This is a genomic window from Nibrella viscosa (assembly GCF_039541875.1).
Lineage (GTDB): Bacteria > Bacteroidota > Bacteroidia > Cytophagales > Spirosomataceae > Nibrella > Nibrella viscosa.
The window spans coordinates 115,343-173,013 of sequence record NZ_BAABHB010000014.1 but is presented as its reverse complement, the minus strand read 5'-3'; the positions used below and the strand labels follow the sequence as shown (position 1 = coordinate 173,013).

The window sequence follows — 57,671 nt, the reverse complement described above, 5'->3', positions numbered from 1 at the left end:
CGTAGCGGCTATCGGCAAGACCATCACCCCAAGCCAGATCACCCGCGATGAAGCCCTGCGCCGGGCCGATCAGTTTGCCGCTGAAGCCAATAACCGGGACGATTTTGATAAGAAAGTTAAGGAAGACCGGAACCTGATTGCCGCTACCGCCGAACGGATTCCGGAAACCGCTACCAACATTAACGCCCTGGCTGATGCCCGTCAGGTTGTTCGCTGGGCTTTCGACGATAAGACATCAATCGGCGATGTATCGGAGCCGTTTGAAGTTGGTGACCAGTACGTAGTTGCTGTACTGACCGGCAAAACCAATAAGGACGATGTACAGGTTGAGGACTACCGGGCAGAACTGACCGCTAAGGTGCGTAACCAACTGAAAGCAGAGCAAATAATCAGTAAGCTGGGCAACGCCAACGGTAGCCTGGAGAGCATTGCGCAGAAGTACGGTGCCGGTGCGATTGTGGAGACCGCCGAAAACATTAACCTGGCAACGGGTTTCCTCCGCAGTGCAGGTATCGATCCAGCCGGCCTTGGTCGTGCGTTTGGTCTGAAACCGGGTAAGCGCTCGAAGCCGATTGCCGGTGAAAGCGGGGTACTGATTGTAGAGCCTCAGCAAATAACGCCGGCTCCGGCCATTGCTGATTACGCGCAGTATAAAAACCAGATTCAGCAGAATGTAGCTTCCCGTACGGGCTTTTATATCAACGAAGCCATCAAGGATGCCGCCAAGATTGAAGACCGCCGGGCTAAGTTTTATTAGTAGCCTGTAGAGCATAGAAAAAAGCCTCCGACGCAATCGGAGGCTTTTTTGTTGGTAAGTCCACCAGCATTACATCAGTTCCTGCACCGCCAGCCACGCCATCAGACCGGCGCCTGTTTCAAGGGCAGACTCATCAATGTCGAAGGTAGGGGTATGAACACCGGAGACAATGCCCAGTGCTTCATTGCGGGTACCAAGCCGGTAAAAGCAGGAGTCGACTACCTGCGAGTAAAACGCAAAGTCTTCGCCCGCCATCCAGAGGTCCAGGTCAATAACGTTATCAGCTCCCATATAATCCACCGCAGCGGAGCGCATCCGGCGGGTCAGTTCAGGGTGATTCTTCAGGAACGGATAACCGCGCACAACGTCAAATTCGCAGCTTCCTCCCATAGCCTCGGCAATGCCTTCGGCCATTTTCTTCATCCGGCGCAACCCGTCCTCGCGCCATTCTTCGTCCATGCAGCGGAAAGTACCCTGAATGGTCACTTCGTTCGGAATCACATTCGTCACGCCATCGGCAATAAACCGCCCAAACGACAGCACCGATGGGTTGGCCGGCTTGCGGTTGCGGCTGATGATCTGCTGTAACGAAACGATGATGTGCGAAGCTATCAGCACCGGGTCGATCAACTGATCGGGCATGGCCCCGTGACCACCCTTTCCTTTTACGGTCAGGTACAGCTCATCCGTGCTGGCCATGTACATACCCTCCCGAAAACCGATTTTACCCACCGGCACATTGGGGGCAACATGCTGCCCCAGCATACTGGCCGGGGCGGGGTTTTCCAGTACACCCTCTTTAATCATCAGCGAGGCTCCGCCGGGGGCTTTCTCCTCTGCCGGCTGGAACACCAGCTTTACCGTACCTTCGAACTGGTCGCGCAGGACGTTCAGGATACGGGCCGTACCGAGCAGCGACGACGTATGCACATCATGACCACAGGCGTGCATAACCCCCGCCACTGTCGATTTATAGGATACGTCATTGGCTTCGTGAATAGGCAGAGCGTCCATATCGGCTCGCAGACCAACTACCCGGCTCTGCGGGTTACGCCCTGCAATAATGGCCACCAGGCCAGTATTGGCTACACCTTCCTGCGGTTGCAGGCCGATAGCCTTAAGTTCATTGGCCACAAACCGGGCGGTGTTATATTCGTGAAACGACAACTCCGGGTTGGCATGGAGGTGCCGCCGATTGGCTACAATATCCGGAGCGTACTGCCGGGCGAGTGATTTTATGTTTTCCTGAAGGTTCATAATCAGTGCCAGCATTGCTGCCGGTTTTAAGGTAGACAGGCACAAAAATACGAGGTTTAGCCGGGAGTTCCGCAGCACCGGAACTGGTTATGGGCAGGGTACAACCGTATCTGCCTCTCTAATCCGGAAACGGGGGAACGCATTATTCTCTGGCAGCCAATGTCTGGTAATCGTCGATCACTATTTTCAGAAATGCACGGGCAGGCAGATCGGTCCGGATGCCGGTTACCTCTTTAACACGCTCTGCCGTTCGGGTCACCACGGCTTCGCTACCCCGACGCATGGCCTCCCGCACAATCTGAATGTCCCGGTCGGTGAGGAGACGTACATCGGGAAACTGCACTTCATAGGTTTCGGGTAACGATTGATAGGTCACATCAGCCAGCGATACCTTCGCTTTGGTTTTCACTACGGTGGTTCCGGCGGCCATATCGCCCAGCCGCTGCCCTTTGCCGTTGGCCGCAATGGCAATAACCGCCACCAGCCCACCCAGCAACCGGGTATCAACGATCCGGAGCAGCCACCGGATCAGATATGCGCCCAGGCTTGGCTGGGAGCCGTTGAGCATCACCACCCGAATATCCATCGCAATTTTCCCGAGCGTCTGTCCGTTAAGCTGCCACTCGCAGATGAGGTCGTAAAACAGCAGGGGCAAGAGCATCAGGACTACATAAAATGTATTCGGGTTTAGTTTCAGCACCCCGACCGGCACAAAAATGACCAGCAGCACCCAGCCGATAAACACCAGGTAGTCGATAAGTGTAGCCATGATTCGTTCCCCAATGCTGGCGGGTTCATATTCGAGCAGTACATTTTGAGACGTTTGGATGGTAACTGACATAGATCGCAAAAAAACTGGCGACAAATTGGGAAAAGAGCCGTTTTAAACCAAAATTGGTATAGCGAACTTAGCTATATTTGGCAACATAGCGTTTCTTTCGCGCTGATTTTTGGCGTACTCACTATGCGTGAACCGGTCTTTATCAAACGAAATACGCCCAGGTGGCAGGCTATAGAAGACAACCCGACCAGAGACCCGGACGAACTGACGGAGCGGTATATCGAACTTACCGATGATTTGTCGTACGCCCGGACGTTTTATCCGGAGTCTGCCGTCACGCGCTACCTCAACGGGCTGGCTGCGCAGATGCACCGGGGCCTGATGCAAAGCAAACGCGAAGACAGCAGCCGCTTCATCACCTTCTGGCAGTATGAGCTGCCGCTGCTCTTCCGGCAGTCGCACCGGCTGCTGGCAGTTTCGTTTATCATCTTTTTTGTCGCCTGTCTGCTCGGATGGGTGTCGGCTGCCAACGACGATACGTTTGTGCGCCTGATTATGGGCGATGACTACGTGAACATGACGCTGGAAAACATCAAAAAAGGTGATCCGCTGGGGGTTTACGGCGGCAGCGATCAGGCAACCATGTTCTTACAGATCACGCTGAACAATATCTACGTGTCGCTTCGGACCTTTGTGCTGGGTCTGGTGGCCTCGTTCGGCACCATTGCCGTCTTGTTCAGCAACGGCGTTATGCTGGGCTCGTTTCAGTATTTTTTCTATGAACAGGGGTTGCTGCTGGAGTCGGTGCTGAAAATCTGGATTCACGGAACCCTGGAGATTTCGGCGATTATCATTGCCGGTTGCGCCGGCCTGACCCTGGGCAATAGTCTGCTGTTTCCCGGCACCTATTCCCGACGGGAGTCGTTTGTTCGCGGTGCCCGGCAGGGCCTGAAAATCTGCGTTGGCCTGGTGCCGATCTTTATAGCGGCCGGCTTTCTGGAGAGCTTTGTGACCCGCCTGACGCTGCATCCGGCGGTCAGCCTGGCTATTATCCTGAGTTCGGCGGCTTTTATCATCTGGTATTTTATCATTTACCCGATCCGGCTCAATACCGTCCGCCAGCCCTAACAATATCCTCTCCTCCTCTTACCCAATCGACGTATGCACCTTTTTCAGGAACGCGATTTTGGCGAAAAAATAAACGCCACGTTTGCCTACACCACCCAAAATTTCCGGAGCCTGCTGCCGGCGCTGCTGTACATTGCCGGTCCGGTAGCGCTCCTGGCAGGTATTGCAGAAGGGGTTTTCCAATCGGAACTGCTCACCGGGCAATCTCCGTTCGGCAGTGATGCACCCTCGGCGGGCGATCAGATAAGTATTCTTTATAAAGGTGGTTTTAGTATATTCTTTCTTTCCAATATTCTGAAAATCCTGGCCAACCTGATTGCCAGTCTGGTAGTCTATAGCCATTTATACCTATACAACCGGAACGCCAGTGTCTTTATCGACGCGGGTGTAATCTGGCCCGAAATTGTATCGGCGCTGGGCCGGTCGCTCTGGATTACCTTTGTGTCGTTCTGGTTAGCGCTGCTGGGCTTTGTTTTTATAATTATTCCTGGCATATACATCGGCGTGGTGCTGTCCCTGGCGCTGCCGGTGACGGTATTCGAGAAGTCCGGCCTGAGCAGAACCATCAGCCGCTGTTTTCAGCTCATCTCAGATAAGTGGTGGTCAACCTTCGGCCTGCTGGTTATCATGGCCCTTATTGTTCTGGTGCTTGGTTTTGGTTTCTCCATACCCGCAGCCTTAGTCAACATCTTGACGGCGCTGAAAATACTGCCGAACACCCCGGCAATCGTGACGGTCCTGGTCAGCGCCATCAGCACCGTAGGCGTTACGTTGTTATCGGCCCTGGTGGCCCTGGCCATTGGTTTCCAGTATTTTAATCTGGTCGAACGCCAGGAAGGCACCGGCCTGCTGTCGGCCATCGACACGATTGGGACTTCGTTTACCCGACCTACAGCGCAGGATGAAGGCGATTATTAAACTCCGGCTGACTGGTCGGCTGCTGGTGTGGCTGCTGCTGACCGTAAGCCCGGCTGTGGCTCAACCTGCAAAGGTACCTACCGATACCACGTTTCCCGGCCGGGACGACCGGCAGCCGATGCAGGTACGCTACCCGGCCGCCGAAAAGCTACAGGAGTATCGGACCAGCCGGGATTACCAGTACCAGCGAGACACCCGCCCACTCGACAACCCGCTGCTGAAGTTCTGGTTCTGGATCCAGAAGTCGATAGCTGATTTTCTGCGCAGTACCGCTTACCGGAACTTCTGGCAGTATGTGTTTCTGGCGGTAATTGTCGGCTACAGCATATACCTGCTTATCAAAGCCGAGGTGCTGGGGTTTCTGCTTCCCCGGAAGGCAGCGCCCTCTCCCCTGCCCTATGAGCAGGTAACCAGCAATATTCACGAAATCAACTTTGGCGAAGCCCTGGACGAGGTTATCCGCCGGGGTAACTACCGACTGGCCGTGCGGCTGCTATACCTGCGTACCCTGAAGCAACTTACCGATCAGGAACTGATTGACTGGCAGCCGGATAAAACCAACCGGCAGTATGTTTACGAATTGCAAACAAGCCCCTTGCAGGCTGACTTTGAATTGCTGACAACCGCATTTGATTTTGCCTGGTACGGCGATTTCCCCGTTGACCAGCAGACGTTTGAACGGGTACAGGCCGACTTTCATGACTTTGACGAACAATTGCAACTGCACGCCAAGCCACAGAGTCGCTAAGAGAGCGCCTACTGACGCTAAGGCCGGTGCTACACCTTTGAACTTTTTAACTGGTGAGACCAAATAAATACCTGCTGATTCTGCTGGCAACAGTAATTGGCTACACCCTTTTCGAGTATTACCGCCCGAAGCCCATCGACTGGAAAGAGTCCTACATGAACAAGGATAAAATTCCGTTCGGGACAAGGGCGTTGTATGAGCTATTGCCCGATATAATGCAGCAACGGTTGGTGACCAGTTTGCGCATTCCGATCTATAATCACCTTTCGAAGCGTACTGTATCAATCCCTGGCAATTATATCTTCGTCTGCCGGGGCTTTGCTGCCAGTCAGTCCGACATCCGGCTGCTGCTCCGGTACGTGAATCAGGGCAGTGATGTCTTTATTTCGGCCTATTATTTTCCGGACTCCCTAGCGAATGTGCTGGGCTTTAGAACCGAAGAAAAAGCGCCTAAACTGGTCGATACCGCCCTGGTCAATAACTTCACCAACCCGGCACTTCGGAAACCGGGCGGCTATATTTTCCGCCACGACGACGGACGCAACTACTTGGCGCTGACCCGCCCGGCAGGTATTACGGTACTTGGTCGGAATGCCCGCCGGGAGCCGGTTTTTATCCAAATCAGGCACGGCCAGGGCCATTTTTATATTCATAACCTGCCCCTGGCCTTCACCAATTATTACGTTCTCAACCCCGCCACCTCGGAGTATGCCTTTAAAGCGCTCTCCTACCTGCCGCCCCGCCCTACTTACTGGGACGAATTTATGAAACAGGGGCGTTTTGACGAAGACCAGGAGTCTGTGTTTCGGTTTATTTTTACCCAACCGGCGCTCATCTGGGCCTATTACCTGGTGTTGTTCGGTTTGCTGTTATACGCCATCTTTGCGGGTAAACGTACCCAGCGCATCATACCGGTAGTGGAGCCGCCCCGCAATACGTCGCTGGAGTTTGTACAAACCATTGGCCGGTTGTATTTTCACCAGGGAGACCACGATAACCTGGCCCGAAAAAAAATTCAATACTTTCTGGCGTACGTGCGCGAGCAGTTTGGATTGAACACAACGGTACTCGACAAAAGCTTTGCCGAAACCCTGGCCCGCAAAAGTGGCGTACCCGACGAAGACGTAACGGCGCTGGTCCGTCGGATCGACGCAGCCCGGCGCAGTACGCTGCTGTCGGAATATGAACTCCTGAGCCTGAATCAGCAAATAGAATCCTTTTATCAACACGTAAACACCTGAACGCCCTAACTGCGTTTATGCCTAACGATGACTCCTTTTGAAACTCGCCTGGATTTAAACGACCTGAAAACCGCTATCGACACCATCCGGGCCGAAGTCGGCAAGGTGATCGTCGGGCAGCACCAGCCGATTGATTTGCTCCTGACGGCCCTGCTGGCCGATGGCCACGTACTACTGGAAGGCGTACCGGGGGTTGCCAAAACCCTGACGGCCAAGCTACTGGCGAAGACCCTCTCGGTCGACTTCAGCCGCATTCAGTTTACGCCCGACCTGATGCCGTCGGATGTGCTGGGTACGTCGGTTTTCAACCCCAAGCTGTCCGACTTTGAGTTCAAGCAGGGACCCATTTTCGCCAATGTCGTGCTGATCGACGAGATCAACCGGGCACCGGCTAAGACGCAGTCGGCCCTGTTTGAAGTGATGGAGGAGCGGCAGATCACCTACGACGGCACCACCTACCCAATGGCCGAGCCGTTTCTGGTGCTGGCCACCCAAAATCCCATCGAGCAGGAAGGTACCTACCGCCTGCCGGAAGCACAACTCGACCGGTTTCTGTTTAAAGTGGTGATCGGCTACCCCGAGCCGCAGGAGGAAATAGATATTCTGAAGGGGCACCACGCCCGCCGGAACCTGACGGATGCCGTAGCGGCTATTCGGCCCGTGCTCTCCGCCGAACAACTGCAGGCGCTGCGCCTGAAGGTACACCAGGTGCATGTTGAAGATAAACTGTTTGACTACATCGCCCAGATTGTCCGCAGCACCCGCGCCAACAAAGCCTTGTACCTGGGCGCTTCACCAAGGGCAGCCGTAGCGCTGCTGAACAGCGCCAAAGCTCTGGCCACCCTACGGAATCGGGACTTTATAACGCCGGAAGATGTGCAGGAATTGGCCACGCCGGTGCTGCGCCATCGGGTGCTGCTCACACCCGAACGCGAAATGGAAGGTGGCACCGCCGATGAGGTAATCGGGCAGCTTGTTCACCGGATCGAGGTGCCCCGGTAGGTGGGTAACCAGACCAGGTGGTAGTGCTCATATTGCTTGTGGAGCCTGGGTCGTGGCAAAGGAGTGTCTGGAAGTAGCGGTAAACTGTCCGTCTACTATCTCGTCTTTCACCACAAACAGCGGTCGGCCCTTTACCTGAAAGAAAATTCGTAACACATACTCGCCAATAATCCCGAGCGCTACCAACTGAACGCCACTAAACCAGATTATGATAAACAGCAAGGCGGTGAAGCCCTCCGGTACATGACCAAAAGCGAAGCGTTTTACCAGTGTAACCCCCAGGTAAAGCACGGCAATGGAAATGGCAAATATGCCCAATCGGGTAATAAAGCTGATGGGGGCTTCGCTAAAATTGAAAATCCCGTTATAAGCCAGCCGCCACAGCATCTTGAACGAGTATTTGGGGCTGCCGGCAACGCGGCCGCTTCGCTCGTAGGGAACGCCAATCTGCTTAAAGCCGATCCAGGTCCGCATACCCCGGATATACCGACTTTCTTCAGGCATCCGGTTTAGTACGTTCAGCACCCGGCGGCTGATCAGCGAAAAGTCGCCACTGTCCAGCGGAATATCAATATAAGAAATCGTGCGCAGGATCCGGTAGAACATAAAATACGCCATTCGCTTAAACCAGCCTTCTTTACGCTGCTTCCGGACCGCATATACGACATCGTACCCCTCCTGATAATGCCTGTAAAATTCCGATAATAATTCGGGGGGGTCCTGCAGGTCTCCATCAATAACCATAACGGCCTCCGTTCCTCTGGCTGCCGCCAAACCAGCGCTCAGGGCCGTCTGATGGCCGTAATTGCGCGATAGGAATACACAATGATAGCGCTCGTCGGTAAGTGCCAGTTGCTGCATCAGCACGGCTGTATTGTCGCGGCTCCCATCATCTATCAAAACAATCTCAATGGTCAGATCTGATGAATCCATCAGTGCATTCAGCCGCTGAATCAGATGAGGGAATGATTCACTCTCGTTGTAGAGCGGAGCTATAATAGATATCTGTGGAACGTTCAACAAAGCCTTCAATCAGTTTGTGTACCAACAAAAATATAGAGTTCCTGGAAGAACCCATGCGTCCCGCTGGTAGATTTATTCAGTGGTCGGCTCATCAGTTACTTATTTTCCGGCTCCTGGTATAGCTGTATCAGGCTTTATCTTCTGTGTAGCCTGATAAGTCGTCATAATTCCGTCGTTTACACGAACCAACTGAACCGAGCACGAGTCTGCGCCAAATAGCATAGGCCGGGGAATGCCTACACCAAAGCCCCTCTCGTACCAGCTGAATCCGGCAAGCCCCAGATTTGGGTTCGGTTCTGCCTTAAACAGCAGGTTCAGACTGGGTGAATACACGCGCACAAACAAGCCGGCATCCCGCGACCAGGCCACAGCCTTGGGGAACGACACGGTATCATTTTTAACGACAAAGTACTCGGGGTCGTAAGAAATTTCTACAGGAATCTGTTGCCGGGCGGTCGGCTGAGCCAGGGCCGAGCTGAGTTGGGTCGTAAACGAATCCTGCGGATAGGTATACAGCTTTCTGGCGACAGACTGGTCCATTATACCGGCCACAAAACCGGCAAAGGGTGTTCCTGGTAAGGTACTAAGGCCGAAGCCATTGTGCACCTGGTTTACCATCATCGACAGAATAATTTTCCGGCGTTCAATCACCAGCGGAGTATACTGCCAGTACGATAATACCGAAATAAGGCCACTCGCACCCAGGATGATTGCCATTTGCCGACCCGGCCTGGCCTTGCGTCGAAGCGGACTAAAGACATACATGCTATACGCCAGTACCAGAAACAGAGTTGGATAAATTTTATAGTTGCTAATCAGCATAACAGGAAAACCGAACCGCAGCCGAAATACCGCTATGATAACAGCAGTGGTAAGTAAATAAAGCATACAGCCCACCAAAAACATTTCGGTAGTATTAATAAGCGACAGCCGCTCCCGAACTATACGCCAGTTGAGTACCAGCGGTGTGTTGGCGGGGCGGAGCAGTAAACTGCTGAACCAGAAAAGGAGCCAGGTAGTTATAAAAAAGCCGGCAATAATGGGGAGCACCACTCTTGGTCGTAGTGGGCTATAGGGCATAAAGTCGAACAAGCCACCGATGAAGGTAAAAAAAGCCAGTAGCGTTTCCAGAGGATGCGAGTAGGCATAAATCGGACCGGATTCATTTCCCTGAGTGGTGAACCCGGTAAAGTAGGCGGCCATACTCAGTATGCCGGTTAGTATCCAGGCAATGGCAGCACTGAACCGGACCTGAAGCAGCAGTATCCCTAAGCCGGCAAACCAGATAAACATACCGTTCCCGTTGGTAAAGGTGGCAACAATGGCCAGCAACAGAGCCGGCATCAGGTTGTACCGCAGGTTCCGGCCGGCCAGCAGGTAAAGAGACAGAAAGCAGAAAAATACAACGGGCTGATGCTGCAGACCGGTTATTGCCCAAAAGGTGGTTAGGTAGAACTGAGGCTGAAAAATCAGCAAGGATAACGGAATCAGGTACAGCAGCGGTACCCGGTTCCTGACAAACACCCACACAAACAACGCCCAGGTACCAATCAGGCAAAGTAATCCGCCGGCTATCAGAATCCGAAAATCAAGGGTGCCGGTCGCCAGATACGTAAGCAGCGTTAGCAGCCGGGCAAAAACAATCCGGTATTCATTAACAGGCCTCAGAACAACCGAAAGCTTATCTGTCCAGGTCGACGCGTTCAGATACTCCAGCAGGAATCCTGTGAACGATTCAACATCATCATACCAGGGAACATTAACCGTATACCGGTAGCCTAGCCAGATAAGGACCAGCGGGGGAATGCCAATTAGCGCATAAACCCAAACAAGCCGTCGTGAAAACGGTATACCGGTTTCTCCAGGTACAGGCTCCCGCATTACCCTACTGACGTTTATTCGTTGAGAGGTCATCTAAGAAAACAGCTTTATGGTCGAAGTAATTGGCCCAGCAGCGATTCCAGAGGTGCTCGGGGTTTGTTCGGACGTCTTCCAGCATTAACGAAACCGGCCTTACCGGCAGCGGATCCAGCGCAAGCGTATCGTTCCGACTGGCGGCCAGAATCTCGTACCGCCGGGTCATGGCCTGGTCATACTGCCGGGCACGCCCACTCATCAGATCACTCGCCAGCGTTTTTATATTGTCGTTAGTAACGAAAGATAGTCCCCCCCATACGGTAGCTACCAGTACCAAAGGCCAGCTATACTGCGTAAGTAATGAAAATGAGCCGATTGATGACCGGACAAGGCGGAGGGCAACGGTCACATTGTAAAACCAGCCCAGCAGAAAAATCATGTTTGTCGTATTTTGCACCCGCATTACGGGCGGTATACCCACGGCCAAAAAGTGCAAAAAGATAGTGGCCAGTACAGCCGCCACCCAATAGCCTACCGACAGCAGCGGATGCAGCGCAAAATAGTGTTGTACCTGACTCCGGGCACTGCTCAACCGGTAAGCAACAGGCAGGTACAGCAGGGTCAGCGGCAGCAGGGGCGTTTTCAGAAACTGATGCAACAGATAGGTAACCCCATAACGGACCGACGATTTTAAGGAGGCCAGCACCTCCTGTCTTCCTTCGTTGCCATTGAGCCGAATATAATTACCCGGCGCTTTAATCAGAAAGTAACAGGCAATACCTGCTACAACCATCAGGAGTATCCAGGCAACAGGAATTGTTCGGCGGTACAGGATAAAACACAGCCCGACCATTGCCAGGAACGACATAACCATAACCATACTGGTCTCGCTGGAGCCTATAATTCCTACAATCAGGAGGCTCTCGGCCAGCAGCAGCGGCCACGACAACCCAAACGTCTGCTGGTCATGCCGTATAAACAAGCCGATTAGCATTATAATAAACAGGCACGACAGACTGTAGCAGGCCAGTCCCGTGTACCAGTACAGAAATTCCGGCACACTATACAAATCGGTGATGTACAAAACCATGAACGCACCCGCTATGAGCGCTGCGGCACGGGCCGGATACTGAGAGCGGGTAAGCTGCCGGTATAAGTAGTAGGAACTGCCAAAAAGCAGCAGCAGCATACCAATCGGAAAAACAACATACCCACCCCGCCATCCGAACGTCAGGGGTCCGCCGTGAACCAGGAAATTCTGAAAAAAACGCCCCGACCACCCATTGTAGTAATAGATCTGAGCCTGCCAGTAGCCATACCGGATGGCCGTATCGGCAAAGCAGTAATCATCTACCGGTGAGGGATGATTGTAAAATGCCAGCACCGATAACAGGATAACTGTCACGGCAAAACAACCGAGAATGAACAGCGCCACAATCAGCGCCGGTAAAGAAGTCTGCTGGTTCGTTATTTTGTTTTCCTGAGATACCATTCTCTATGCGATTTGCGGCTAAACGCTACTCCGTACCCGGAAGTACCGGTACTTTTTTTCGTTTGGTCAGATTTGTAGTCAACCAGGGGTAAAGCAACACGGCACCGAGTATGACCAGCGTACCGATGTAGAAGCCCGCCGTCATGCGCTCGCGTTCGCCAAACACCAGAAAAGCGAGAACGATACCATATACGGGCTCCAGATTAACCGTCAGGTTCACGGCATAGGCCGTAAACTTACGCATTAACTGCACAGCCGCCGTATAGGCGTACACGGTACAGACAAACGCCAGGACCGCCAGCCAGAGCCACTGCGTTGCCGATTCGGGCACCAGCCGGTCTGCCGTCCAGACCCGATTTTCGGGATTGACCCCCAAATACAGCAGCAAAAAAAGCAGCGATGTACCAAAAGCCCCAATCATTTCGTAAAAAGAGATTGTAAGGGCATTGTACCGTTGAGTAAACCGACTATTGATGATGGTAAATACCGCTGCCAGCATGGCCGAGAAGATGGCCATTAGCAAACCCGCCATGCGGTCGAACTCAAACCGGAAAATGACGTAAAGCCCCGCCATAACGATGCCTCCCAGCAGCACCTCTACCGCCCGGATGCGCCGACGCAGAAACAGGGGCTCCAGCAGGCTGGTCCACAGCGATCCGGTAGCCATACCCGCCAGACAAACCGAGGCATTGGCCAGCCGGGCAGCGCCAAAGAAAGCTATCCAATGTAGAGCCATCAACGCCCCCGTGCCGATCAGTCGCCACTGGACCGATGCCCGGAGCTGCACAGATTGCCGCCGGATGTACAGCACGACACCCAGCCCCAGCGCCGATAACAACGTCCGATACACAACCAGAGCCGGGGCTTCCAGCGGCTCAAGCAACAATCCGAGAATGGCCGTAAACCCCCAGATCACCACCAGAAAGTGAAGATGCAGGTAATCCGACAGCGCGGGTTTACTGCTTACTTGTTGGGTCATAATCAGTAGTGATTCCGCGCTACTCCATTACCTGCGGCATGCTCAGGCAGTGACGGTCAGCTGTAAGCTCGCCGGTCAGCGCGGAATGGTATGGTATAGGAGCAGCCCTATGGCCGCAAAAATAATGTTTGGCAACCAGACCGCCAGCATCGGATTCAGGTTACCTGATTCGGCAACCCCTTTGGCGAGCATAAAAAACAACAGATAGGCAAATGCCAGAAAGAAACCGAGCGCTACCTGCCAGCCTACCCCCCGGCGACTTTTCCGCGCCGATAGAATAACCCCGATGACCGACAGAATTATAATGGCAAACGGCCGGGTAGTGCGGGAGTATTTCTCCAGCAGGTAGGTCTCCACGCCATCGGCCCCCCGGCTTTGGAGCAGCGAAATGTAGTTGTTCAGCTCCGGCAGCGTAAACGTCTCGAAGAGGCTGTAATCACTGTCAAAGTCAGACGGTTTGAGGTTCAGTGTGGTATCCATACGGGTACCGGGGGTCAGCGTCTCGTGTATACCGTCGATAGCCCTGATTTTATAGTCATACAGCGCCCATTTGCCTTTCTGGGTGTCCCATTCAATGCGGTCGGCCGAGAGTTTCTGCCGGAGTTCGTTACCGGCTACCTCCTCCAGCGTAAACTTGTAGCCGGTATTGGTCAGGTTATTATAACTCTCCAGATAAGCGTATATATTGGGCGCAATTTTCAGGTGTACATTGCGGCCGGTGTAGGTAAACTGATCTTTTACATATTGCAGTTCAAACGCAATCCGGACCTTGTTGGCCTGCGGAATTACATAGTTGACCAGGTAATAGGTAACTACGCTTAGCAAAACCGCACCTAAAACATACGGCACCAAAAAACGCATAAAGCTGACACCACTGCTGAGGATGGCAATAATTTCGGTCCGCGACGCCAGCCGGGAGGTCATAAAAACAGTAGCGATGAACACCATTAGCGGACTGATAGTGTTGGCCCAGTACGGAATAAAATTCAGATAGTAGTCAATCAGAATCTTACTCATCGGAGCATTATGGTGGTGAAAGTCATCCACTTTTTCCGTGTAGTCAATCACGCAGACCACCAGCACAATCACCAGCACCACGAAAATATACGTTTGCAGGAAACGCTTGAAAATATACCAATCGAGAAGTTTCATGTATAATCAATGACAGTCAATGGTCGATAGTCATTAGTCAATAGTACCCGTACCCGGATTTCTGCTACAAGCGAAGCCACTATAGACTATTGACTGACGACTATCGACTAACTAATAGATTTCTGGCCACCTCGTGGCTGATGAATAACGATTTTTCCTGATTAATCTGTACCTGTACCGACTTATCGAAGTGACTGATTTCCTGGAGGCAGACCTCACTGCCTAAGGTAAGCCCCATACGGTCGAGGTGCTGCAGGAACTCCGGAGAGTGTTCGAGTACGCCCATAATCCGCACCCGCTCAGCTACGTCCACCTCCGATAGTTTGCAGTAAGCCGTAGCGGGCATCTGCCCGGCCGGGGTCGGAATGGGGTCACCGTGAGGATCAAACTGCGGGTAACCTAAGTAAGCATCCAGCCGCTCTACCAGTTCGTCGGAGCGGACATGCTCCAGTTCTTCGGCAATAACGTGAACCTCATCCCAGCCGAAGCCCAGCTTTTCCACCAGAAAAACCTCCCAGAGCCGGTGCCGGCGAATAACTTTTAGGGCCAGCCGTTCTCCTTCCTCGGTAAGCCGTACCCCCTGGTATTTTTTGTAATGAATCAACTGCTTTTCGGAAAGCCGCTTCAGCATATCAGATACAGAAGCGGCCCGCGTTGCTGTCATCTCGGCCAGCGAGTTCGTGCTAACCTCACCTTCCTGCCGCCCCGCCAGGTTATAAATGGTTTTCAGGTAGTTTTCTTCGGTGAATGTGTGCATGCAGCGTCAGCATCCGGTTTTATTCAGCTTTTTACACTTGCTATCCGAACATTTCAACGGCAAAATTAGTTTTTTATATATACTTTAAAAAAATTTAGGCCTGCCTAAATTTTTATTGAGAACAATCGTATACATTTGTCTCATGATCCTAAAGTATACACAGATACAATGAAGCCTCAAGAGTTTGTGCGGACCACTCAGGCCCTACCGGTGCCCCGAAGTAACCGAATAGATCAGATTCTGCCTGGAGTTGAACAGGAGTCTGCCACCCGCTCCCTTTCGGAAGTCCACGCCAGCATTCCTGTTCCAACAGAAGGTAGTTTTATTAAGAAAATGCGGGCTTTTGTTGGTCCCGGGCTGATGGTAGCCGTCGGGTATATGGACCCCGGTAACTGGGCTACCGACATTGCCGGGGGCGCTCAGTTCGGCTACAAACTGCTCTCGGTCATTCTAATCTCCAATTTGTTTGCCATGCTGCTGCAACACCTGGCGCTGAAGCTGGGTATTGCCACCGGGCGTGATCTGGCGCAGGCCTGCCGCGAGCAGTACAGCCGCCCTGTAGCTATGGGGCTGTGGGTATTGAGCGAAATAGCCATTGCCGCTATGGATCTGGCCGAAGTAATTGGCTCGGCCCTGGCCTTAAATCTGCTGTTTGGTATTCCGCTGGCGGTGGGGGTCGGTATTACGGCTTTGGACGTGCTGCTGCTCTTGTACCTTCAGAACAAAGGTTTCCGACTGCTGGAGAGTATTGTAGCCGGTTTGATCTTCATTATTTTCCTTTGTTTTGCTTATGAGATCTTTCTGTCCCGGCCCGATATGGGGGCAGTGGCCGGTGGGCTGCTTCCCCGCCGGGAAATTGTGACCAACCCCAGCATGTTGTATCTGGCTATTGGTATTCTGGGGGCTACCGTGATGCCGCACAACCTGTATCTGCACTCCAGCATTATTCAAACCCGTAATTTTGCCCGCACCGACCACGGCCGCCGGAGCGCCATCCGATACGCCACCATCGATTCGAGCGTGTCGCTGCTGCTGGCCTTTTTCATTAACGGAGCCATTCTGGTGCTGGCGGCTGCTACCTTCCATTTCTCGGGCAATCAAACCGTAGCCGACATTACCGATGCCTACCGGCTGCTCGATCCGCTGCTGGGAGCCCAGGTAGCCGGAGCGGTGTTTGCCGTTGCCCTGCTGGCGGCCGGGCAGACCTCCACCCTGACCGGTACGTTGGCGGGGCAGATTGTGATGGAAGGATTTTTGAAACTACGGCTCAAACCCTGGCTCCGGCGACTGATTACCCGGCTGGTGGCCATTGTACCGGCCCTGATCGTTACCATCCTCTACGGCGACGAAAAAATTGGTGATCTGCTGGTACTGAGTCAGGTAATTCTGTCGCTGCAACTGAGCTTTGCGGTGGTGCCACTGGTGCAGTTTACCAGTGATAAACTGCGTATGGGTGCGTTTGTGAACCCCCGCTGGCTGAAGCTGACCGCCTGGATTATCTCCGCCATCATTATCGGGCTGAACAGCTACCTGCTGGTAACCACGGTCCTGTAAAAGATTTTAAGCTCATAACTTTCTTATCTTCCGAAAACAACGTACTTGCACACCTATTATCTTTGCCGCGTTTGTATTTGCTGCGCCCAAACCGGGCAGTAGCCTCGCTCTATGGAAGATAAACGACACATGGACCGGGTGTCGGCGGCTGGTCTGCTGGTAGCCCTGGGAATTATATACGGTGATATTGGTACTTCTCCCCTTTATGTGCTCAGAGCCGTCGCCGGCTCAGCCCCCGTTATTCAGGAGGAGATTGTTTTAGGAGCCCTCTCCTGTATTCTCTGGACAATCACGCTCCAAACTACCATTAAATATGTAGTGCTGGTTCTACGGGCCGACAACCGCGGTGAAGGCGGCATTTTTGCGTTATACGCGCTGGTGCGCCGGCATGCCCGCTGGCTGACTATTCCTGCTATAATTGGCGGCAGTTCCCTACTGGCCGATAGTATTATCACGCCACCCATTTCGGTCTCATCGGCGGTTGAAGGCCTGCGGATTCTGTATCCCAATATTGAGACAATTCCGATCGTGATTGCCATTCTTTCGGGCCTCTTTCTCATTCAGACCTTTGGCACCAGTGTGGTAGGAACCACCTTCGGCCCGGTAATGCTAATCTGGTTTACCATGCTGGGCGTGCTGGGCTTCGTTCACATTCTGGATGACCCCACCGTCCTGGCCGCGATAAACCCTTATTATGCGTACCTGTTTCTGACCACCTACCCCGGTGCCTTCTGGCTATTGGGAGCCGTCTTTCTGTCGACTACCGGTGCCGAAGCGCTTTATTCCGATATGGGCCACTGCGGCCGGGGTAATATCCGGATTAGCTGGATCTTTGTAAAGACCTGCCTGGTGCTCAATTACTTTGGCCAGGGTGCCTATGTGAAAAGTCTGGCGGGCGAAGCGCTGGGTGAGCGGAATCCGTTTTACGCCTTAATGCCGGAGTGGTTTCTGTTTATTGGCATTCTCATCGCTACTGCGGCTACGATTATTGCCAGTCAGGCCATGCTCTCCGGTGCTTTTACGCTGATAAGTGAGGCCATCCGGCTGAATTTCTGGCCAAAAGTCCGCTTACGCTACCCTTCCGTCAAAAAAGGGCAGTTGTACGTACCCAGCATCAACTGGCTGCTGTTTGTGGGCTGTGTCGGCGTAGTGCTTTATTTCCAGGACTCGTCCCGCATGGAAGCAGCCTATGGACTAGCCATCACCCTCACCATGATGATGAGTACCATGCTCTTCGGCTACTACCTCTACACGCATAAATACAACGCCTGGTTGGTGGTTCTTTTTGTAATCGCCTATCTGACTATTGAAAGCTGTTTTCTGGTAGCTAACCTGGTGAAGTTTGTACATGGTGGCTGGGTGTCTGTTCTGATTGCCGGTCTGATGGGAATGGTTATGATTATCTGGCTGAATGCCAGCCGGATTAAAATGCGACTCACCGAATACGTGCGCATTGATCAGTACATTCAGGCCATTAAGGAGCTGAGTCGGGACATTAGTATCCCCAAATACGCCACGCACCTGGTGTTTATGAGCAATGCCGCCCGGCAGTCGGAGATCGAGTCCAAGATCATTTACTCCATTTTCCAGAAGCGGCCAAAACGAGCGGATATTTACTGGTTTATTCACGTGGATACCACCGACGATCCGTACACTATGGAATACAAGGTGAATACCATTGCCCCCGACGACTGCTATAAGGTGACATTCCGGCTGGGTTTCCGGGTCGAGCAGCGCATCAACCTGTTCTTCCGCAAAGTCATTGAGGATCTGGTGAAGAATAAGGAGGTGGATATTACCAGCCGCTACGAATCGCTCCACCGGCAAAACGTGATCGGTGATTTCCGGTTTGTGGTGCTGGAAAAATTCCTTTCGTTCGAAAATGATCTGCCTGTGTCGGAGCGGCTCATCATGAATGTGTACTTTTTCATCAAAGGCTTCACCACCTCCGAAGATCGCTGGTTCGGCCTCGACAGCAGTTCGGTCAAAGTAGAGAAGGTACCGCTGGTTATCCGCCCGGTAGAGAATGTTAAACTTACCCGCATTACAACATAACCTCTGAGTCTCTCCAATACAGGAGTGGCTCAAATCTGTCAACCTATGAAATTACTGATTACCGGCGGAGCCGGCTTTGTCGGCTCGGCGCTGGCGATTGCGCTGAAAACCAACTATCCCGATTACCAGATTTTTGCCCTCGATAACCTGAAACGCCGGGGTTCCGAGCTGAACATTGCCCGGCTAAAGCAGGCCGGTGTCGAGTTCGTCCACGGCGATATTCGCAGCAAAGAGGATTTTGATGCGCTACCGGCTGTCGACACCATTATCGAAGCCTCGGCGGAGCCGTCGGTGCTGGCCGGACTGGATGGTACCCCTGATTACCTCATTAATACCAATCTGTTCGGGACGGTCAACTGCCTTAACTACGCGCTGAAGCATAAAGCGAATTTTATCTTTCTGTCGACCAGCCGGGTCTACCCCATCAAAACCATTGAGACACTGAATTTTGAGGAAGCCGACACCCGCTTTGTGCTCAGCGACGACCAGCCGGTGCCGGGCGTTTCGTCCAAGGGCATCGCCGAAAACTTCCCGCTCGACGGTGCCCGTTCGCTGTATGGTACCACCAAACTGGCGTCGGAGCTGATTATTCAGGAGTACAACGAGTTTTACGGGCTAAAAACGGTCATTAACCGTTGTGGGGTCATTACCGGTCCGTGGCAGATGGGTAAGGTCGATCAGGGCGTGATGGTACTCTGGATTGCCAAGCACTACTTTGAGCAATCGCTGGCCTACATCGGCTACGGTGGCACGGGCAAACAAACCCGCGATATGTTGCACATTGATGACCTGTACCGGCTCATCGACTGGCAACTGCACAACCTGGATCAGGTGAACGGTGAAATCCTGAACGCCGGCGGTGGCGTAGAAAGCAGTGCTTCCCTACAGGAGCTAACGCAGATCTGTCAGGAGGTAACCGGCAAAACGATTCCCATCAAGCAGGTAACCGAAAACCGGGCCGCCGACATCCGCCTGTACATTACCGATAATACAAAGGTCACCAACCTCACCGGCTGGAAACCCGAAAAAGGCATTAAGGATATCGTCTCCGACATTGCCAAATGGCTCGACGAGAACCGGGCCGCGCTGGAACCGATTCTGAAGTAACGGAAAAAGCGGGCCGTGACCCGCTTTTTTGTCATCCCTTATTTCTTTTCAGCCAGCGGCTTACCTTCCCGCTCAGAAGCCTGGTATAACCCAATTTCCGAAAGCGCCACAGTGTTGTTGGCCTGCTCTATTACAATGCGGATGCGTTGCGCCGTAACGGGGCTATCCAGCCGCAGCAGCCGCTTATAGCCGATGGTAGTGCCCTTGGCCACCTCCTGCCAGGTACCGTTCTGCTCAGCCTCCACCCGAAAAGCAGCTATCCGCTGTCCCAGCCGCACCGGCTCCTGTAACGAAACGCGGTCGAAGGTAGTCGGGCGGCCCAGGTCAAGCTCCAGGGTTGCGGAGGTTTCTCCTTCTTTGGCGGCCCAGTAGGTATCGGCGTTGCCATCGGTCAGGCGCTGGGTCGCAAAACCGGTCCACTGGCTACCGGCCTTCACCGGCTTCTTTAGTGCCAAATTTTTCTGGAACGTTTCGTTCAGAATTTCCCGCATACCACGCAGGGCGGCCACATCATTTTCGTGAAGGAGACCGTTCTGGTCCGGCGGCAGGTTCAGTAGCAGGGTACCGTTCCGGCCGACGGATTTGTAGTAGATGTCTACCAGTTGCTGCGGAGTTTTCACCCGGCTGTCTTCTTTGGCATGGTAGAACCAGCCCGGCCGGATGGATACGTCACACTCGCCCGGAATCCATTCGTCGCCGTTGGGGTCACCTGTATTCAGGTATTTGGAATCGGCTTTACCAATCGCCATGCCTTCGGTATTGATAGTCGACCAACAGGTTTCGCCGGCAAAACCCCGTTCGTTCCCGATCCAGCGCACACCCGGCCCAACATCCGAGAAGATAACCGCATTGGGCTGCAACTGCCGGATCAGCGCCCGGTAAGCCTCAAAGTCGTACTCCATATTTTTGGCGTTTTCGCCTTTGGCTCCGTCCATCCACAACTCGGCGATTGGGCCATAGTTGGTCAGTAACTCCCGCAGTTGGTTCAGGTAAAACTGGTTATACTCTGAGGTGCCGTATTTCGGTTCGTGCATATCCCAGGGCGACAGGTAAATGCCGAGCTTCATACCCGCTTCGCGGCAGGCGTCGGTCAGTTCACGCACCACATCACCTTTGCCGTTTTTCCAGGGGCTGCTCTTTACCGAATGGTCGGTGTATTTTGATGGCCAGAGGCAGAATCCATCGTGGTGCTTGGCGGTGATGATGAGCGTTTTCATGCCCGCCGTTTTAGCGGCCTGTACCCACTGCCGGGCATCCAGTTTGGTGGGGTTAAAGCTGCGGGGGTCTTCTTTACCCGTACCCCATTCACGGTCGGAAAAGGTATTAACACCGAAGTGCAGGAAGCCAATGAGCTCCTGCTGCTGGTACTGAAGCTGCTGCGGGGTCGGTTTTACCGGATTGGTGGGAATATCGCGCTGGGCCAGCGTTGAAGCAGCATACATCATGCTGGCTACAGTGAGCCAATAATGGATTTTCATAAACAAAGGTTGTGTCCTCTGCCTGAAAAGCAGAGAGTCGCCAGCTTTTACCCGGCTTCGTGACGAGTCCCCCTAAGTCATCGTCTCAACCTTTGTATTTCACTCACTGCTCTTACACCGCTTGTATGTCGCACCACCACCGCACCCTATCATTCGCGCAGGAATACGAACGGCTTTTGACCCATTGCGGGTTGAATGATCTGCCAGCGAAGGAAAACCGTTTTAACGGTTTCTCCTACCCTCCCAATTCCATCGCCAGAAACTTCCCCGTATAACTCCCTTCAACCTTTGCTACCTTCTCCGGCGTTCCCTCGGCAATGATTTCACCGCCTTTGTTGCCACCTTCCGGGCCGAGGTCGATGATGTGGTCAGAGACTTTGATAACGTCCAGGTTGTGCTCAATGATCAACACCGTGTTGCCTTTGTCGACCAGTTTGTTCAATACATCCAGCAAGTGGGAAATATCCTGGAAATGCAGACCCGTGGTCGGCTCATCCAGGATGTACATGGTTTTGCCGGTGTCTTTCTTCGACAACTCCTCAGCCAGTTTTACCCGCTGGGCTTCTCCACCCGATAGCGTTGTTGCGTGCTGGCCAAGCGTAATATACCCTAAACCCACATCGTTCAGCGTCTGCACTTTGCGCAGGATCTTGGGCTGACTGGCAAAAAAGTCCAGTGCCTGCTCCACGGTCATGTCCAGCACATCGGCAATCGATTTGCCTTTAAAACGTACTTCCAGGGTTTCACGGTTGAAACGTTTACCTTTACAGGTTTCGCAGGCGACGTGTACATCGGGCAGAAACTCCATTTCAATCTTTTTCATGCCCGCCCCCTCGCAGTCTTCGCAGCGGCCGCCCTTCACGTTAAAGGAAAAGCGCCCCGGCTTATAACCCCGGATTTTGGCTTCGGGTAGCTCGGCAAACAACGCCCGTATATCCGAGAACATACCGGTGTAGGTGGCCGGGTTAGAGCGGGGGGTCCGGCCAATGGGCGACTGATCTACTTCAATTACCTTATCCAGGTATTCCAGCCCTTCTACCGATTTAAAGGACAGCGGCTCCCGTTTAGACTTGTAAAAGTGGCGGTTCAGCACCGGAAACAGCGTTTCGTGAATCAGCGACGACTTGCCACTGCCCGATACGCCGGTGATACACACCATCCGGCCCAGTGGCAGCTTCAGCGTCACATTCTTCAGGTTATGACCCGTGGCACCTTTAATGATCAAAAACTTACCATTGCCTTTCCGGCGCTCGGCAGGTACCTTGATGGCTCGGCGACCGTTCAGATACTCGGCCGTGGTGCTACCGTTCTGCAAAAACTCTTCCGGTGTACCAATGCCCACTACCTGACCGCCGTGCCGGCCGGCTCCCGGACCAATGTCCAGGATGTAATCCGACGCCAGCATCATGTCTTTATCGTGCTCGACCACCAGCACCGTATTGCCCAGATCCCGCAGGTTCTTTAGCGAATCAATCAGCTTTACGTTGTCGCGCTGGTGCAGCCCAATACTTGGCTCGTCCATGATGTACAAAACCCCCACCAACTGCGTACCGATCTGCGTCGCCAGCCGGATACGCTGGGCCTCTCCCCCCGAAAGCGTCCGCAACGGGCGATCCAGTGTCAGGTAATCCAGACCAATATCGAGCAGAAAACCAATACGCTTGCGAATTTCCTTCAGGACTTCGCGGGCAATCACATTCTGCCGCTCCGACAACCGGTCTTCCAAATTGGTCATCCAGGCCGACAGTTCCGAAATATCCAGCCGGGCCAGTTCGGCAATATTCTTATCGGCAATCCGGAAATACAGCGACTCCTTTTTCAACCGTGCTCCACTACACTCAGGACAGGTGTTGACCACCATAAAGTCTTTCAGCCACTCCTGAATTTTCTCGGAACCGTTCTCCTGCTGCCGCTTCAGAAAGGGGATTATACCCTCGAATTTGAAGTTATAGTAATCTTCTCCCGGATGCTTTTTCGACGGCATTACTGCTTCTTCCTGGTCGCCGAACAGCAACACATGGAGCAGTTCAGGCGGATATTTGGTCAGCGGTGTACTCAAACTCAGTTTAAACTTTTTCAGAATAACCTCTATCTCCCGAAAAAACCATAACTCCCGGTACTCGCCCAGGGGCGCAATGGCCCCCCGGCTAATGCTTAGCGACTTATCCGGAATAACGGATTCTTCCGTAATCTCCTCCACCACGCCAAGGCCCTGACAGACCGGGCACCAGCCATAAGGCGAGTTGAACGAGAAAGTATTCGGCGACGGCTCATCGTAGCTAATGCCCGATTCGGGGTCCATCAGGTTCTGCGAGAAGTAGATTACCTGTCCTTCCTGATCCAGAATCTGCATCGCTCCTTTGCCCTGTTTCAGCGCCGTCTGCACCGACTGCGATAGCCGGAAGCGATCTTCGGGCCGGGGAATGATCCGGTCAATCACAATCTCAATGTCGTGTACTTTATACCGGTCGAGCTGCATCTTGGGCGCAATATCCTGCACCTGACCATCTACCCGTACTTTAGTATAGCCAAGTTTGGCTATCTGCACGAATAACTCGCGGTAATGGCCCTTGCGGCCTTTCACTACCGGTGCCAGCAGCGTGAGCTTTTGGCCGTTGTACTGGTTAAGAATCTGGTCGATAATCTGATCCTGCGACTGACGTGTCATTTTACGGCCTGTGGCGTAGGAGTAGGCTTCGCCCGCCCGGGCGTACAGCAGTCGCAGAAAATCATAGATCTCGGTGGTAGTACCTACCGTGGAGCGGGGGTTCTTGGAGGTCGTCTTCTGCTCAATGGAGATCACCGGACTCAGCCCGTTGATCTTATCGACATCCGGCCGTTCCATATCGCCGATAAACGAGCGGGCGTAGGCCGAAAAGCTTTCCATATACCGGCGCTGCCCTTCGGCGTAGATGGTATCGAACGCCAGCGACGATTTGCCGCTGCCGCTGATACCCGTCACGACCACCAGCTTGTTGCGGGGAATGGTAACATCAATATTTTTGAGATTATGTTCGCGGGCACCCAGTACTTCGATCTGCTCAAAGCCCGTCAAGTCAATATCGGTGAGACTATAACCGTTCCGGTTTTCCGGTTCGGTCGTAACTTTGTTTTCCGTCACGTGATGAAAAGCCTTATTCTTAGTTCTAACGGAATTTGCAGAACCTAAGTTTCCTGATGTTCATCAAAGTTGCGGTAACCCTGCCGGCACAGGGTTCCTTTATCGTTCTCTCATTTTTGGTCTTATCCAAGCCATTCCACTTTCACGTGCTCCAGCTTCTCCAATCGGCCGATTACCCCGTTCACCATTGTCCGGCGCAGTTCAATTTCCAGACTACAGTTGTTATCAAACGATTGGCTCAGCACGGTAAGCTGCTGGTCTTTCACCACTTTCATCACCTCATTCATCTGCTCGTAGGCAAACCGGACCCGGTATACTTCATTGACGGTTTTCGCAACTACCGTTGCCTTCGTCAGGGCATCTATCGTTGCCGACTTATATGCATTGATGAGGCCCGGCACGCCCAGCAGCGTTCCGCCGAAGTAACGCACAACAATAACCAGAATATTGGTTAGATCATAGGAGTACAGCGTGTTCAGAATCGGGCGACCGGCGGTACCGCTGGGTTCACCATCGTCATTAACCCGGTAGTTATTCCGGTCCAGCCCTAAGCGGTACGCATGGCAGTGATGCCTGGCTTTCGGATGTTCTTTATGGACAGCCTCCAGATACATTTTAACGTCGGTCTCTCTTTGGATGGGAAACGCATACGCCAGAAATTTGCTGCCTTTCTCTTTAAACAGCCCTTCGGATGGACCAGTAATGGTGCGATAGGTATCGTCGAACAACATGCCATCTGCATTATTAAGTGGGTGCAAAGGTAGGTGGTTCAATAAGGTGATATACCATTAACCGGCCCCTTTATCCCACCACTTTCTTCGGCTTCGTCACCATGAAATCTTTCAGGTAGAACGGCTCGAAATGGGCAACATCTTCAAACCGGCCGGCAGCAAAGGCCTGCATAGCGAGTTGTCCCACCGTTCGGGCCGACGGGCGAATCTCCATATTAGGAAAGATGGCATTGCCATGGCCGCTCAGCAGTGGCCGGCACTTGGTGGCCCCATCGCCAAAGAAGACAACCGGCTGCTCCATTAGCCACTCGCTGAATGACTGCTCTTCAACAATTTTGGCGCTAGTTGGCAGCAGTTCCTGGCCGTTGGTGTCAAAAATAGCGCAGTAGACCTCCATGCGCCGGGCATCCAGCATGGGACAGAGCCGGTAATCTGAGGAAAAAAGCGGCCGAATCTGCTCGGCCATAGCCGCCAGCGTATTGATAGCCAGCAAAGGCTTATCCAGCGCAAAACACAGACCTTTCGCGGTAGATACTCCAATCCGCAAACCGGTATAGGAGCCCGGGCCTTTAGCAACCGCAACGGCATCCAGTTGCCTTAATTCATGCCCGGCATGGCGCACTACATCCCCGATGAGCGTCGTCAGCATGGCCGACGAGGTGCGCTCCGTAAACAATTCATAGCTACCCAGCAGCGCCCCCGCCTGGTGCAGCGCTACCGAACAAACCGTCGTCGATGTATCAATGGATAGAATCAGCAACCCTTTGGGAATTAAGAGTTAAGAGTGATGAGTTAAGAATTACCAGTCATCGACAATTCTTAACTCATCACTCTTAACTCATCACTCTTAATTCTTACTTTTCAGCAGCGCCTGGTAACGGTTCATGTCTTTGAACAGGTCAAGGGCGGCTTTTACTTCGGGGTCAGTGGTAAAAGAGGTTTCTTTCATGCCCTTTTGCAGGTAATAGTGGCCGGCGATCTCCTGCTCCAGCAGCGTCTTGATTTCGCTTTTAAACGTCATCAGGTCGGCGTCTTTGCTGTGCGACACTTTATTTTTCAGCGCTTTGATCTGGTCCTGAATCAGGTCGAAGTATTTTTCCTTTTTAGCCGAGGCTTCCAGCGAACCGAGGTCTTTTTCTACCTGCGTAGTATAATCGTACTCCTTATCCTTCAGCCATTTGGTAAAGTCCTGATACTCGGCGTCGGTCAGACGAAATTCGCGGGCCGGCTTGATGGTCGGGTGCTCGTGGTGGTATTTCACGGCATAGTCGAAGATCAGCCCTTTGTTATTCAGGCTCAAGGCAATCGGTGTCGGCGTAGGGGCTTCGGTAGCCACGTCTGGGGTTACACCACCACCATCGTATACCACGCGGCCGTTGCGGGTTTTAAAGGCAGTTTTCAGCGAATCGGGAATCTTGCCGACGCTGCCGTCCGGGTTGCGGTGGCTGTAGTCAATAGCTTGAATACACCGGCCGCTCGGGATGTAGTATTTGGCGGTGGTAATCTTCAGCTTGGTGTTGAACGAGAGTTCGCGGGTGGTTTGCACCAGCCCTTTACCGTAGGTCCGCTGCCCAATCAGCACACCCCGATCGTAATCCTGAATCACACCTGACACAATTTCGGCAGCCGATGCACTCCGGCTGTTGGTCAGCACCACCAGCGGCATTTCGGTGTCCATCGCCGGATACAACGCGTTGTAGGTCTTGTTCCACTCGGTTACCTTGCCCTTGGTGGTTACCACCTCCGAATCTTTCGGGATAAAGATATTGGCAATATCAATAGACATGTTGAGTAAACCGCCCGGATTCTCGCGTACATCCAGAATCAGTTTTTTCATGCCCTTGCTCTTTAGTTCGGTGAAGGCGTTGCGTACCTCGCGGGAGGCCGTACTCGTAAAGTCTTTCAGGTCAATGTAACCCACTTCGTCGGTAATCATGCCGTAGTAGGGCACATTGGTCATCTTCACCACGTCGCGCATCACCGATAGTTCCAGCGGTGCTTTCTGACCGTAGCGGTTCACAGTAAGCTTAACGGCCGTGCCGTTCTGACCCCGCAGCAGCTTACCGGGGTCCATCTCACGGCGGGTCTTCACATCCACGCCATCTACCTTCAGAATTTCGTCGCCAAGCTGCAGGCCTGCCTTTTCGGCGGGGGTGCCTTCGTACACCATCATCACGATGCTTTTTCCCTGGCGCGTTCCAATCAGGGCACCAATGCCGTTGTAGCGGCCGGTGGTCATGGTCATGTAATCTTCAATTTCGTCCTCGGCGTAGAAATTGGTATACGGATCGAGCGCCTTCAGCATGGCGTCGATACTCGTCTTTACCATGCGGTTGGGGTTGATCTCGTCAACGTAGTACATGTTCAGCTCTTTGAAGAGCGTGGCGTAGATATCGAGGTTGCGGGCAATCTCGAAGAAGCGGTCGTCGGTGCGGAACGACACAAAGGTGATGCTGACCGTCAGCAGCAGGGCAGAGGCTGCTAGTGTTAGGCGTTTACGGGATAGCATATGAATAGTTGGCAGTTTGCAGGTTAACAATAAACCGGTAGTCCTGACAGTACGACTACCTACTGCCCACGACCGACTCTCTTTAAAGCTAATTTCATGCTTTTTTCTATCTCTTCAAACGAAATTTTATCACGTGCGGTATAAAGAAACGTGATATAGGCCGGAAGTTGCTTTTCCGGTCCGGCAGCATCGATCATAATGGCTTTATTTTTCCGGTATGCCTCGCGAATCCGGCGACGGATGAGGTTACGGTCGACCGCTTTTTTGAAGTTCCGTTTGGAAACGGTAATCAGGATGGCGGGGAGAGGAGGAAAGGATTGGACCGACTCTTGGGAAAGGAGACTGGTATCGACCGCCGGTTGGGCAGCGACTGATGGCGTCGATGCGTACAGGTACAGCACGCGAAACGGAAAAAGGTAGAACGTCTTGACATCCGTGCTACCTTTTTCAAATAATCGGTCAATTATTTTCCGACTGGAGAGTCGTTCGGCTTTCGTAAGCGTTTGGCGCATCAATTGGTTTGAAGTTTAAGGTTTGAAGTTCGAGGTTAAACAACTTCAAACTTCAGACTTCAAACCTTAAACTAAATTATGCCTTAAAACGATCGCCTTTCTTTTCGTCGGATACGGTCAGCTTATGACGACCTTTCTGACGACGGGCGGCCAGCACTTTACGGCCATTGTGCGTAGCCATACGCTCGCGAAAGCCATGCTTGTTTCTCCGCTTACGGTTCGACGGTTGGTAAGTTCTTTTCATCGTATTATATGCTCAATTACCCTGTTTCCCAAATGAGCTTGCAAAGGTAGCAGAACTTTTAGAGTTAATCAAGTCAGCTCTCGTTTTTTGCAGCATACGGGCTACTTTTTAGACCATTCACGGACTGGTCATCAATCGGTTTAGACAAACCTTATGGTATATTTGTTAGCTATACAGTCGCACATACTTGTATCTGTTCTTCCTGGACCATGCATTATAAACTTTCGTCTGCTCACCCCGACTCCCATTATATTGATATTGAATGCCGGCTGACCGGCGTTTCGGAACCTGAACTGGAGTTGCAGCTACCATCCTGGCGACCCGGCCGTTATGAAATACAGAACTTCGCCAAAAATATCCAGCGTTTTGAGACTTTTGACGGAGAGGGGCAACCCTTACCCTCCCGTAAAATGACCAAAGATCGTTGGCAGGTACAGACAAACGGGGCCGATGAGGTTGTGGTGCGATATAACTACTACACCAATGTTATCAATGCCGGCACCAGCTACGTCAGCGATGAACTGCTGTATGTAAATTTCATCAACCTGTGCCTGTATGCCGAAGGCCACATTGACGAACCCTGCACAGTTGAACTGGCTATTCCCGACAACTGGCTTATCGCCTGCGGCCTTCGGCAGGTAGGCCCTGGGCAGTTAGCCGCCAGCGACTTTTACGAACTGGTCGACTGCCCGCTGATTGCCTCACCCGACATACAGTGTATTTCGTATACGGTCGATGACATTGCCTTCCACGTCTGGGTACAGGGAAACATTACACTGGATCGGGAGCGGATTAAAACCGACTTCAGCCGGTTCTCCGAGGCCCAGATTCGGCTGTTCGGCGAGTTTCCGGAACGCGACTACCACTTCCTGACCATCGTCCTGCCGACTCCGGTTTATCATGGCGTCGAACACCGCAACTCCACCATGCTGGTGCTCGGCCCCGACGATGAGGGAGAGGGCTTGTATCAGGATTTGCTGGGTGTATCCTCGCACGAACTATTTCATGCCTGGAATGTGATTCGCATCCGGCCGAAGGAGATGCTACCCTACGATTTTACCCGCGAAAACTATTTCCCAACCTGCTTTGTGGCCGAGGGCATAACCACCTATTACGGGGATCTGATGCTCCGCCGGTCGGGCGTGTTTGACGATGCCGCCTACCTAAAAGAATTGCAGGTGCTGTTCAAACGGCATTTTGAGGTAAGTGGTCGGGCGTTTCAGTCGCTGGTCGAGTCTTCGTTTGATCTGTGGCTGGACGGTTACGAAAAGGGTGTACCCGACCGAAAAGTATCGGTTTACCAGAAAGGAGCCATTGCCGCCCTGATCCTGGACCTGCACATCCGGCAGCGCACCGGCCACGCCCGCTCGCTGGATGATGTGATGCAGCTGATGTGGGAGCGCTTCGGCAAACCCTTTGATGGCTACTCCCTGGAAGACTACCGGGCCATAACGGAAGAAGTTGCCGGTGAGTCACTGGACTGGTATTATGACGCTTGTATCTTCGGCAACCAGCCGCTGGAAGATTTGCTGAACCAGTACCTGGCCTTTATCGGCCTCCGCATGGGCTATGACGAAAACGGCGGGGTGGTGCTGCACGAGTTAGCCGATGGAACGAAACGGCAGCTGTGGCTTGTACCCCGGAATATAATTCCGGCAGTACCCCAATAAGCAGAAAAAGAGTTCAACAGCTTATATATTTCTCAACCTTGTTCGGAATTACATTCCGGGTTATTATGACCACACCCCTACCTACCCTGCTCCTGCTGGCGGCAACTGCCTGCCAGCTTGTATTTGGACAGCCGCAGACCGGCACAGCCCGGCGATCAGCCTCAACCTCTGGTGGTGCCCGCCCGGAGAAGCCCTGGATGCTGGGGCCTTTCCGAAAGATGAATGCGGCTAATCCTATCCTCAGGGCCAACCCAAATACCACCTTCGACTGCCCGGTGCGGAAAGAAACAGTGCATTGGGAGGAGAAAGATGTGTTCAACCCGGCCACCGTGGTGCGCAACGGGAAGATTTACATGATTTACCGGGCCGAAGATGTGGTCGGTAAACACGCGGGTACCTCACGGCTGGGCCTGGCCGTCAGCACCGATGGTATCCAATTCAGGCGAATGCCGAAGCCAGTCTTTTATCCTGACAATGACCCGATGAAAACCTATGAGTGGGAGGGCGGCTGCGAAGACCCCCGCGTGGTGGAAAGCCCTAACGGGGTGTATGTGATGACGTATACTGCCTATGATGGCGACAAAGCCCGGCTCTGCGTGGCTACCTCCCGCGATCTGGAAAACTGGCAGAAACAGGGGCTCGCGTTCGGTGAGGCTTATAACGGGAAGTACCGGAACGAATGGTCGAAGTCGGGCTCAATTGTGTGCAGGCGCATGGGTGACCGGTTGGTGGCGCAGAAGATCAACGACAAATACTGGATGTACTGGGGCGATCAGGCGGAGTTGTACGTAGCTATGTCCGACGACCTCATCCACTGGATACCCTTGCAGAAGGCCAACGGCAACCTGCTGGCCGTAGCTGAAAGCCGGAAGGGCCGACACGACTCCCGGTTGATGGAGCCCGGTCCTCCGGCGCTCATCACCAGTCGTGGCATTGTGCTTATTTATAATGGCATGAACGCTCCGCAGAACGGCGATTCCAACTTACCGGAGGGCACTTATGCCGCCGGGCAACTGCTGTTTGATGGTAATGACCCGATTAGCCTCATCGACCGATCCGAAACCTATTTTTTCAAGCCGGACCAGCCCTACGAAATAACCGGACAAGTCAACAACGTTTGTTTTCTGGAAGGTCTGACTCCGTATAAAGGCAAATGGTTTCTGTACTACGGCACCGCCGACTCGAAGATTGCGGTAGCCACAGCCCCGCAACGGTAAACGCTTTTTTTCCTACCTTTCGCGCAAACCTGTTCCTAACCCCTATGCAAACTTCATCGACCCGTACCCTGCCTTTTGCCGAATACGTACAGCACGATGCCACCGGCCTGGCCGAACTCATCCGCAAAGGTGAAGTAACCCCGGCCGAATTGCTGGAGACCGCCATTGCCCGCGCCGAAGCCGTTAACCCGACGATCAATGCCATTGTCCAGCCGTTATACGACCATGGCCGGGCGTTGCTGGACAAGTTGCCGGTCAATGCTCCCTTCCGGGGTGTGCCTTTTCTGCTCAAAGACCTGGAAATGGACTGGGAAGGTACACCTATGCGCTCAGGCTCGGTAGCCTACCGCGACCATGTATCAACCCGCGATAGCGAGGTGGTGAAGCGGTTCAAAGCGGCCGGTCTGGTCTTTTTCGGCAAAACCAATACACCCGAATTTGGTTTGACGCCTTTTACGGAAGCCAAACTATACGGCCCGGCCCGTAACCCCTGGAACCTGAACCACTCGACCGGGGGCTCCAGCGGAGGCTCGGCGGCAGCGGTGGCGGCCGGCATTGCACCCGCAGCAACGGCTACCGACGGGGGCGGCTCTATTCGGATTCCGGCATCCTGCTGCGGCCTGTTTGGCCTGAAACCCTCGCGAGGCCGGGTTACACTGGGGCCACGTTTTGGCGAAGCCTGGAGCGGAGCCGTAGCCGGGCTGGCCGTTACCCGCAGCGTACGTGATAGTGCAGCCCTGCTGGATGCCATTGCCGGACCGAGTGTTGGCGATCCGTATTACCTGCCGGCACCGGAGCGGCCGTTTTCGGAGGAGGCCAATCGCGAGCCTGGCCGGCTGCGGATTGCGTTTACGACGCAGCACCCGTTTCCCAACCAGAAAGTTCATGCCGAATGCGTAAAGGCCATTCACGAAACGGCCAAGCTGCTGGAGAGCCTGGGCCACATGGTAGAGGAGATTGCACTGCCGTACACGTCCGACATTCTAAGCCGGACCTTTCTGACAATGGTATTCGGTGAAACAGCCGCCACCCTCCGCGAAGTCAGTGATTACCTGAAGCGCCCGGCCCGGCGCACCGATGTCGAACTGGCTACCTGGACGCAGGCCCGTATTGGCGAAGCCTACACGGCTGCTGACTATGCCTATCAGAAACGAAAATGGAATGACTTGAGCCGCACCATGGGGCAGTTGCACGAAACCTATGATGTGTTGCTGACACCAACCTTATCACGCCCTCCCATCCGCATTGGTGAATTACAACCCTCCGCGCAGGAAGAAAAACTCATCAAGCTGGTTGATACGCTAAACGGATTGCGCTTTCTCCGCAACAGCAAGGTAATTGACCAATTGGCCGAAAAGTCCTTCGGTTATATTCCGTACACGCCCATTGCCAACATGACCGGGCAGCCTTCCATGTCGGTGCCGTTGCACTGGACACCCGACGGCCTGCCCATCGGCTCCATGTTTACCGCGAAGTTGGGCGACGAGGCCCTGCTGTTTAAACTGGCCGCCCAGTTGGAACAGGCCAAGCCGTGGTTTGATAAGCGGCCGAATCTGTAAAACGGATTTCCAATCCGTTTCGGTCGTCTCTTACCTACAAACTCGCTTTCAGCACAAAAAACGGATTTCCAATCTGTTCCTGACTTACTTCCCTTCTTTGATATAGCAACGCCAGGAACGGATTGGAAATCCGTTGTACACATACCCTACCGGCTCAGATACAGATTCCGTTCTGAATAGACTTTCTGGAAGAAATCGTCGGTCAGGTCGTCGATAAAGTAGATACCTTCGCCGGTCGATTTCATTTCGGGGCCAAGCTCCTTGTTCACGTTCGGGAATTTATTGAACGAGAACACCGGAATCTTGATGGCGTAGCCGTTTTTGTGCGGTTTGAAATTGAAGTCTTTTACCTTTTTCTCGCCCAGCATCACCTTGGTAGCGTAATTGACGTACGGCTCCCGGTAAGCTTTGCAGATAAACGGCACTGTCCGCGACGCCCGTGGGTTAGCCTCAATCACGTATACCTTTTCGTCTTTGATGGCAAACTGAATGTTGATCAGCCCAACGGTTTTCAGGGCTACGGCGATGCGTTTGGTATATTCCTCAATCTGCCGGATTACATTCTCACTCAGGTCGAAGGGCGGCAGCAGCGCGTAGGAGTCGCCGGAGTGAATACCTGCCGGCTCAATATGCTCCATGATCCCGATAATGTGTACGTCTTCACCATCACAAATGGCATCTGATTCAGCTTCAATGGCGTTCTCAAGAAAATGGTCGAGCAGGATGTTATTGTCCGGAATATCGTTCAGGATCTTCATCACGTGCTGCTCCAGCTCAGCCTCGTTGATAACGATCTTCATCGACTGTCCGCCCAGTACGTAGCTCGGCCGGACCAGCAGCGGGAAACCCAGGTCTTTGGCCAGGTCCAGGGCCGCCTGTGAATCGCGCACTGTGCCGAACTTCGGATACGGGATGTTCAGATCGCGCAGGAGGCTGGAGAAGTGACCCCGGTCTTCGGCCAGGTCGAGAGCCTCCCAGCTTGTGCCAATAATTTTGATACCATACCGGGTTAACTTTTCAGCCATTTTAAGGGCCGTCTGTCCGCCCAACTGCACAATGACACCTTCCGGCTGCTCGTGCTGAATTATGGCGTGGACGTGTTCCCAGAACACCGGCTCAAAGTACAGCTTATCGGCCACATCAGGATCGGTTGAGACGGTCTCCGGATTACAGTTAATCATGATGGTCTCGTAGCCGCACTCCTTAGCCGCCAGTACACCGTGAACGCAGGAGTAGTCGAACTCGATACCCTGACCGATACGATTAGGTCCGGAGCCCAATACAACCACCTTCTTACGATTGCTCACGATAGACTCGTTGCCCGGCAGATCAGATACCGGCTCGGGCCGATCGAGTATCTGCGGCACCGCGTTGTTAAAGGTCGAGTAGTAATACGGCGTTTTCGCTTCAAACTCGGCGGCACAGGTATCCACGCACTTATAAATGCGCCGGATATTGTGCTTTTGCCGGTATTTATAAATCTTACTCTCCCGCACCTGCATGATATGCGCCAACTGCCGGTCGGCATAGCCCTTCTGCTTGGCGGTGCGGATCAGTTCGGGCGGTACGTCATCAAGGTCGTATTGCTGAATTTCACGCTCCAGTTCAATCAACTCTTCAATCTGATGCAGGAACCAGGGATCGATCCGGGTCAGCTTCTGAATCGTCTGGAACGACATCCCCGCTTTAAACGCATCGTAAATATGAAACAGCCGGTTCCAGCTTGGGTGCGCCAGACTTTCGGTCAGGGCCTTCTGATCGGTCAGCTCCTTGCCGTCGGCTCCCAGCCCATTCCGGCGAATCTCCAGCGACTGACAGGCTTTTTGCAGGGCTTCCTGGAAGTTACGGCCAATACCCATCGCTTCGCCTACCGACTTCATTTGCAGGCCCAGGCTCCGGTCGGCTCCCGGAAATTTATCAAAGTTCCAGCGTGGCACTTTTACAATGACGTAATCGATAGCCGGCTCGAAGAAAGCCGAAGTTGAACCGGTAATGGGGTTAATCAGCTCATCCAGGTTGTAGCCGATGGCCATTTTAGCCGCAATCTTGGCAATGGGGTAGCCCGTTGCTTTAGACGCCAGGGCCGACGAACGGCTCACCCGTGGGTTGATTTCAATGGCAATAATATCGTCGGTTTCCGGATTGACCGAGAACTGCACGTTACAGCCGCCGGCAAATTTGCCGATGCCGTCCATCATCTTAATGGCCAGATCACGCATTTGCTGATAAAGCGTATCGGGCAGGGTCATGGCCGGCGCTACCGTGATGCTGTCGCCCGTATGGATACCCATCGGGTCGAAGTTTTCGATGGAGCAGATGATAATGAAGTTACCGGCTCCGTCGCGCAGCAGTTCCAGTTCATACTCTTTCCAACCCGTGACACTCTGCTCGACGAGTACTTCGTGAACCGGCGATGCGTGGAGTCCATTATTAAGGGCCCGGTCAAAATCCTCCGGCTTCTCCACAAATCCGCCCCCGGTACCGCCCAGGGTAAATGAGGGACGAATTACCAGCGGGAAGCCTATTTCCTGCGCAATCTCCTTACCCTCCAGAAATGAGCGAGCGGTGCGGCCTTTACACACGCCAATACCCAGTTCCAGCATCTTTAATCGGAACTTCTCCCGGTCTTCGGTGGTTTCAATGGCCCGAATATCTACCCCGATAATCTGCACCCCATACTTCTGCCAGATACCGGCTTTATCGCAATCGATCGCCAGGTTCAGCGCGGTCTGACCACCCATGGTCGGCAGCACGGCATCTACCGTATGCTTTTCCAGGATTTCAATGATGGATTTTTTCTCCAGCGGCTTCAGATACACATGATCGGCGTTGATGGGGTCGGTCATGATCGTGGCCGGGTTCGAGTTGATCAAAATCACCTCGATACCTTCATCGCGTAACGAACGCGCTGCCTGAGAGCCGGCATAGTCAAATTCGCAAGCCTGACCGATAACAATTGGTCCGGAGCCGATAATAAGAATCGAGCGGATGTGAGGATTTTTGGGCATTGTAGCGATAGTCGGACAAGAAAAATGTCAGTTAGAGAATGATAAACAGATCATTCACTGACCTCCTGAAACCGATAGCCCGAGAGAAACCGGACTGGTGACAATCAGGCCAATCCGTTCCGTGGTGGTCAAAAATTACGCAAAATTAGGAGGTTACCACGACAATAGAAAGCGGTATGAAAAAAATAAGGCGCAGAGATGGGTCTCTACGCCTTATAAACCATCTTTTACTCCTTTATTGGATAAACGGCATGGCAATACCAAGCACCTGCTCTTTGGTTAACGGCTCGTCGAATGCTTCGCGAAGCTCTGAATCCGACAGACTCGGAATGAGGGTTTTCAGGTTAATACCCGCCTGCACCAGGTTTTCTTCGCCGGCATACACAGCGGCCGGCTGCTCGGCCGGATCCGACGGAGTTTCTTCCAGTCCGGGAATCAGCCGCCGTACTTCGGCAGCATGGCGGGCTTCTACCGAGTGAATGCGCAAGGCCACGGTCAAAATATCTTTGTTGCTCATCAGGTTAGCGGCCTGCCCTTTATACGCCCGAACACCGGTATCCTCAAATGCTTTGGCCAGAAATACGAAGGTCTGGTAGTTGGTAAAGGCATCTGCCGGAAACTTAAAGTTCGGCTTGGAGACAGCCGCACTACCCAAGGCGCCCATCAGTAGCTTTACGTGCGCATCTTCATGTTTGCTGATCTGCATGAAAATGGCGCGGTCCGAAGCCGGTATCAGGTTAGAAGCCGCCAGGCCGCGCTTGTAATACTCATCTTCCAGATACTCCAGCGTCAGGGCAAAATTCAGGACATCGTTAATTACGTTAGACTGCCCATAGGCCGTTCCCAGGGTAGCAAACATTGCAGGTACAGCAGCTGCGGTAGCTTTGGCACCCATCCGGAACAATTGCCGCCGGGAATAATAATTCAGACGTTCAACGGCATCCGGGTCTATTTTCTCAATTTCGGTAAATACATTAAACAGATTCATAGTTTTTTTCGATTACATGGTTGGTAAGTTAGCCCCGCTAATCGGAGTTGAAATAAATGGCTGTGCCAGTGGCAGCACCTGTAGAGGTGTTCTGACTACATCCAGACCCGTCATCGGTTCAACCACGTCATCACCTGCAAAGAAGGCGGTCTTTGGCATCAATACATCCCGGATAGCGGCCGCATGACGAGCCTCTACCGATACTATTTTACCGGCCAGTAGCAGAAACTGCGCATTTTGTAACAATCGACCGGCTCCGTTATAGGCCGATACGCCCAGATCCTCAAAGGTTCGTGCGGTTTGTAGCACACTCTCCCGACTGGAGAAATTGACGGCACCAAAATTGAACGTGAGTGCCGGAATAGCGTTTGTCCCCAAAGCCGCTTTGAAAAATTCGCGGTGGACGATTTCGTGGTCACGAATATCGACCAGCAGGCGCAACTCGGCAGCCGTGATACCCGAATAAGGATTAAGAGCAACTCGTTCGTAAAAAGCGGCCTCCAGTTGTTCGAGCGCATAGGCATAGTTTAAAATACCAGTGTCTCCTGACCCCAGGTTAACCGTACCCACTGGCAGGTTATGGTCCTGCATTGTACAAGCCTCCACCAGCGCAGTAGCCGATATGGCTGTTGCACCGGCATAACGCATAAACAGTCGGCGCCCAACTGGCGAAACCGTAGGAATTTCCAGACCGGACGCTTTGTCCGGAGCCGTACTTGTCGGTTTTTTCATAAGGTAACAGGTAACAATTAGATGAAAGGATCACCCACAAGCGCGAAAAGTCTTTACACACGTTGCGAGCATTTGAGTAATAGCAGACATACGAGCTGTGAGGGCATATGGTTTTATAAATTTCCGCTTTTATTAAGGAAATATTAGAATTACTGAGCCAACGGGATAATCTCTCCGGTTTTGGTCCATATATGCAAATAGCTGCAGTAGATCCTTTATTTATCTTTTGCAGCGTAATCTGTTAGCTTCGTGTTATGAAACTACTTTTTATAAAAAAACGGCTACTTACCCCGTATTTTGTCCTGCTGGTCCCCTGTGCTTTTGCTCAGCACCCATTCCAGATACACGGAAAAATTCAGGAGTTAGGAAACACCACGGTATATCTGAAAAAGCAGGATAACCGCAACAGCCGTGTGCTGACTATCGACACGACCCGCGCTCAAAATGGGCAGTTTACATTTCGCCGAGCGGTTCCGGAAATCGACTTTTACACGGTTTCCATTGAAGGTATACCCGGTCAGACCAGCTTTATCTGGGATCATGACGTAACTATCACCGGTAATACAACGGATCTGCGTACGGCCGGTGTTACGGGATCTCCGCTCACAGCGGAGTGGAAGCGATTTCAAACAGAAATAGATTTGCCCTACCGCGACCAACTTATGACGCTGTACAACGAACGTCACCAATCGCTGGGCAATACGGCCGTAGCCGAGCGGGTGGCAAAAGAAGAAAAGCGGCTGAAACAGGCGCAGATCCAGAAAATCCAGCAGTACATCCGCACCAACCGTACATCCCTGTTAAGCCTGTTTTTACTGAATACCCACTGGACTGAATTTTCAAAAGCAGAGGCCAAAGCGCTCTACCAGCAGCTTGATCCGGCGTTCAGGAACCATTCGGTGGCAAAGCGGCTGGAGCGGTAGTAGCCCGGATTGTAAATCCGGGTGTTTTTTGTCTACGACAGCCGGATTTATAATCCGGGCTACACACGCGCCTACACACTCTGCATACTACTCAGCTTCCGGTAGAAACCTTCATCCAGCGATACAAGGGCGTGGTGGGTGCCGCGTTCGACGATTTCGCCGTTGTGGATCACCAGGATTTCGTCGGCATGCTGGATGGTGCTAAGCCGGTGGGCAATCACCAGGGTGGTCCGGCTGGCCATCAGGCGGGTGAGTGCCTCCTGTACCAGCTTTTCGGATTCGGTATCGAGGGCGGAGGTGGCTTCGTCCAAAATCAGGATGGGCGGGTTCTTCAGCACGGCGCGGGCGATGCTGATGCGTTGCCGCTGCCCGCCCGACAGGCGGCTGCCCCGGTCGCCAATCAGGGTCTGATAGCCGTCCGGCTGGAGCATGATAAAATCGTGGGCGTTGGCGATTTTGGCTGCCCGGATTACCTCTTCCTCAGTGGCGTCGCTGCCGAAGGCAATATTGCTGAAGATGGTATCGTTGAACAGAATGCTTTCCTGCGTCACAATGCCCATCTGGTTGCGCAGGGACTCCATGGTGCAGTCGCGCAGGTCGGTACCGTCGATCAGGATCTGGCCGCTGGTGGGGTCGTAAAAACGCGGCACAAGGTCGGCAATAGTGGATTTGCCGCCACCGGATGAGCCAACCAGCGCAATGGTTTTCCCTTTTTCAAGCGTAAAGCTGATAGCCTTCAGCACCGGCACCCCTTTCATATATTCAAAGGACACATTCCGCACCTCGACCTGCCGGCGGAACTCCCGCAGGTCTTTCGCATTGGGTTTGTCTTCAATCAGCGGAACGGTATCGACCAGTTGCAATACCCGTTCGCCGGAGGCCAAGCCACGCTGGGTGCTGCTGAAGGCGTTGGAAATTTCTTTGGCCGGCCGCATCACCTGCGAAAAAATGGCGATATAGGTCACAAACTCCGAAGCCGATAACGCCGACTGATTGGACAAGACCAGCGAACCGCCATAGAGCAGAATACCCGCCACCACCGTTACGCCCATAAACTCGGAGAACGGCGACGCCAGTTCGCGCCGGTTGGCCAGCGACCGGATGGCCCGCCGGTAGCCCTGGTTTTCTTCGTTGAATTTGGTAAGCACATAATCCTCGGCGTTGAAGCCTTTGACCACCCGCATACCGCCAAACGTCTCATCGAGCAAACTAATCAGTCCGCTAAGCCGCTGCTGCCCTTCCTGGGCGTCGCGCTTCATGCGCTTGACCAGCGTGGCAATAAATATGCCCGAAACAGGAATCACCAGAAACGCAAACAGCGTGAGCTGGATGGAAATGGAGAACAGCGCATAGAGGTAGAATATGAACAGGAAAAACTCCTTCATAACCGCCGACATAGTGTTGGCAATGGAATTTTCCACTTCCTGCACATCGGTCATGATGCGCGAGATCAGGTTGCCTTTGCGCTCACTGGAGAAGAAGCCCAGGTGCAGCCGCACCGCCCGCCGGAACACAGCCTCCCGCAACTGCGACACCATTCGGGCTTTGAAGCTCTCCAGTTGGCGGATGGAAAGGTATTTGAAGATATTGCTCAGCAGCACCGACAGTACAATCACTACGCAGACAAACCGCAAACCGCCCACCTGCCCGTACGTCTGAAAATACTGGATAAAGTAATAGCGAAAGAGCCCCGTAAGCTGATCGGTATTCAGGGAGAACGAAGGAGCCGGCTGACTGAGCACCTGCTGCATCTCCTGGGGACTCACCTGATTGAACAGCACATTAAGCAACGGAATCAGCAGCGTTAAGTTAAGCACCGCAAACGCGCTGGCCAAAATAGACGTGGGCAGAAACAAAGCAATAAAGCGCCCCAGCGGTTTAGCAAACGAAAGAAGTCGGAAGTACGTTTTCATCAGTAATTTCTTAAACGCAAAGGTCGCTAAGAAATTCCCAAAGTTCGCAAAACGTTACATTCCTTGCATCACCTCCTGGTATAACGCCCAGTAGTCCTGAGCCGCTTGCTCCCAGCTAAACTGAGCTGCCCGCTTCCGCAGCCGCTCGGCCCGGAACGGGTTCTGTTTAAAATCACTCAGCCCGTTAAACAGCACCTCGGCCATGGCTTCCGGCTCAAAAGTATCCCAGTAGTAGGCTTCCCGGCCACCAATTTCGGGCAGGCTGGTGCGATCCGACAGAAATACCGGTTTGCCGTACGTCATGGCCTCCACCACCGGCAGGCCAAAGCCCTCCGAGAGAGAAGGGAACAGAAAAGCTCCGCAGTTTTCGTATAACCAATGTTTGGTCGCTTCCTCAACGGCACCGGGCATAATCAGCCGGTTGGCAACACCCAGGCGTTCAGCTTCGGCCATAATGTGTTTTGCGTACGGATGCGAATCATTACCGGCCAGCACCAGCGCCCAATCCGGAAAAGCCTCCAGCATCGGCAGCAGCGTATGTACGTTCTTCTTGGGGTGGATAACGCCCAGAAACAGAAAATAAGGCTCATTGCGCAACCGGGTGAGGGTCAGGCTGCTACCCCGCTCGCTGAAGTTCCCCTCCTGGTCGGCGGCCGAGTTGCCGTTGTAAATGACCCGAAAGGGTATATTTTCCGGTACTTTCAGGTGCTGCCGGACCACCGAAGCGGTATATTCAGAAATGGCCGTTAGAGCAGAGGTACGGTTTATACTACGCTGCAAAGCCGCCAGCCGACGGGCTTTTTTGGCGTCGTTGTAGTCGGCACGCTCCAGAAAATTCAGGTCGTGAATGGTCAGGATCAGCTTAGTTCGGCCGGCCACCGGCAGGTAGGGTGAATCCTGGTGAGTACAATGCCAGATGTTGTAATTACCCGACAGATAAAACCGATCCGACCAGCTCACCGGCCGATAGTGAGCCTGATCACCAAAAATACCATTGTGTTCACCGGGTACCAGAAACGTCAGGTCGGCATCGGCCGGGCGCTGTTCCACCAGCTCCTTACCCAGGTGCAGACAAAATTGACCCAAGCCACTGTTCAGGTCGCGCAGACGTTCGGCATCAACAAAGATTTTTTTCATGCTACCTCCAAATTTGCTCAAAAATAGGAAATAGCCTACGGACACCTACAATTACTATCTCACGGATTATCCTGTATAAACTGCACAATCAGCTCCGCCCATTCCTCACCTTTATCGTCCTGCACAACAGGCAGATGGGCAAATCGTTCATCGGGTGTTCGAAGTGTAGTCATAACAGGCCGTTTTACGAGAATCCTGGATACGCACAAAATCCGGTAAATCTACTAAATCCCGGAAATCCTGGTTCTCATTCCCGGTTTCAATCCTACTAATCCTGGTTCAGCCTTATCTTTGCGCCATGACTTTGCAAAACGATTTGTTGCTCCGGGCAGCGCGGGGCGAAAAAACCGAGCGGGTGCCCGTTTGGCTCATGCGGCAGGCCGGTCGCATTTTACCCGAATACCGCGCCGTGCGCGAAAAAGCCGGCAGCTTTATCGCCCTGGCTACTACACCCGAGATGGCTGCCGAAGTAACCCTTCAGCCGGTGGATATTCTGGGCGTCGATGCCGCCATTATCTTCTCCGATATTCTGGTGGTGCCCGAAGCGATGGGCCTCCCCTACGAAATGATTGAACAACGCGGCCCGGTATTCCCCAAAACTGTCCGCTCGGCTGCCGACCTCGACCACCTGCACATCGCCGATGCCGATACCGACCTGGGGTATGTCCTGGAAGCGATCCGGCTGGTGAAGCGGGAACTGAACAACCGGGTACCGCTTATCGGCTTTGCCGGAGCGCCCTTCACCATTTTCTGCTACATGACGGAAGGAAAAGGCTCCAAAACGTTTTCAGTAGCCAAAAAGCTGCTCTACACCGATCCGGCGTTCTCCCATTCTCTGCTACAGAAAATCACCGACAGCACTATCGGCTACCTGAAAGCGCAGGTGCAGGCCGGAGCCAATATCGTGCAGATCTTCGACTCCTGGGCCGGTATTCTCTCTCCTGAGCAGTACCGGACGTATTCGCTGCCCTATATTAAACAGATCTGCGACGCAATTACGGAAGTACCCGTTACCGTCTTTGCCAAGGGAGCCTTCTTTGCGCGGCAGGAGATTGGTCAGCTTAGCTGCTCGGTCGTGGGCCTCGACTGGAACATGGACCCGACGGAATCGCGCCGGCTGGTTCCGGACAAAACGCTGCAGGGTAATCTGGATCCCTGTGTGCTCTATGCCGGCTTCGATCAGATCCGGGCCGAGGTACGCCGGATGATTCAGGCGTTCGGTACCCAGCGGTATATTGCCAATCTTGGCCACGGTGTTTACCCGGATACCGACCCCGAAAAGGTGAAGTGCTTTATTGAAACAGTAAAGGAGTATTCGGCGTAGGACTGTTAGCGGTACGCATCCGGATCAAATTTTTCCATGATCGTTTCTGGTCTGGCCAAGTCGGTGAGCCCAAACTGCCGGTAAAGGCCATGCGCACCGCGGGTGGCCGGCAGCCAGCGCCGGACCATATTGGGCGGAAACTGCCCGACCGTCCGTTCGATATAGCGGGGCCGGGTCTGGCTGTACTCCAGCATCAGCCCAAGGCAGGTAACGCCATGCGCAGCCAGGTAGGCCCGGTAGCGCTCGGCGGTTTGGACGTTCGTTACCCCAGTTCACTAACCTGCTTTATTAAGCACGCTGGTGGTAAACGTAAGGGAGACATTACTTGCTTGGACTTCCATTGGAAGAAAATAATTCTTTGCGGGCTTCTTCTTTCAGCCGCTGCTTGTCGATCGGCACCACTCCTACCGATTCGCAAACCAGGCCACCACCCAGGTTGGAAAGGCCGGCAATAAACTGGGGCGGCATGTTCAGGGCTACGCAGCAGGCGGCAATGCTAATAACCGTGTCACCCGCCCCCGATACGTCGGAAATCTGGCGCACATGTGCGGGTAAGCGGTGTTGCTGGCCATTGTAGTCGATGTATACCCCCCGCTCCGAGAGAGTAATTAACGTGCCTTTCAGGTTCAAACGGGTCTTCAGCTCTTCAACGACGGCTTCAAACTCTTCCCTGGCATCAATATCAAAATCTATTTTAAGGCCCTCCCTGAGCTCTTTCAGATTAGGCTTGAACAGACTGGCGTTATGATACGACAGGAAATTCCGCTTTTTAGGGTCGACTACAGTCGGCACGCCCTGCTCATTGGCAAAGTTGGTAATTTCGGCAATGGCTTCTTTGCTCAACACGCCTTTGTCATAGTCTTCAAAGATAATTACGTCGCAGGTAGGTGTAAGCTCTTTAGCTTTGGCAATCAGTTGCCGGCATTCGCTGTCGGTGATGTATTTATCCGTTTCGGTATCCACCCGGACCACCTGTTGCGAACCGGCAATAATGCGTTCTTTGATGGTGGTAATGCGCGAATCGCTGCGGATCAGGCCGTCGCAGTTCAGGTTACGGTCGCAAAGCTGCCCGATCAGCATATCGCCGGGGCCGTCGGTGCCGATCACCGAGCAGATGATGGCCTCAGCCCCCAGCGCCTGCACGTTCAGCAGCACATTGCCGGCACCGCCCAACCGCAGTTCACGACGCTGCACCGACACCACCGGCACCGGCGCTTCGGGCGAAATCCGCTCTACTTTTCCCCAGACGTAGGAGTCCAGCATCACATCGCCGATTATCAGCACGCGCAGTTGGTTAAAGGCGTCAAACACCTCATCAATAGTCATTTTCTCCAGCACCGGACTCATAGCGTAACGAATTAATACCGCAAAGAAACAAAAACCCGGGCAGAATCCGGAAACAGGGCGCTCTCACTGAGTTATCGGTACCGTTGTTTATTCGTTTAAATCCTCCGTCTGAGCGTATACATCCGCCAGTGCCAGCGCATACCCGATACTCTCCAGATGAACCGTGCCTTCCGGACTCTGGGAGTCTGACAATAACCAATGCCCGTCTTCTTTATGGTACACTTCCACATTCATCTTTTCTGAACTGATCATGACATATTCATGCAGGGTCGGAATGGTGCGGTACTTCCGGAACTTCTCGCCCCGGTCGTAGGCTTCGGTGCTGGACGCCAGTACTTCGATTACCAGCAGCGGATTGATGATGGTATCTTTCTTCTCATCGGTAAAGTATTTCATGCCCGCTACCACCATCAGATCCGGATAGGCGTAGGTTGTACCGTCCGGAATAAACAACCGCATATCACTGTGATAGAGGGTACAGGGCTTTTCTTTCAAAAATGGGTGTAACGCCCCAATCAGGTTTCCCGTAATGATGTTGTGATTATTGCCGGCACTGGTTGTTGCCACTAACTGGCCCCGGTAATATTCATGTTTGAACAACGACCGGCGCTCCATTTCCAGGTAAGCATCCGGTGATAGTATGGTAACGGTTTCAGACATAGTTGAGTGGTTTACTACGAAGCTATGGCTTTTCAGTAAAACAAAAAACGGGCAGTGTTGCCTCTGCCCGCTTCCTTTACGCATCGGCCCTTAAAGCTTCTCCTTCAGAAACGCGGCCGTATAGTTGTTTTCCAGCTTCACCATTTCCTCGGGCGTACCGGTAAAGGTGACGTAGCCACCGGCATCGCCCCCTTCCGGACCGAGGTCGATGATGTGGTCGGCCGATTTGATGATTTCGGTATTATGCTCAATAATGATAACGCTGTCGCCCTGATCGACCAGCGCGTTGATGGCCTTCAGCAGCTTGCGGATGTCGTGGAAGTGCAGCCCCGTGGTGGGCTCGTCGAAGACAAACAGCGTGGTGCCTTTGTCGGAATTACCCTTGCTCAGGAACGACGCCAGCTTGACCCGCTGAGCCTCTCCGCCCGACAGGGTATTGGCCGACTGCCCCAAGCCGATATAGCCCAGCCCCACCTCCTGCAGCGGCAGCAGTTTCTCCACCATTTTTGGCTCGGCCTGTTTGAAGAAGTCGATCGCTTCATCGACGGTCATATCCAGAATGTCGGAGATGTTTTTCTCGTGCAGCAGCACCTCCAGCACCTCCTGCTTGAAGCGCTTGCCGTTGCAGCCTTCGCAGCGGAGGTAAATATCGGCCATAAACTGCATCTCCACTTTTACCGCGCCTTCGCCCTGGCACACTTCGCAGCGGCCCCCTTCAACGTTAAACGAGAAGTGCGACGGTTTGTACCCCCGCGCTTTGGATACCGGCTGATCGGCCATCACCTGCCGCAGGTAGTCGTAAGCTTTGATGTAGGTGACCGGGTTGGAGCGGCTCGACTTCCCAATGGGGTTCTGGTCAATCATTTCAACGGCTTTGATGCGGTCTATGCTGCCGCCCAGGCTCTCGAATTTGCCGGCTTCTTCGCCGGTTTCACCTTTCAGGCGGCCCAGCGCCGGGTACAGCACCTTCCGGATCAGGGTCGACTTACCCGATCCGCTGACACCCGTCACCACCGTCAGAGTATTGAGCGGGAAACGGACATTAATATCTTTCAGGTTATTCTCCCGCGCGCCGTTCACTTCAATGAAGTTGGTCGCCTTCCGCCGGAACGTCGGCACCGGCACCTGCTCGCGACCGGTGAGGAAGTCGATGGTATAGGAGCGTAGCGCAGGGGGCGAGGGGCTGGGGGTTACTTCTTTGTTCCCATGCTCCATGCCCCATGCCCCAAGTCTTATATCTTCCCAGGTTCCCTGAAACACCAGTTCACCCCCGTTTACGCCGGCCTCGGGGCCAATGTCGATAATCTGGTCTGCGGCCCGCATCACTTCTTCTTCGTGCTCGACCACAATCACGGTGTTACCCAGATCACGGAGAGATTCAAGAACGCTCACCAGCCGCTGGGTATCGCGGGGGTGGAGGCCAATACTGGGTTCGTCCAGGATATACATAGAGCCCACCAGCGCACTACCCAGTGAGGTAGCCAGCTTAATGCGCTGGTACTCGCCACCGGAGAGAGAATTGGTCAGCCGGTTCAGGGTCAGATAGCCCAGGCCGACGCGCTCCATGTATTCGAGCCGGTTGCGAACCTCAACCAGAATCCGATTAGCTACCTGCTGCTGCGCTGCCGGTAGTTCGAGGGTGCGAAAGAACTCGGCTACTTTGGCAATCGGCATCAGCACCAGGTCGGTGATAGATTTGCCGGCCACTTTTACGTACCCGGCATCTTTGCGCAGCCGCGAGCCCCGGCACTCCGGACAGGTGGTTTTGCCCCGGTAGCGCGACAGCATCACCCGGTACTGCACCTTAAAGGTCTGACTCTCAACAAAGTCGAAAAAAGCGTTAATACCCTGGAAGTACTGGTTACCCGTCCAGAGTAGTGCCTGCTCTTCGGAAGTCAGGTCTTTGTAGGGGCGGTGAATCGGAAAGTCGAAGCGGATACCGTTCTTCAGCAAAGGCCGCAGAAACTCTTCGTTCATCTTCTCGCTGCGCCAGGGTGCAATGGCCCCTTCAAACACCGACAGATTTTTATCGGGAAAAACCAGGTCCGGGTCAATGCCGAGTACTTTACCGAAGCCATCGCAGCGCCGGCAGGCTCCGTAGGGGTTGTTGAAGGTAAAGAGGTTGACCGTAGGCTCTTCAAACACAATCCCGTCCAATTCAAATTTATCGGAAAACGTCCGGGCCTCCTTACCGACTACATCGACCCGGCAGATGCCGTCGCCTTCCGAGAAGGCTGTCTGTACCGAATCTGAAAACCGGTACTGATTATCTTCTTCGGGGTTTCCGTCGGCATCAAACTGTACGGTACTGCGGTCGATCAATATCTCCAGGTCTTTGCTTTGCGACACGGCAGCCAATTGCTCCGCCGGCCCGTCGAGCAGTTCTTCCATAAACTGCACGGTGCCGTCGGCAACAATACGCGTATAGCCTTTCTGGAGCAGAATCTTCAGTTCATCGGCCAGGGCACGGCCGGGGCGGATATGCAGCGGGGCCATAATCATCGCCCGCTGCCCTTCCTCAAAGCTGTACAGGTAATTGACCACATCGGTCACGGTATCCTTACGCACCTCCCGGCCCGACACCGGCGAGAAGGTAACGCCCACGCGGGCAAACAGCAGCTTGAGGTAATCGTAAATTTCGGTGGAGGTGCCAACCGTAGAGCGGGGGTTTCGAGACGTGACCTTCTGCTCAATGGCAATGGCCGGTGATACCCCCCGGATGTACTCTACATCCGGCTTTTCCATGCGGCCCAGAAACTGCCGGGCGTAACTGCTCAGGCTCTCCACGTACATACGCTGCCCTTCGGCAAAGAGCGTATCGAACGCCAGCGATGATTTGCCGGAGCCCGACAGGCCCGTCAGCACCACTAACTTATTGCGTGGAATGGCAACGTCAACATTCTTGAGATTATGTACCTTAGCCCCTTTGATAATAATATATTGCTTGGGGTCAAGGTGGTCTACGGAGGGCAAAACTTCGGTCCCGTCAGTCTGATTCATTCTATAAATTTAGCAAACCCTAACCTGTTTTTAACGGTTTTTGCCTGGATATGGTTTCCTGGTTACTAATGATTGTGCCGGGGCAATGCAACGCAAATATGCCCGGCTTCGTATTACCTAAAACTGACATGAGCATGACCTTTTCTGAAGAAGACATTTTGAAGTTACTGCTGTCCATGTTTATTGGTGGAATAATTGGTGCTGAGCGCGAGTACCGCAGCAAATCGGCCGGCTTCCGCACTACCATCCTGATCTGTGTCGGGGCTACCCTGTTTACCTTAGCCTCTGAAAAAATCGGCAGCAGTGGCGACCGCATTGCCGCCAATATTGTCAACGGTATCGGTTTTCTGGGAGCCGGTATCATCTACAAAGGCGATAACCGGGTGAAGGGGCTGACCACAGCCGCCACCATCTGGGCGGTTTCGGCCCTGGGCATGTGCATTGGCGGAGGGCTGTACGACATTGCCGTTATCGGCTTTGTGCTGATCCTGGGAGCGCTGCTGTTGCTGTCCACCCTGTCGCACCGGATTGGTCGGTTAAACCAAACGCGTGAGTATAGAGTGGTTACCCAATACCGCAACAAAACCTTAAACAATTACGAAAAAATGTTTGAGGAGTGTGGCCTGTCTCCGCAGCGGGGTATGCAGCGACGCACCGGCAATGAGATTAGTGGGCAATGGCGCGTGGATGGGCCGGAGAAAAATCACGAAAAATGCATTCGACGCCTGTTGAGTGACCCGGAGGTAAAAGAGTTTGTTTTCTGAGGAGGCTGAAAAAAACCTTAGCCGCTGCCAACGGTTTTGTTTGTTAAGGGGTCTTCCGGGCAGATAAATGCTATTTTGTTGTTTTTTTCGTTACTAAAAGGAGTACCCAGTTTTTACAGCACAAACATGAAACATATAGGAAAACTAGTACTGCTGTCGGCTTTACTGAGCAGCAGTTTGGCCTTTGCTCAGATTACTGAAGATCCCGAAGACCGCCGGGAGGCAGGGCGAGAGCCGTTACGTACCCAAACGCCCGAAGGACGTCCGTTGCCGTTTGGCCAGCGCCTGCGCATTGGAGGTGGTATCAGCAGCCTGCAGATCGGGAATGCCCAGATTGGCACGCCGTTTATTATCGGGGTTTCACCGGTAGTTGCCTACCAGGCCAGCGAACGTCTGATCCTCGGAACGGGCGTTAATTATGTATACTACCGGTATCGGCTGCGGCTTCCCAACCAAACCATCACCGACCAGTTCAACCAGTTTGGGGTACGGGGGTTCGGTATGTACGAGGTAGTTCCCAGTCTGGTACCGAATCTGTTTGCCCATGCCGAATATGAAGGCAACAACATTCGGTACCCGGATAATGTAGCCCGCGAATACCGCCGTCGCTGGGTAACCGCCCCGCTGCTGGGCCTTACGTATTCGCAGCGGATCGGGCGGCTGGCGGGTATCAACCTGTCGGCGCTGTACAACATCAACTACAACGCAGATATCTACTCCCGATACGTGTACGGCAGTCCCTTTGTGATTCGCGTATCATTCTTTTAAGCCATCTGTCAGCACTAAAAAAGCTGGAGCATTCACCCGCTCCGGCTTTTTTAGTGTGGAATAACAGCCTTCCCTGGCTAGCCAGGCAATAGTCTGCTTACTATGCCGGCAGGGGATCGTAACCAGAAAAGCCGGACTCGCTTGTCGCTTTCGATGCCACCCGCCGGCCCTGCACCAGATCGGCCGCCTTTTCGCCGATCATAATCACGGCCGCGTTGGTATTGCCCGACACAATGACGGGCATAATGGATGCATCGGCAACGCGCAGCCCCACTATACCGTGTACCCGCAGTTCGGCATCGACCACGGCCATTTCATCGCTCCCCATTTTACACGTGCCGACAGGGTGATACACCGTCTCTACCTGCCGGGCAATATGCTGCCAGATAGCCTCGTCGGAACTGCGGTCGGGTGGAGTCTGTATCCGCTCGCAGTAGGGCTGAAAAGCTGCGGCCTGCATTACGTCCAGGGCCTGGCGAGTTCCCTTGATCAGCAACCGGCGGTCTTCTTCGACCGTCAGGAAATTGGGCTGAATCACCGGCGCGTCGAGTGGATTGGCCGACCGGAGGTCGACGTTACCCACGCTTTTTGGCCGGAGCAGGGTAGGCAGAATAATGTAGCCGTCGGTCCGGGGATAGGTGTTCAGGTCGTACATATCGACCGAATAATCATGGCCGTTATGAATGGGCGCAAATTGGAATTGGAGATCAACCCGGTCGGGTCTCGCCTGACCGGGCGAATCATCGGTACGCAAAAAAGCGTTGGCCTCCAGCGGACTGATGGTTAAGGGACCCCGGCGGTAGAGGAAGTACTGCATCAGGGCCTTAGTCTGTTCCCAGGGTTTCAGGTAATGATTGGTGCCGACCAACTGCTTGCACAAACTGTTGACGCCGGTAAACAGATGGTCCTGCAGGTTCTGCCCAACGCCCGGCAGCTCCCGCTTTACGGCGATACTGTGCCGGCGCAGGGAGTCGGCCGGCCCGATACCCGATAGCATCAGCAGTTGCGGAGACTGGAACGAACCGGCCGACAGAATCACCTCCCGGTTGGCGTATGCTTTTTCGGTTGTGTTTTTTCCGGTCAGGAACTCCACGCCAACGGCCCGGTCGTTTTCAAGCAGCACCTGCCGTGTATGGGCGTGGGTAACAATTGTCAGATTAGTCCGGTGCAGAACCGGCTTCAGGAACGCACTGGCGGTGCTGTGCCGCCGACCGTCTTTAATAGTAAACTGGAAGTAGCCCGCCCCCTCCTGCTCCGCCCCATTCATGTCGTGGTTTTCCGGAATGCCGGTTTGTTTGCAGGCTTCCACAAAGGCGTTGGCCAGTGGCGTGCGGAAGCGGGTAGCGTAGGTAACGTTGAGGGGGCCACCCTGCCCGTGGTAGCGGGTATCCAACTGGTCGAACTGCTCATTATGTTCCGAGCGGATAAAATAAGGCAGCACCTCCTCGTAGCTCCAGCCGGCATTGCCCAGCCGCGCCCAATCGTTGTAGTCCTCCCGGTTGCCGCGCACGTACGCCATGGCGTTGGTCGAGCTGCAGCCGCCGAGTGTTTTACCCCGTGGCTGGTACAGCCGCCGGCCGCCAATTGCCGCCTGCGGCTCAGTCCAGAAACCCCAGTCTACCGCTGTTCGGTTTAGTTTGGAATACGCTCCGGGGATATGAATTTCCCTTTTCTTATCCGGTCCGCCCGCTTCCAGCAGCAGAACCGATACCGATGGATCGGCCGATAATCGATTGGCCAGCACACAGCCCGCCGAGCCGGCACCAACAATGATATAGTCAACCTTCATGCGCTCAATCTGCTTAGGAGAGTACGCCAAAGTACAAAAATTTAGCCTGTAAATGAAACCCAGAATCGGCCGAATAATCCGTTCTTTACCAGAAACAAAAAAATGAACACCGATACTGTCTTCCAACTGGCCAACCTTGTGGTGCTGCCTCAGTGGCTGCTGATGCTGGCGGCTCCGCGCTGGCGGGTTACCCAATAGCTGATCAGAACCTTGCTGATTCCGGCTCTGCTGGCGGTAATCTACCTTTCTTATGTAGTAACGGGAGCTGCAGCCTTAGATTTTGGTTCGTTTAGTACCTTATCGGGCATAAAATCGTTATTTAATCAGGAAAATGCGGTGTTGGTGGGCTGGATTCATTATCTTGCTTTTGACCTGGTGGCGGGATGCTGGATGCTGCGAGATGGTCAGCAGCGCACCATCAATCATTTCTTACTTATTCCGTGTTTACTGTTTTGCTTCATGCTCGGCCCAACCGGGCTGTTGTTATATTTAGTCATTCGATTTTTTAGAAAGCCGGACGCATGAAAAAGCTCCACGCCCTTTTAGTACTGGCCTTTATAGTCCAATCGGCCACTGCGCAATCATCCCTGCTCTGGCAGGTGTCCGGTAATGGACTGAAAAAGCCCTCCTACCTGTTCGGTACGTACCATATCCTGAAAGATAGTTACCTCGATCAGAACACGAAAGTAAAAACCGCCTATCAGAATGCCGACGGTGTGGTTGTCGAGATGGTTGTCGACTCGTCGGCCATGCTGAACATGGCTATGCGGGCGCTGATGCTGACCAACAGCCTGCCGAACCTGATAAGCGAGAAAGAGTATAACCTGGTAGCCGCTGAATTTCAGAAGGCGACAGGCTTTGACCTCGGCCTTTTCAATCAGGTAAAGCCAATTGTTACCTCCACCATGCTGAGTCTCGCCTATCTGGAAAAAGAATCCGATACGCTGAAGCGCTTTACCGGTCAGCCGCTGGATCTGTATTTTGCCGCCGAGGGTAAAAAGCTGGGTAAAACCGTAACCCCGCTGGAAACCATGGAAGAACAGATTACCATGCTCTACGACCATGACCCGGTTGAGAAACAGGCGAAACAACTGGTGCAGATGGTGAAAGAAAAAGGCAACATGCGCAAAACCTCGCAGTCGCTCACCAACCTGTATCTGTCCGAAGACCTGAACGGCATGTGGAAACTCAGCGAACAATATGGCGAACAGTACGGTGACATGACTTACCTGGTGGATGAACGCAACCGGAACTGGATGAAGAAACTGCCCAATCTGATGGCGGTCAGGCCCACCTTTGTTGCTGTTGGAGCCCTCCACCTGCCCGGCCCGAACGGCCTGATCGAGCTATTGCGCAAGGCCGGGTATAAGGTAGAGCCGCTGTAACTCGTAGGCAGGGGACAATACGGCTCCGTCGGATAAAAATCAGACCACTGCGTCAAAAACTAATCGTTCTCCGAAAATCACTTCCGTACTTCGCCTGAGAACTAACCGATCGGCCGAAACAAGAGGCATGTCTGTACCGGATGTGTTTTATTTTTCTGCCGGCGCTATAGCCTGTTATGCTTTATTCCCAAAGACTCCCTTCTTTTCCCGAACCTGGTCCGGCAAACCCGTTCCGCTCGTTCTGGATGGCCGGTTACGAATGTACCGACCAGCAGAATGCGTTTGGCCACCGGGTCGATTTTCTGACGCTCACCGGCCATCTTGACCGGGTCGATCAGGATTACGCCGACCTGCACCCGTTTAACATCCGGACCGTCCGCGAAGGTATCCGCTGGAGTCAGGTGGAAACACGGGCGTACCAGTACGACTGGCGGGTGGTATCGGCCATGATCGACAGCGGCAAAGCGGCCGGTATCCAGCAAATCTGGGATCTGTGCCACTTTGGCTACCCCGACGATCTGACACCCCTGCACCCGATGTTTGCTCGCCGGTTTGCGGCCCTTTGCCGGGCCTTTGTTGCCTTTTACCGCTCCAAAGATCCCGATGGGACGCTGGTTGTAACGCCCATCAACGAAGTGGGCTTCATGGCGTGGTTAGGCGGAGACGTACGGGGCACGTCACCTTACTGCGTAGGGCAGGGCTGGGAAGTTAAATACGGCCTGATGCGGGCGTACATCGAAGGCGTAGCGGCCCTGCGCGAAGCCGACCCGACCATTCGCCTGATGAGTACGGAACCGCTGATCAGTGTTGTACCGGCCATTAACGCCAACGATATGCAGGTTTCTGAGGCTGTTGGTCAGCATGAGAATCAGTACCAGGCGATGGATATACTGGTTGGCCGCATGTGCCCCGAGCTGGGGGGCAAGCCGGAATACCTGGATATCCTAGGCCTTAACTACTATTACAACAATCAATGGGAGGTAGGCAGCCACGCTATGCTGCCGTGGGCCAACCTGCCGCCCGACCCGCGCTGGCGTCCCTTGCGGAGCTTACTCCTGGAGGCTTACAACCGCTACAAACGCCCGCTGGTCATTTCCGAAACCAGCCACCCCGGCATTGACCGGCCGCACTGGATTCGGTTTGTTTCCCAGGAGTGCGCAGCGGTGCTAAACCAGGGAGTACCGCTTTGGGGCGTCTGCCTGTACCCCATCATCGACCGGCCCGACTGGGATCACCTGACGCCCTGGCACCGGGCCGGCCTGTGGGATGCCGATCTCTCTGCCGATGGGCCTCCGCGCCGGCTACTTTACCAGCCTTATGCCGAAGCCCTGCTGAACGCACAGGCGCTACTTGCAGAACAGGAAGTGGTGCTGTTGTAGGGGTCCGCAGGCCCCTACATATCCTGCTTTTCAATGATCCGAATGAGCTTTTCAGCCTCCTGCCCGTCTTTCTGTGGGAAGTTTACCGGCAGTGACTCCAGGACCTCAACCATAATCCGGGCAATGATGAGTTGCTGGTTTTTCCGATCGTCGCTGGGAATCACGTACCAGGGGTTGTTTTTGGTGGCCGTTTGGGTAATCACTTCTTCGTAGGCCTGCATGTACTCTCCCCAATGCTCGCGTTCTTCCAGGTCGCTTTCGCTGAGCTTCCACTGCTTTTCCGGATCGCGGAGCCGGCTGATCAGCCGCTGTCCCTGCTCCTGTTTGGCTACGTGTAAGAAGAATTTGATAACCGGAAACCCATTGCGGTACAGGTACTCTTCAAAGCAGACAATGTCGGCAAAGCGCTCTTTCCAGAGCTGATTGCCTTTGGGCAACAGATTTTTAGGAATCATTTGCTCTTTCAAACGCTCCGGGTGTATACGCAGGATCAGCGTTTCCTCATAGTATGTGCGGTTAAAGATGCCAATGGTCCCCCGTTCGGGCAGTTCCCGCCAGAACCGCCACATAAATTCGTGTTTCAGGTCTTTTGATCCAGGTTTCTTAAAGGCCGTTATTCTGAACCGGGAGGGGTTCAATCCTTTGAAAACGTGCCGGATGCTGCTGTCTTTACCGGCGGCATCCATTGCCTGAAAGAGAACCACCAGGCCATAATGCTCATCGGCGTGCATTACGTTCTGCAACTGATCCATCCGGGAGCTCAGGTCAAACATCTGCCGGTCCCAGTCCTCCTCCGACTCGTACAGGGGTTCTATGCAGGTTGGCAGGTTACTAATAGCCAGTCTCTTGCCGCCTTTGCGATGTCCATCGTACCGAAAATCGGCCGGTTTACCCAATTTCTTTTTCATAACACCGGGGAGTTATTCTTCCTGATTACTCCATGTCTTTATCCTGCTGCGTAATTACGTCCTTCAGGTGCTGTAGGGTTTGCTGCCGGCTTTCGCTAACGTCCGGAAAGGATAGGTTTAATTTCTGAAGCTCACCAACCAGTGCTTTGGCAACCAGTAGCCGCATGTTTTTCTTATCGTCGGCCGGAATCACGTACCAGGGCGCTTTCCCGTCGGCGGTTTCGTTGATGGCTTCCTCGTAGGCCTGCATATACTGCTTCCAGAATCCACGCTCAACTACATCCTGCTCGTCGAACTTCCAGTTCTTAGCCGGCCGTTCAATGCGCTTCAGCAGCCGTTTGCTTTGCTCTTTAAACGATACGTTCAGAAAAAATTTGACTACCCGGAAACCGTTTCGGTACAGATACCGCTCAATATTTCGGATATCCTCATACCGCTGTTTCCATACGGTATCAGGATTGCTGGTTAGCTCTTCGGGCAGTCGCTGGTTTTTGGTCAGGATTTCCGGGTGAACTTTCACCACGAGTACTTCTTCATAGTACGACCGATTGAAGACGCCGATCGTGCCCCGCTCGGGGAGGTCGATTAGGTGGCGCCACATGAAATCGTGGTCGAGTTCGTTATCATTCGGCCGTTTGTACGAGTGAATCCGCATTCCCAACGGATTCACGCCCGAGAAAACGTGCAGGATGGTACCGTCTTTGCCGGCGGCATCCATCGCCTGAAAAATAACCACCAGCCCATACCGGTTATGGGCATACATCATCTGCTGAAGTTCATCGATCTGATGCGCCTGCTCCCGCAACAACTGTTCGTAGTGGGCGTCATCCTCATAAAAATCGTCAAGCTCAGTAGGTAAATCCTTAATTTTCAGGGTACGGCCGGAGCGGCCATTGTACCGAAATTGATCCAGGTCAACAGTAGCTAAATCAGTTGGTGTACTCACGGTTGTGTCGGTAAACTTTATGGAAAAACGGTTTGTTATGCCAATGTACAAAACAACCGCCTACCCTCTACTATGTTTAACTCCGGCTTTTGGAAGCAACTGGCGACAATGCCACTCGCGCTGCTTCCGTTTCTTTCGGTGCTGTCGTGTGCACAGCCCGGTAAACCCAGCAAACAGGCAAAATCAACCACTATGAATACGACAACTGTTGCCAACACGGCAAAAGGCTCATCGGGTGCGGGCCTCGACAAAGCGACTTTCGGAACGGGCTGCTTCTGGTGTACGGAAGCGATGTTTGAACAACTCGACGGGGTAGTAGACGCCGTTTCGGGCTATGCCGGCGGCAAGAATGCCAATCCGACCTACAAAGAAGTATGCACCGGCACAACCGGCCATGCCGAGTGCGTAGAGGTGACGTATGACCCGGCCAAAATTACTTACGCGCAACTGCTGGAAGCATTCTTCCGCAGCCACGACCCAACCTCGCTTAACCGCCAGGGTGCCGACGTGGGCACGCAGTACCGCTCTGTGATTTTCTACCACAACGACGAACAGAAGCAACTAGCCGAGAAGTACAAAAAGGAGCTGAACGAAGCTAAGGCGTACGACAGGCCGATTGTTACGGAAATTAGCCCGGCACCGGCGTTTTATGTAGCCGAAGACTACCACCAGGATTACTTCGCCCACAACCCCGACCAGGCCTATTGCGCCTTTGTGATTGCGCCGAAGCTTGATAAGTTCAAAAAGGTGTTTCAGGCTAAACTGAAGCCACAAAACAAACAGGTAGCCGGTCATTAACAAAAACCCTGCTACAGCGTAAATCAGCCCCTTTTTGGGGCTTTTTTCTTGCCCGTTCTATAGGTTTATTTCGTCTTAGTATTTGTACCTTTAGGAGGTGTTTTGTACCTTTAGGGTATCCTGAATGAAGGACAACCGAGTTGAGGTACAAATCTTAGAGCAGCGGAACAATGAATGTATCACTACGAGAAAAGCCAATCAGCGACGGCCGCAAAAGTCTTTATCTTGACTTTTACCCGCCTATCCTGCATCCTGACACCGGCAAGCCTACACGCCGGGAATTTTTAGGACTGTATGTTTACGCAAAACCCCGTTTGGAGATTGAACGGCAGCACAACAAGGAAACCCGGCTGTTAGGCGAAAACATACGCGCTCAGCGTCAATTAGAGGTTCAACGGGGTTACTATGGTTTCCTCAGCAAAGTAGAGGAGAACAAAGACTTTCTAGCCTACTTCCATGAGTTAGCCAAAAAGCAGAAAGCGGAAGGAACCTTTAAGGGTAGCCGTAACAATTGGATGAGCGTTTACTGTTACCTGCATCTATTCTCAGAAGGTCAGCTAATGGCTAAAGACATTACCGAGGGCTTTTGCCGCAGCTTCAGGGAGTATCTGACCTCAGCCCCTTCCCTCCGAACAACCAAACCCAAATTGGCTCATAACTCAGCCGTTGGCTACTTCACCATTTTCAAGACCTCCTTAAAGCGGGCCGTTGATGATAAGATACTAGCCGCCGACCCCTCACAGAAGGTAAAGCGGCTTACCCGCAAAGAAACGCAGCGGGAGTTTTTGAGCCTGGCAGAGGTTCAGTCCCTTGCCCGTACCGAGTGCGATTTACCCGACCTGAAACGGGCCGCGCTGTTTTCCGCCCTCACTGGCTTACGTTACAGCGACATTGCAAAGCTGGTTTGGTCAGAGGTGTATTCTGATGAGACCGGCCATTACCTACGCTTCACACAGAAGAAAACCGAAGGCGTAGAAACGATGCCGTTATCTGACTCAGCCTATAAGCTGTTAGGCCAAAAGGGAACCGATACCGAAAAGGTATTCCCCCGCC

At 53.3% G+C, this 57,671-nt stretch carries 47 protein-coding genes and 1 pseudogene (2 of these 48 running past the window's edge); 21 read left to right on the top strand and 27 right to left on the bottom strand.

Going from position 1 to position 57,671, the window contains the following annotated elements; genetic code table 11:
- A protein-coding gene (locus ABD931_RS24665) for a peptidylprolyl isomerase (RefSeq protein WP_345270688.1) crosses the window boundary here: on the top strand, positions 1-757 show its final stretch. 1,358 nt of this gene lie to the left of the window's left edge; 757 of the gene's 2,115 nt are visible here — the last part of the coding sequence; its start codon lies off the left edge, out of view; its stop codon occupies positions 755-757.
- A 69-nt stretch (positions 758-826) separates the two neighbouring features.
- Here ABD931_RS24665 and ABD931_RS24660 read toward each other — a convergent pair whose 3' ends face one another.
- Together ABD931_RS24660 and ABD931_RS24655 are read right to left on the bottom strand one after the other, a co-directional pair.
- Entirely contained in the window at positions 827-2,029 is a 1,203-nt protein-coding gene (locus tag ABD931_RS24660; protein WP_345270687.1) for a M20 metallopeptidase family protein, read from the bottom strand.
- Between the two features lie 127 nt (positions 2,030-2,156).
- Positions 2,157-2,855, bottom strand: a complete 699-nt coding sequence (locus ABD931_RS24655; protein WP_345270686.1) for an RDD family protein — start codon at positions 2,853-2,855, stop codon at positions 2,157-2,159.
- A gap of 123 nt (positions 2,856-2,978) precedes the next feature.
- Between ABD931_RS24655 and ABD931_RS24650 the strand changes: the two genes are divergently transcribed.
- Genes ABD931_RS24650 through ABD931_RS24630 form a run of 5 tightly spaced genes read left to right on the top strand, consistent with a single transcriptional unit; the run spans position 2,979 to position 7,832 of the window.
- Positions 2,979-3,923 (top strand): stage II sporulation protein M, encoded by a 945-nt coding sequence (locus tag ABD931_RS24650; RefSeq protein ID WP_345270685.1) that lies wholly within the window; start codon positions 2,979-2,981, stop codon positions 3,921-3,923.
- A gap of 33 nt (positions 3,924-3,956) precedes the next feature.
- Positions 3,957-4,841, top strand: coding sequence for a hypothetical protein (locus ABD931_RS24645; RefSeq protein ID WP_345270684.1), 885 nt, complete (start codon positions 3,957-3,959; stop codon positions 4,839-4,841).
- A complete protein-coding gene (locus ABD931_RS24640) occupies positions 4,825-5,589 on the top strand; it encodes a DUF4129 domain-containing protein (protein WP_345270683.1) in 765 nt (254 codons plus the stop codon). Before ABD931_RS24645 ends, ABD931_RS24640 begins: the two co-directional genes overlap by 17 nt.
- A gap of 53 nt (positions 5,590-5,642) precedes the next feature.
- Positions 5,643-6,830: a DUF4350 domain-containing protein gene (locus ABD931_RS24635; RefSeq protein ID WP_345270682.1), complete on the top strand. Its 1,188-nt coding sequence runs from the start codon at positions 5,643-5,645 to the stop codon at positions 6,828-6,830.
- Between the two features lie 27 nt (positions 6,831-6,857).
- Positions 6,858-7,832: an AAA family ATPase gene (locus tag ABD931_RS24630; RefSeq protein ID WP_345270681.1), complete on the top strand. Its 975-nt coding sequence runs from the start codon at positions 6,858-6,860 to the stop codon at positions 7,830-7,832.
- A gap of 27 nt (positions 7,833-7,859) precedes the next feature.
- On the opposite strand, the gene ABD931_RS24625 is transcribed toward ABD931_RS24630, so the two are convergent.
- The 6 genes from ABD931_RS24625 to ABD931_RS24600 all read right to left on the bottom strand — a co-directional run bounded on the left by ABD931_RS24625 (position 7,860) and on the right by ABD931_RS24600 (position 15,092).
- A complete protein-coding gene (locus ABD931_RS24625) occupies positions 7,860-8,852 on the bottom strand; it encodes a glycosyltransferase family 2 protein (RefSeq protein ID WP_345270716.1) in 993 nt (330 codons plus the stop codon).
- Between the two features lie 102 nt (positions 8,853-8,954).
- Positions 8,955-10,736, bottom strand: a complete 1,782-nt coding sequence (locus ABD931_RS29395; RefSeq protein WP_345270680.1) for a hypothetical protein — start codon at positions 10,734-10,736, stop codon at positions 8,955-8,957.
- A gap of 4 nt (positions 10,737-10,740) precedes the next feature.
- Positions 10,741-12,204 carry a DUF6056 family protein gene (locus ABD931_RS24615; protein ID WP_345270679.1) on the bottom strand — a complete coding sequence of 488 codons (1,464 nt, stop codon included), beginning with the start codon at positions 12,202-12,204 and terminating at the stop codon, positions 10,741-10,743.
- A 25-nt stretch (positions 12,205-12,229) separates the two neighbouring features.
- Positions 12,230-13,183, bottom strand: coding sequence for a DMT family transporter (locus ABD931_RS24610; RefSeq protein ID WP_345270678.1), 954 nt, complete (start codon positions 13,181-13,183; stop codon positions 12,230-12,232).
- Between the two features lie 75 nt (positions 13,184-13,258).
- Positions 13,259-14,335, bottom strand: a complete 1,077-nt coding sequence (locus ABD931_RS24605) for an LptF/LptG family permease (protein ID WP_345270677.1) — start codon at positions 14,333-14,335, stop codon at positions 13,259-13,261.
- Between the two features lie 100 nt (positions 14,336-14,435).
- On the bottom strand, positions 14,436-15,092 hold the full coding sequence (locus tag ABD931_RS24600) for a metal-dependent transcriptional regulator (protein ID WP_345270676.1): 657 nt from the start codon (positions 15,090-15,092) through the stop codon (positions 14,436-14,438).
- A gap of 168 nt (positions 15,093-15,260) precedes the next feature.
- Here ABD931_RS24600 and ABD931_RS24595 point away from each other — a divergent pair, with 168 nt between their 5' ends.
- The 3 genes from ABD931_RS24595 to ABD931_RS24585 all read left to right on the top strand — a co-directional run bounded on the left by ABD931_RS24595 (position 15,261) and on the right by ABD931_RS24585 (position 19,808).
- Complete coding sequence (locus ABD931_RS24595; protein WP_345270675.1) at positions 15,261-16,646, top strand: Nramp family divalent metal transporter; 1,386 nt, start codon at positions 15,261-15,263, stop codon at positions 16,644-16,646.
- A 111-nt stretch (positions 16,647-16,757) separates the two neighbouring features.
- Complete coding sequence (locus ABD931_RS24590) at positions 16,758-18,701, top strand: KUP/HAK/KT family potassium transporter (RefSeq protein WP_345270674.1); 1,944 nt, start codon at positions 16,758-16,760, stop codon at positions 18,699-18,701.
- Positions 18,702-18,746: 45 nt separating this feature from the next.
- Positions 18,747-19,808, top strand: coding sequence for an NAD-dependent epimerase/dehydratase family protein (locus tag ABD931_RS24585; protein ID WP_345270673.1), 1,062 nt, complete (start codon positions 18,747-18,749; stop codon positions 19,806-19,808).
- 38 nt (positions 19,809-19,846) lie between these two features.
- Here ABD931_RS24585 and ABD931_RS24580 read toward each other — a convergent pair whose 3' ends face one another.
- The 7 genes from ABD931_RS24580 to rpmH form a co-directional block, all read right to left on the bottom strand.
- Entirely contained in the window at positions 19,847-21,286 is a 1,440-nt protein-coding gene (locus ABD931_RS24580; RefSeq protein WP_345270672.1) for an alpha-L-fucosidase, read from the bottom strand.
- A 235-nt stretch (positions 21,287-21,521) separates the two neighbouring features.
- Positions 21,522-24,407, bottom strand: a complete 2,886-nt coding sequence (uvrA, locus tag ABD931_RS24575) for an excinuclease ABC subunit UvrA (RefSeq protein WP_345270671.1) — start codon at positions 24,405-24,407, stop codon at positions 21,522-21,524.
- Between the two features lie 122 nt (positions 24,408-24,529).
- Positions 24,530-25,165 carry an IMPACT family protein gene (locus tag ABD931_RS24570; protein ID WP_345270670.1) on the bottom strand — a complete coding sequence of 212 codons (636 nt, stop codon included), beginning with the start codon at positions 25,163-25,165 and terminating at the stop codon, positions 24,530-24,532.
- 43 nt (positions 25,166-25,208) lie between these two features.
- Positions 25,209-25,898 (bottom strand): tRNA (adenosine(37)-N6)-threonylcarbamoyltransferase complex dimerization subunit type 1 TsaB, encoded by a 690-nt coding sequence (tsaB, locus tag ABD931_RS24565; RefSeq protein ID WP_345270669.1) that lies wholly within the window; start codon positions 25,896-25,898, stop codon positions 25,209-25,211.
- 87 nt (positions 25,899-25,985) lie between these two features.
- The gene (locus tag ABD931_RS24560) at positions 25,986-27,647 is read right to left on the bottom strand and encodes a S41 family peptidase (RefSeq protein WP_345270668.1); all 1,662 of its coding nucleotides are present in this window, start codon (positions 27,645-27,647) and stop codon (positions 25,986-25,988) included.
- A gap of 59 nt (positions 27,648-27,706) precedes the next feature.
- Positions 27,707-28,159, bottom strand: coding sequence for a ribonuclease P protein component (locus ABD931_RS24555; RefSeq protein ID WP_345270667.1), 453 nt, complete (start codon positions 28,157-28,159; stop codon positions 27,707-27,709).
- Positions 28,160-28,235: 76 nt separating this feature from the next.
- Positions 28,236-28,403 (bottom strand): 50S ribosomal protein L34, encoded by a 168-nt coding sequence (gene rpmH, locus ABD931_RS24550; RefSeq protein ID WP_345240453.1) that lies wholly within the window; start codon positions 28,401-28,403, stop codon positions 28,236-28,238.
- A gap of 209 nt (positions 28,404-28,612) precedes the next feature.
- Here rpmH and ABD931_RS24545 point away from each other — a divergent pair, with 209 nt between their 5' ends.
- From ABD931_RS24545 to ABD931_RS24535, 3 genes are all read left to right on the top strand, one after another.
- Positions 28,613-30,073 carry a M61 family metallopeptidase gene (locus tag ABD931_RS24545; protein WP_345270666.1) on the top strand — a complete coding sequence of 487 codons (1,461 nt, stop codon included), beginning with the start codon at positions 28,613-28,615 and terminating at the stop codon, positions 30,071-30,073.
- Positions 30,074-30,138: 65 nt separating this feature from the next.
- Positions 30,139-31,290, top strand: coding sequence for a glycoside hydrolase family 130 protein (locus ABD931_RS24540; protein ID WP_345270665.1), 1,152 nt, complete (start codon positions 30,139-30,141; stop codon positions 31,288-31,290).
- 44 nt (positions 31,291-31,334) lie between these two features.
- The gene (locus ABD931_RS24535; protein WP_345270664.1) at positions 31,335-32,849 is read left to right on the top strand and encodes an amidase; all 1,515 of its coding nucleotides are present in this window, start codon (positions 31,335-31,337) and stop codon (positions 32,847-32,849) included.
- Between the two features lie 146 nt (positions 32,850-32,995).
- Here ABD931_RS24535 and carB read toward each other — a convergent pair whose 3' ends face one another.
- The 3 genes from carB to ABD931_RS24520 form a co-directional block, all read right to left on the bottom strand.
- The gene (gene carB / locus ABD931_RS24530; protein WP_345270663.1) at positions 32,996-35,857 is read right to left on the bottom strand and encodes a carbamoyl-phosphate synthase large subunit; all 2,862 of its coding nucleotides are present in this window, start codon (positions 35,855-35,857) and stop codon (positions 32,996-32,998) included.
- Positions 35,858-36,092: 235 nt separating this feature from the next.
- On the bottom strand, positions 36,093-36,845 hold the full coding sequence (locus ABD931_RS24525) for a ferritin-like domain-containing protein (RefSeq protein ID WP_345270662.1): 753 nt from the start codon (positions 36,843-36,845) through the stop codon (positions 36,093-36,095).
- A 12-nt stretch (positions 36,846-36,857) separates the two neighbouring features.
- Entirely contained in the window at positions 36,858-37,577 is a 720-nt protein-coding gene (locus ABD931_RS24520; protein ID WP_345270661.1) for a ferritin-like domain-containing protein, read from the bottom strand.
- A gap of 254 nt (positions 37,578-37,831) precedes the next feature.
- On the opposite strand from ABD931_RS24520, the gene ABD931_RS24515 reads away from it, so the two are divergent.
- Positions 37,832-38,500 carry a DUF4369 domain-containing protein gene (locus ABD931_RS24515; RefSeq protein WP_345270660.1) on the top strand — a complete coding sequence of 223 codons (669 nt, stop codon included), beginning with the start codon at positions 37,832-37,834 and terminating at the stop codon, positions 38,498-38,500.
- A gap of 71 nt (positions 38,501-38,571) precedes the next feature.
- Here the strand turns inward: ABD931_RS24515 and ABD931_RS24510 are convergent, their stop codons facing one another.
- Positions 38,572-40,413: an ABC transporter ATP-binding protein gene (locus ABD931_RS24510; RefSeq protein ID WP_345270659.1), complete on the bottom strand. Its 1,842-nt coding sequence runs from the start codon at positions 40,411-40,413 to the stop codon at positions 38,572-38,574.
- 54 nt (positions 40,414-40,467) lie between these two features.
- Complete coding sequence (locus ABD931_RS24505; protein ID WP_345270658.1) at positions 40,468-41,550, bottom strand: glycosyltransferase family 4 protein; 1,083 nt, start codon at positions 41,548-41,550, stop codon at positions 40,468-40,470.
- Positions 41,551-41,848: 298 nt separating this feature from the next.
- On the opposite strand from ABD931_RS24505, the gene hemE reads away from it, so the two are divergent.
- Complete coding sequence (hemE, locus tag ABD931_RS24500) at positions 41,849-42,874, top strand: uroporphyrinogen decarboxylase (protein ID WP_345270657.1); 1,026 nt, start codon at positions 41,849-41,851, stop codon at positions 42,872-42,874.
- Between the two features lie 5 nt (positions 42,875-42,879).
- On the opposite strand, the gene ABD931_RS24495 is transcribed toward hemE, so the two are convergent.
- From ABD931_RS24495 to uvrA (ABD931_RS24480), 4 genes are all read right to left on the bottom strand, one after another.
- Positions 42,880-43,068 (bottom strand): hypothetical protein, encoded by a 189-nt coding sequence (locus tag ABD931_RS24495; RefSeq protein WP_345270656.1) that lies wholly within the window; start codon positions 43,066-43,068, stop codon positions 42,880-42,882.
- Between the two features lie 127 nt (positions 43,069-43,195).
- A complete protein-coding gene (locus tag ABD931_RS24490; RefSeq protein WP_345270655.1) occupies positions 43,196-44,221 on the bottom strand; it encodes a bifunctional heptose 7-phosphate kinase/heptose 1-phosphate adenyltransferase in 1,026 nt (341 codons plus the stop codon).
- Between the two features lie 87 nt (positions 44,222-44,308).
- Entirely contained in the window at positions 44,309-44,881 is a 573-nt protein-coding gene (locus ABD931_RS24485) for a Uma2 family endonuclease (protein WP_345270654.1), read from the bottom strand.
- Between the two features lie 90 nt (positions 44,882-44,971).
- Positions 44,972-47,881, bottom strand: coding sequence for an excinuclease ABC subunit UvrA (uvrA, locus tag ABD931_RS24480; protein ID WP_345270653.1), 2,910 nt, complete (start codon positions 47,879-47,881; stop codon positions 44,972-44,974).
- 134 nt (positions 47,882-48,015) lie between these two features.
- Here uvrA (ABD931_RS24480) and ABD931_RS24475 point away from each other — a divergent pair, with 134 nt between their 5' ends.
- Together ABD931_RS24475 and ABD931_RS24470 are read left to right on the top strand one after the other, a co-directional pair.
- Positions 48,016-48,645 carry an MgtC/SapB family protein gene (locus ABD931_RS24475; RefSeq protein WP_345270652.1) on the top strand — a complete coding sequence of 210 codons (630 nt, stop codon included), beginning with the start codon at positions 48,016-48,018 and terminating at the stop codon, positions 48,643-48,645.
- Between the two features lie 126 nt (positions 48,646-48,771).
- Positions 48,772-49,413 (top strand): hypothetical protein, encoded by a 642-nt coding sequence (locus tag ABD931_RS24470; RefSeq protein WP_345270651.1) that lies wholly within the window; start codon positions 48,772-48,774, stop codon positions 49,411-49,413.
- A gap of 100 nt (positions 49,414-49,513) precedes the next feature.
- Here the strand turns inward: ABD931_RS24470 and ABD931_RS24465 are convergent, their stop codons facing one another.
- Positions 49,514-51,202, bottom strand: a complete 1,689-nt coding sequence (locus tag ABD931_RS24465; protein ID WP_345270715.1) for a GMC family oxidoreductase — start codon at positions 51,200-51,202, stop codon at positions 49,514-49,516.
- Positions 51,203-51,304: 102 nt separating this feature from the next.
- Here ABD931_RS24465 and ABD931_RS24460 point away from each other — a divergent pair.
- The 3 genes and pseudogenes from ABD931_RS24460 (at position 51,305) to ABD931_RS24450 (ending at position 53,966) form a co-directional block, all read left to right on the top strand.
- A pseudogene (locus ABD931_RS24460) lies at positions 51,305-51,727 on the top strand (ABA4-like family protein).
- On the top strand, positions 51,724-52,587 hold the full coding sequence (locus tag ABD931_RS24455; protein ID WP_345270650.1) for a TraB/GumN family protein: 864 nt from the start codon (positions 51,724-51,726) through the stop codon (positions 52,585-52,587). Before ABD931_RS24460 ends, ABD931_RS24455 begins: the two are co-directional and overlap by 4 nt.
- 176 nt (positions 52,588-52,763) lie before the next feature.
- Complete coding sequence (locus ABD931_RS24450; RefSeq protein ID WP_345270649.1) at positions 52,764-53,966, top strand: glycoside hydrolase family 1 protein; 1,203 nt, start codon at positions 52,764-52,766, stop codon at positions 53,964-53,966.
- A gap of 14 nt (positions 53,967-53,980) precedes the next feature.
- On the opposite strand, the gene ABD931_RS24445 is transcribed toward ABD931_RS24450, so the two are convergent.
- Together ABD931_RS24445 and ABD931_RS24440 are read right to left on the bottom strand one after the other, a co-directional pair.
- Positions 53,981-54,874: a PPK2 family polyphosphate kinase gene (locus ABD931_RS24445; RefSeq protein ID WP_345270648.1), complete on the bottom strand. Its 894-nt coding sequence runs from the start codon at positions 54,872-54,874 to the stop codon at positions 53,981-53,983.
- A gap of 25 nt (positions 54,875-54,899) precedes the next feature.
- Entirely contained in the window at positions 54,900-55,820 is a 921-nt protein-coding gene (locus ABD931_RS24440; RefSeq protein ID WP_345270647.1) for a PPK2 family polyphosphate kinase, read from the bottom strand.
- A 192-nt stretch (positions 55,821-56,012) separates the two neighbouring features.
- Between ABD931_RS24440 and msrA the strand changes: the two genes are divergently transcribed.
- Together msrA and ABD931_RS24430 are read left to right on the top strand one after the other, a co-directional pair.
- Positions 56,013-56,618 (top strand): peptide-methionine (S)-S-oxide reductase MsrA, encoded by a 606-nt coding sequence (gene msrA / locus ABD931_RS24435; RefSeq protein ID WP_345270646.1) that lies wholly within the window; start codon positions 56,013-56,015, stop codon positions 56,616-56,618.
- Between the two features lie 170 nt (positions 56,619-56,788).
- A protein-coding gene (locus ABD931_RS24430; protein WP_345270645.1) for a tyrosine-type recombinase/integrase crosses the window boundary here: on the top strand, positions 56,789-57,671 show its 5' portion. 245 nt of this gene lie beyond the right edge of the window; the window shows 883 of its 1,128 coding nt (coding positions 1-883); the start codon lies at positions 56,789-56,791; its stop codon lies beyond the right edge, outside the window.

Coding starts and splice junctions, on each gene's coding strand:
- carB (WP_345270663.1), bottom strand. CDS start 35,857: ATGCCCAAAAATCCTCACATCCGCTCGATTCTTATTATCGGCTCCGGA.
- ABD931_RS29395 (WP_345270680.1), bottom strand. CDS start 10,736: ATGCGGGAGCCTGTACCTGGAGAAACCGGTATACCGTTTTCACGACGG.
- ABD931_RS24640 (WP_345270683.1), top strand. CDS start 4,825: ATGAAGGCGATTATTAAACTCCGGCTGACTGGTCGGCTGCTGGTGTGG.
- ABD931_RS24545 (WP_345270666.1), top strand. CDS start 28,613: ATGCATTATAAACTTTCGTCTGCTCACCCCGACTCCCATTATATTGAT.
- ABD931_RS24455 (WP_345270650.1), top strand. CDS start 51,724: ATGAAAAAGCTCCACGCCCTTTTAGTACTGGCCTTTATAGTCCAATCG.
- ABD931_RS24630 (WP_345270681.1), top strand. CDS start 6,858: ATGACTCCTTTTGAAACTCGCCTGGATTTAAACGACCTGAAAACCGCT.
- ABD931_RS24645 (WP_345270684.1), top strand. CDS start 3,957: ATGCACCTTTTTCAGGAACGCGATTTTGGCGAAAAAATAAACGCCACG.
- ABD931_RS24555 (WP_345270667.1), bottom strand. CDS start 28,159: ATGCGCCAAACGCTTACGAAAGCCGAACGACTCTCCAGTCGGAAAATA.
- ABD931_RS24520 (WP_345270661.1), bottom strand. CDS start 37,577: ATGAAAAAACCGACAAGTACGGCTCCGGACAAAGCGTCCGGTCTGGAA.
- ABD931_RS24650 (WP_345270685.1), top strand. CDS start 2,979: ATGCGTGAACCGGTCTTTATCAAACGAAATACGCCCAGGTGGCAGGCT.
- ABD931_RS24515 (WP_345270660.1), top strand. CDS start 37,832: ATGAAACTACTTTTTATAAAAAAACGGCTACTTACCCCGTATTTTGTC.
- ABD931_RS24605 (WP_345270677.1), bottom strand. CDS start 14,335: ATGAAACTTCTCGATTGGTATATTTTCAAGCGTTTCCTGCAAACGTAT.
- ABD931_RS24595 (WP_345270675.1), top strand. CDS start 15,261: ATGAAGCCTCAAGAGTTTGTGCGGACCACTCAGGCCCTACCGGTGCCC.
- ABD931_RS24660 (WP_345270687.1), bottom strand. CDS start 2,029: ATGCTGGCACTGATTATGAACCTTCAGGAAAACATAAAATCACTCGCC.
- ABD931_RS24445 (WP_345270648.1), bottom strand. CDS start 54,874: ATGAAAAAGAAATTGGGTAAACCGGCCGATTTTCGGTACGATGGACAT.
- ABD931_RS24505 (WP_345270658.1), bottom strand. CDS start 41,550: ATGAAAAAAATCTTTGTTGATGCCGAACGTCTGCGCGACCTGAACAGT.
- ABD931_RS24540 (WP_345270665.1), top strand. CDS start 30,139: ATGACCACACCCCTACCTACCCTGCTCCTGCTGGCGGCAACTGCCTGC.
- ABD931_RS24495 (WP_345270656.1), bottom strand. CDS start 43,068: ATGCTGGAGTACAGCCAGACCCGGCCCCGCTATATCGAACGGACGGTC.
- ABD931_RS24510 (WP_345270659.1), bottom strand. CDS start 40,413: ATGAAAACGTACTTCCGACTTCTTTCGTTTGCTAAACCGCTGGGGCGC.
- ABD931_RS24590 (WP_345270674.1), top strand. CDS start 16,758: ATGGAAGATAAACGACACATGGACCGGGTGTCGGCGGCTGGTCTGCTG.
- ABD931_RS24475 (WP_345270652.1), top strand. CDS start 48,016: ATGACCTTTTCTGAAGAAGACATTTTGAAGTTACTGCTGTCCATGTTT.
- ABD931_RS24580 (WP_345270672.1), bottom strand. CDS start 21,286: ATGAAAATCCATTATTGGCTCACTGTAGCCAGCATGATGTATGCTGCT.
- rpmH (WP_345240453.1), bottom strand. CDS start 28,403: ATGAAAAGAACTTACCAACCGTCGAACCGTAAGCGGAGAAACAAGCAT.
- ABD931_RS24600 (WP_345270676.1), bottom strand. CDS start 15,092: ATGCACACATTCACCGAAGAAAACTACCTGAAAACCATTTATAACCTG.
- ABD931_RS24450 (WP_345270649.1), top strand. CDS start 52,764: ATGCTTTATTCCCAAAGACTCCCTTCTTTTCCCGAACCTGGTCCGGCA.
- hemE (WP_345270657.1), top strand. CDS start 41,849: ATGACTTTGCAAAACGATTTGTTGCTCCGGGCAGCGCGGGGCGAAAAA.
- ABD931_RS24485 (WP_345270654.1), bottom strand. CDS start 44,881: ATGTCTGAAACCGTTACCATACTATCACCGGATGCTTACCTGGAAATG.
- msrA (WP_345270646.1), top strand. CDS start 56,013: ATGAATACGACAACTGTTGCCAACACGGCAAAAGGCTCATCGGGTGCG.
- uvrA (WP_345270653.1), bottom strand. CDS start 47,881: ATGAATCAGACTGACGGGACCGAAGTTTTGCCCTCCGTAGACCACCTT.
- ABD931_RS24560 (WP_345270668.1), bottom strand. CDS start 27,647: ATGCTATCCCGTAAACGCCTAACACTAGCAGCCTCTGCCCTGCTGCTG.
- ABD931_RS24655 (WP_345270686.1), bottom strand. CDS start 2,855: ATGTCAGTTACCATCCAAACGTCTCAAAATGTACTGCTCGAATATGAA.
- ABD931_RS24465 (WP_345270715.1), bottom strand. CDS start 51,202: ATGAAGGTTGACTATATCATTGTTGGTGCCGGCTCGGCGGGCTGTGTG.
- ABD931_RS24490 (WP_345270655.1), bottom strand. CDS start 44,221: ATGAGTCCGGTGCTGGAGAAAATGACTATTGATGAGGTGTTTGACGCC.
- ABD931_RS24615 (WP_345270679.1), bottom strand. CDS start 12,204: ATGGTATCTCAGGAAAACAAAATAACGAACCAGCAGACTTCTTTACCG.
- ABD931_RS24585 (WP_345270673.1), top strand. CDS start 18,747: ATGAAATTACTGATTACCGGCGGAGCCGGCTTTGTCGGCTCGGCGCTG.
- ABD931_RS24470 (WP_345270651.1), top strand. CDS start 48,772: ATGAAACATATAGGAAAACTAGTACTGCTGTCGGCTTTACTGAGCAGC.
- ABD931_RS24610 (WP_345270678.1), bottom strand. CDS start 13,183: ATGACCCAACAAGTAAGCAGTAAACCCGCGCTGTCGGATTACCTGCAT.
- ABD931_RS24535 (WP_345270664.1), top strand. CDS start 31,335: ATGCAAACTTCATCGACCCGTACCCTGCCTTTTGCCGAATACGTACAG.
- ABD931_RS24525 (WP_345270662.1), bottom strand. CDS start 36,845: ATGAATCTGTTTAATGTATTTACCGAAATTGAGAAAATAGACCCGGAT.